Genomic DNA, 57,671 nt, shown 5'->3' with positions numbered 1-57,671 from the left:
CAGGAGGAAAGAATGATCCTGCTGATGCTACAGGACTTGCCCATTATTTAGAGCATATGCTTTTTAAAGGTACAACAACCATGGGTACTATTGACTATGAAAATGAAAAGCCCTATCTGGATAAAATCAATGATCTTTACCAGGAATTAGGTCAAACCAAAGAAGATACTGCTAGAAAGAGGATTCAAAAAGAAATAAATGCTCAATCAGTAAGGGCTGCTGAATTTGCCATTGCAAACGAAATGGATAAAATTCTTGCAGAAATTGGATCAACAGGTGTAAACGCATTTACTACTGAGGAATTTACTGCTTATATCAATACTTTTCCCTCCAACCAGATGAAAAAGTGGTTGTCAATTTATAGCCATAGATTTCAAAATCCGGTATTCAGATTATTTCAAAGTGAACTTGAAACCGTTTACGAAGAAAAAAACAGAGGAAATGATAATGGTTTTAACCAGGTTTATGAAAAGCTCCTGGCCGGTTTTTATAAAAACCATCCTTATGGTCAACAATCCATTATTGGTTCAACAGAACACCTTAAAAATCCTCCCTTAAAAAAAATGTATGAATATTTTGATACTTATTATGTTGCTAATAATATGGCATTGATATTATCAGGGGATTTTAAAGCCGAGGAAGTCTTGCCGCTAATAGAAGCTGAATTTTCTTCCTGGAGAAAAGGTATTATCCCTGATTTTCCTTTATTTGAGGAAAAACCTTTTAATGGAAGGGAAAAAATTGAAGTTAAATTAACTCCAGTAAAAGTTGCCGTTATGGCCTTTAGAACTGTTCCAAACGGACATGCTGATCTTGCTGCACTTGAGATTTGCAATAAAATTTTGTCCAATGAGGAGCAAACAGGACTCCTGGATAAACTCATTCTTGATGGAGATGTAACAATGGCAGGCCTTTATCCTCTTTCCTATAATGATCATGGGGGTGCAATAGTTTTGGTTGTCCCCAAAATTATTGGACAGAGTGTAGAAAATGCTGAAGCAATGGTAAAGGAAAAGCTTAAACTGGTACAGCAAGGAGAATTTCCTGTGGAAAAATTAGAGGCTGTGAAATTAAATCAACGCAAACAAATTCTTGCTAAATGGGAAAAAAACGAGGATAGGGTTATGGAAATGGCCCAATCTTTTTCACAAGGAAAAGAATGGAATGAATACATTCAACTTGAAGAGCAAATTGCTAAGGTTACTATTGAGGATGTTAAGAGAGTGGCCCTGCAATACTATGGTGATAATTACTTGATGTTTATTTCGAAAATGGGTTTTCCAAAAAAAGAAAAACTCGAGAAGCCAGGATTTGAGCCAGTTATTCCAAAAAATGAAGTTAAATCTGAGTTTTACAGCAAATGGCAAGATATTCCTACATCAACCATAAATGCTAAATATGTAAACTTTGATAAGGATATAATTAAATCTGAAATAAAAAACAATGTGCATTTATTTACCGCTGAAAACCCTTTTAACGCTCTTTTTTCCATGGAAATTAAATATGGAACTGGAACTTTTGAATATCCCATTTTAAAATATACAGCTGAATACCTAAACCTTGTTGGAAGTAAATCAAATTCCGCGTCCGACTTAAGAGGCAAGCTGTATAAACTAGGATGTTCTTATTATTTTACTGCAAACAAAGATGAAATCATTTTGCATGTTGAAGGCATGGAACAGAATCTTAATGATGCCCTTTCTGTGCTTAATGAATTTGTATTAAATCCTCAGGAGGATGAAAAAAAGGTTAAAAAAGTACAGTCTGATATAAAAACAAACAATAAAATACAGAAACGCGAACCTTCATTTATTGCAGAAGCTTTACAGGAGTTTTCATTGTATGGTAATAACTCAATTTTTTTGAGGGATTTAACTAGTTCTGAAATTAGCAAATTAAAGGCCCTGGATTTAATTAAGGCTTTTGAAATTGCAAGTGAATATGAAATTACCATTAATTATACAGGCAGGAAACCTCATTCAGAAATTGTAGATGCTTTTTCATCAGCATTTATTTTTAAATCCAATTTAAAGCCTAAAAAGCCAAAAGTAGTATTGGACAGGGCTATTCCTAATGAAACTATAATTTATTTATGCAATAAAAAATCTGCTGTGCAAAGCCAGTTGTTTTTTAATATCGAGGGTAAATCCTTGGATTTGGAAACAGTGCCACAAATTGATGCCTTTAATGAATATTTCGGGGCAAACATGTCAAGCCTTGTTTTCCAGGAAATAAGGGAATTTCGTTCTCTTGCATATTCTGCACACGCTAATTACAGAACTGCAAAAATCAAAGGAAAGAATAATTTTTTCAGGGGATTTATTGGTTGCCAGGGTGATAAAACTATGGATGCGATGGAAGCCATGGTGAATTTAATTAATAACATGCCAGAAAAAACAGAAAGGGAGGAAATGATTAAATCTTCTTTAATTCAGACTTCACAATCCAACAGACCTGAATTTAGGAAGTTAATTAATACTTATCAGGCATGGAAAGATCAGGAGTACAGGGATGACCCAAACAAACTGAAAGCTCAGGCTTATACTCAACTGACTTTTGAAGATATCAAAAAGATATATGAAAGTGATATAAAAAATCAAAAGATGATAATTACAATTGTTGGAAATTCAAAAACCTTCGATATGGTAAAACTACAGTCATTTGGTAAAGTAATTCAAATAAAAGAAAAGAGTTTATTTGTAAATTAGTTTTGAACTGGCTGTTGGAATTACCTAGGTTGATAGTTGAAATTATCAAATGGCATTTCAATCTTGGCCCCCTTTGCTAAAAAAGGCCTGCGTTCTTTGAGTTAAATCGGATTAAACAGACTAAGCAAAAAACAAACATATTTAACATGCCTTTTTTTCTAGGTTAATTAACTCAGAATAAATTACAAAAGGCAGGAAGTTCTATATATGCAATGCGAGGAGTAAAAAATCAGGATGCTGCAATATCATCAATTAAAAACAAATAAATTTCTTTTGGACCATGAGCGCCTAATATTAAAGTTTTTTCAATATCAGCAGTTCTACTGGGCCCAGAAATTAAAGAAATCAAAGAGGGTGTAGATTCTGCATATTTTATTTTGATAGCTTTTAAAGCATCTTTAATATCATCAACAAGTTGAGAAGTATAGGCAATTACAATGTGGGTATCGGGAAAAATAGGAAGTTTTCTTCCAGAACTTTGCCTTGATGAAACCATTATACTTCCAGTGCGAGCCACAAGATACTCGCAAGTGGTAACAGTAACCTTACAATTTGTCATGCTTGTTAAATTGTCATCAAACTTTATTCCCGCATTATTAAAAAGTTCTTTAATGCTGTCTTGTCCACAAAATATTACCCCAAGTGCTGATTCCTGAACAAATTCCTTGAAAATTAATTGAAATTCATTTGTGTTTTCACAAAAAGCAAATTTGCCATTAAGGGCAGTAAACTTTTGAGCAAATACGATTTCCGGTGATTCTTCTATTTTACTATAAATAGGTGAATCAAAATCTATGTTTTCAGCATCTAGTTTTGCTGATTTATGAATTAAAGCATTTCTGACTTTTTTAAGGATTTTTTCTCTTGAAGTAGAATCTTTCATTCAAAATAAATTTTGAGAGTTAGTAATTAGATAAAAAAAGCAACAACTGCACTATTGCAATTGTTGCTAAATAAATTCAGTTAATTAAATTTTTTATCACTTGCACTTAATGGCGGGGTTTCCATAGGCACAGAGTTTTGTTCATCATTCTTTGCGTCCTCATTTTTTTCCCCTGCCTTTTCTTCAACCTTACTTGGTATAGAAATAACTATATCTTCATCCTTATCAAAAGGACGTTTTCCGAATATTTCCTGAAGATCTTCTTTAAAAATCACTTCTTTACTAAGAAGGGCATTTGCCAAAAGACTTAGTTTTTCTTTATTATTAAGAAGAATTTTCTTGGTTGTATCATAAGCTCTTTCAATAAGTTTTGAAACCTCTTCATCAATAAGTTGAGCAGTTTTTTCACTATATGGTTTTGTGAAAGAATACTCACTTCCAGTAGAATCATAGTAACTTATGTTTCCTAATTTGTCATTTAAACCATAAATAGCGGTCATGGCATAGGCCTGTTTGGTTATTTTTTCCAGATCGCTAAGTGCACCTGTTGAAATTTTCCCAAAAGTTATTTCTTCTGCGGCTCTTCCCCCTAGAGCTGCACACATTTCGTCAAATAATTGTTCTGTGGTTGTAATTTGCCTTTCTTCTGGTAAATACCAGGCAGCTCCAAGCGATTTGCCCCTAGGAACAATAGTAACTTTAACAAGTGGTGAAGCATGTTCAAGCAGCCAGCTAATAGTTGCATGGCCAGCTTCGTGGTATGCAATAACTTTTTTCTCCAGGGGAGATATAATTTTATTTTTCTTTTCAAGGCCACCAACAATTCTATCAACAGCATCAAGAAAATCCTGTTTGCCAATTGCTTCTTTGTCTTTTCTGGCTGCAATAAGTGCAGATTCATTGCATAAATTAGCAATATCAGCACCTGAAAAACCAGGAGTTTGTTTTGCTAAAAAATCAACATTAACAGAATCGTCCAGTTTAAGCGGTTTCAAATGTACTTGAAATATTTCTTTTCTTTCGTTCACATCAGGCATTTCAACATGAATTTGACGGTCAAATCTTCCAGCTCGCATTAAAGCCCCATCAAGAATATCAGCTCTGTTGGTAGCAGCAAGTACAATTATACCACTGTTAGTCCCAAAGCCGTCCATTTCTGTCAGTAATTGGTTGAGTGTGTTTTCACGTTCGTCATTTGCGCCTTGCATGGGATTTTTTCCTCTTGCTCTTCCAATGGCATCAATTTCATCAATAAATATGATACATGGAGCTTTTTCTTTGGCTTGTTTAAATAAATCCCTAACTCTTGAAGCACCAACTCCAACGAACATTTCTACAAAATCTGAACCAGAGAGGGAGAAAAAAGGAACCTTAGCTTCGCCAGCAACAGCTTTTGCAAGAAGGGTTTTACCAGTTCCAGGAGGTCCTACCAATAAGGCCCCTTTAGGGATTTTTGCACCCAGGGTAGTAAATTTTTTCGGATGTTTTAAAAATTCAACAATTTCTTTGATCTCAATTTTGGCTCCTTCGAGTCCTGCCACATCTTCAAAAGTAATATTGATATTTGTGTCCTGATCAAAAAGAGTAGCTTTTGATTTCCCGAAATTAAATATTTGTCCACCAGGTCCACCTCCACCACTCATTCTGCGCATTATAAAAATCCATAAACCAATCATCAATGCAATGGGTAAAATCCACCCTAATGCTTCTCCTCCCCAACTCTTACGGTGATCATAAATTACACTTACTTTTTCATTGTCTGCGTAATCCGATTGCGCCTCTTTTACCTGGCTTTCGAATGAATCTACAGAGCCGATAGGCAAATAATAATGAGGACCTTTATTTGGAGAATTTCCTAAGGATTTAGTTTTTACATTTTTATATTGTTCTTTTGATTCAAGAACTTCTGGCTTGATATAGATTTCCGCAATTAATTCATTGTTAACAATAACAATTTTTTCCACATCCCTGGATCTTAGCATTTTTTGCTCGAATTCCTGTCTTGTGGTTTCCTTTGTACTGCCACCAAAGTTAATAAGCTGAAGTCCAATAAACACAACTGCTATTATTCCATATATCCAATAAAAATTAAATCCCCCTTTTGGTTTTTTACCACCTTTGGAAAACTTGTCTTTTACTTTGTCAAAAGGATTCTTATTCGTTTGTTTATTATTTTTGTTGTTATTATCTGTCATTTAAATTGTATATAAGTCATTATAGTTAATCTATTAACGCAAAATAGCGCCATTTATTCCAGAAATACTCAGGAGCTAATTGCCTGTGTTTCTGCATCAGCCCAAAGGGCCTCAAGTCTGTAAAAATCCCTGTGTTCCTTTTGAAAAACATGCACCACAACATTTACATAATCTAAAAGTATCCATTCAGCATTTTCGAAACCCTCCCTGTGCCAAGGTCCTTCGCCCAGGGCTTTTTTCACTTCATGCTCCACTGATCCGGCAATAGCATCAACCTGTGTATTTGAGTCACCGTGGCAAACTACAAAAAAATCGCTAACAGCATTATGAACATTTCTTAAATCCAAGCAAACTATATCTTTTGCTTTTTTTTCCTGCATTCCTTTAATTACAATTTCTGCAAGTATTGCACTTTCTTCTTTGTTTTTATTTATCTTCATTCCAAATATTTAATTTTGCTAGCAAAAATATGAAATTTTTGCTAGGATTAATTTTAATAATGATTTTTGAATTGTCAATCTTTATGCCACAGCCTCTATGAAAACATTATTTATAGGACAAAGGCTTATACAGCTTGATAAAGTTGAGTCAACAAATATATTTGCCTCAGAATTAATTTCCAATTCATTTGTTCCTGAAGGCACTCTCATTACTGCAAAGGAGCAAACCTTAGGCAGGGGGCAAAGAGGTACATCCTGGATTAGTGAACCTGGCAAAAATATTATATTAAGTGTTGTACTTAAGCCTGCCTTTTTGTCTGTAACTAATCAATTTCAACTCAATAAAGCGCTTGCTCTTGCTGTCAGGGATTTATTTTTACATTATACTTTAAATAATGTCACTGTTAAATGGCCTAATGATATTTATATCAATGATGCAAAGCTAGCCGGTATCTTAATTCAAAATCAAATAAAAAACGCTTTTATAACTTATTCTATTGTAGGAATTGGAATTAATGTAAACCAAGAGAAGTTTCCTTGGGATATTCCCCATGCCAATTCACTTAAAAATATTACCGGAATAGATTATAACCTGAATGAATGCATTGAAAAATTATGTGAATATATTGAGAAAAGGTATCTGCAATTGCGCAGCAACTTTACTATAGATACTGAATATTTGCAAAATTTATATAAATTTGATCAGCAGGCAGACTTCCTGGTTAATGAACAATTTGTAAAAGGAAAGATAACAGGCATTACAACCCAGGGAAAGTTAGTTGTTACTCATTCAGAAAATTGTATAAAGCATTATGATCTGAAGGAAATCAAATTTTACCCGTAAATTTCTTCCATTTTAGCCACGAGCATATTAAAGAAATTAGTTAATGGTTTTTCTGCCATCATTTTAAGAAATGGATTTATATCTCCACGGAAAATGAAGAAAGCTATTGATTTGTCCAAGCCTTCAGGCTCTATATAAACGTTTAGGGTAAATTCAAATGGATTTTTACCATGAGAAATAATGTTTATTTCAGAATGAGGAACTGTTTTTTCTATTTTCATTCCAATATCAGCCATTCCACTGATATTAAAAGAACATGTTTCGCTTGTGGCAGTCCATTTTTCTATTTTATCTTTAGGCATTAATTTTTCAAAGTTTCTAAAATCAGAAAGAAATTCAAAAATTTCATTTTGCGACTTATTAAGGGATGCTTTTTTAGTTTCTATTTTCATAGCATTTTATTTTTTCCAGTTTTGAGGATTTTCTCTCCACTCTTTCAAAGATACTAAATCATCCTTGCTAATATGCGATAATTCTTTGGCTTGTTCAATAAGAAAATCATAATTGCTTAAAACTACATATTTACACTTATGAGCAAGGAAATTTTCCTCTGCAATATTAAATCCGTATGAGAAAATGGCAGCAAGACCTTTAACTTCGCAACCATTAGCTCTTAAAGCCTCCACAGCTTTTAAACTACTCATTCCAGTTGAAATTAAATCTTCAATTACCACAACGGATTGCCCAGGCTCAATAACCCCCTCAATTTGATTTGTCATGCCGTGGCTTTTTGCTTCGGATCGAACATATACAAAAGGCAATCCCATTTCTTGGGCCACCAGAACCCCTTGGGCAATTCCAGCAGTGGCAACACCAGCTATAACATCAGGTTTTCCAAATTCTTCAATTATCGCATTTACCAATTGTTGTCTTATATAAGTGCGGATTTGTGGATATGAAAGTGTTTTCCTGTTGTCGCAATAAATAGGGGACTTCCATCCTGATGCCCAGGTAAAGGGATTAGAAGGTTGCAATTTAATTGCTTTTATTTGCAATAAAAATTCTGATATTTTTATTGCCGAATCTTCATATAAACTCATGCCGCAAATATATTTATATTTAATGATTTGAGGTGTTAATTTTCTAGTGCTATGTATAAAATATTTATTAACAATAAATGTATTGAACTTACTGATAACAATACGGATTTGAAAGAAGGAACAATGAGGATTGAATATGAAAATCATGGAACCTTTGAATATGCCGTACAAGTCCTTTCAAATAGAAAAGATATTTTATGTGTAAGAATTGAACATTTAGACCCAGATTATTTACTTGGAAAATTACTTGCCAAATATAAAATTATATTGGCTGCAGGAGGATTGGTTGAGAATGAACAGGGGGAATTATTAATTATTTTTCGTCATCAGAAATGGGACTTGCCTAAGGGGAAACTCAAAAAAAACGAAAATGAGGCATTGGGTGCAATACGTGAGGTGCAGGAGGAGTGCGGGGTTAAAAATCTAACAATTGTTTCACCCTTAAGCCCTACTTATCATATTTATGAATTAAAAGGAAAATTGATTTTAAAGAAAACTTTTTGGTTTAAAATGTTCTGTGAAAAAAAACAGGACCTTGTTCCACAACTCGAGGAAGATATAACAAAGGTAGAATGGTTTAAACCGGAAAACCTAAATAAAGTATATGCAAATACCTATGGATCAATTGCACAAGTGTTAAATGAATTTCAAAATAAAAGGCTGGATTGATTTTTTACACTAGTTATCAAGGAAGAGGAAATAAGGCAAATAGGATAAGAATTCTGAATTGCTTCTGGTTTATTTTTCTCCTACTTTATGTTTTTTTGTTGGAATAAAAGTTGCCTGATGTAAGCTTTTTTCAATGTTTTCAGGAGAAGGTGCAGGGGCTTCGATAAATTGACCTTCAGGAGAAATAAGGAAATAAGCAGGCAAAGCCCTGGCATTGTAATCATCAATAATTTTTTGACTGTTACTATAATGCAGACTAATCCAGGGATAATTATATTTTTTCGCGAAATTTAAAAAATCTGTTTTGTTCTTATCAGAGGAAACGCTTATAAAAACAATGTCTTTTCCGTATTTTTCATGTAGTGCAGACATTAGTCTGAGTTCCTGAACACAGGAGGTACACCATGTTGCCCAAAATCCTAAGTAAACATACTTTCCCCTGAATTGCATAAGGGAAATTTTATTTCCATTTATATCTGCAAGTTCAAAGTCTGGGGCGGTTTTTCCTGCATCAAACCTGGTTAAACTATATAGTATTTGTGTAGCCGTTTTACGGTTTAGGGCAAATTCGGATTTTTCAGAAATTACTTTTAGTAAATAATTAATGCTTTTTTTATCAAAATCATCCTTGTTGTATATTTCCTGTAAGCCTTTTATTAAAACAAGTTCTCTTAACTCCGGGTGTTGCAACAAACTATCCTTTTTCAATATATTTATGAGTCCGGGATAATCCTTGCGGGTGTTGATTAAATTAGCAATTTCAGTCCCCTTTTTATTTAAGGAGAGCGTATGCAGGTAGTTGATGTAAAATTCGCTTAAAAAATGAACGTATTCAGGATTCTCATGCAACACCGGTTTATCATGCAGGTATTGTTTGTATAATTTTGTTTTGGAGGCAAAAGAAAGCTGTTCCAAAGAGGCTATACTATAATTGATGTAATTGTTCAGAAATGGATTTTTTACATTTATATAATCCTTCCTTAATTTCAGAATAAATTCATCAATATTAGGTTTAGCAGCTTTTCTAATAATCAGGGGATAATTATCTTCAATGAATTTATCGTACTTTTCATTAAATATTCCAATGAGTGCATTGAGTTCCTTGTTATCCTGGTTAATTATATTAATTCCAACATGGTTAATGTTGCCAGCAATCTCTTTTCCCTTTTCAACTGCTGGGAAATTCACAGTATATGTTTTTCCCGGTTCAATATAAAAATGGCCTGCAACATTATCAATTCTTAAAAATGCCTTACATGTGAATGGAATATCAGAAGGTAATTTAAAATTACCGCTATTGTCAATGGTTGATGTGGCAAGAAGTTTTACATTGAAAGAAAAATAATCTTCATAAATATAAAGTCCTATTTTTTCATTTTTGTAGCTTTCTGCCGTACCATTAACAACTACATATGCAGCAGTACCAATAAGTGGAAACAAGGTTGAAATTAAAAACAGGCAAAAGTTATAAAATATCTGTTTCATTAATTGTTATTTGTTTTGGTATAAAAGCACTAACAGAACCTTTGTTTTTTATTATATCACGCACAATGGATGAATTTATTGCTGACAACTCAGGAGTTGTTACTAAAAAAACAGATTCAATAGTGTTTTGCATAGCATAATTCATTTGGGCAATATTCCTCTCGAACTCAAAATCAGCAGAGGATCTAAGACCTCTTAAAATATATCCGGCATTGTTTTTCAGACAAAAATCAGTTGTTAAACCTGAATATGAAGCAATTTTTATACGTGGTTCATCACCAAAAATTTCATTGAGCCATTCTATTCTTCTATCCAATGAAAACATATATTTTTTTTTGGTATTAACTCCGATGCCAATTATTATTTGATCAAAAAGTGGGAGTGCCCTTTTTATTAAAGCTTCATGTCCTATAGTAACTGGATCAAATGAGCCGGGAAATACCGCTGTTTTTTTCATAGGTGTGTAAATATGGAAATTCAAAATTAGAAAAACAAATAATGTTTAACAGACAATTTTGTTACTAATATGGGAAATGTTTTCCTGTTTTGTAACAAATATATATACAATTGGCTGCTGAATGAAATTATTTAAAAAAATAGAAAGAATAAACTTTAGTATACTAATTCAATTTATATTAAATACTGTATAATCTACTTCTTTGCCCTAATTCAACTCTAAAAGGAAACATTTTATCTTATATTAACTATTGAAAATCAGGCACATAATTTTCAAAGCCCTATAATTTAAAAAGATATACTAATTTATTGAGGAAAGAAGTGAGTGGATTTAATGTAAAAAGTGAATACAACACCCAAGGGAATTGGAATTGGTCGGTTTTTTGAGCTATAAAAATAAACAAAAAAATAATTATAGTACTATGAAATTGCCATGCACGAACCGTTCACAAACGCTAATGAATATAACATGGCTATCCCGATAAATCGGGATGACATTTAAAAAACAAATGCTTTAGCATTCTTGAGTTCCTTAAAGGAAAAATTAAAAACAAATAAATTATATACATATGAAATAGCCATGCACGAACCGTTCACAAACACTAATGAATATAACATGGTTATACCATATGACAGTTAAAAACAAATTATATACATATGAAAATAAAAAAGCAAATAGCCACAAAAAAGTCCATAAAGCCTGTTCGAAAGCGCGAAAGGCCAGAAATAACAAGGGAAGATGATCAAGTAAGGGAAGAAAAAGACCTTGAGGAATTTGAAGAAGAATTAGAAGATGAATTGTTTGGAGAATTCGATGCTATAGAAGTCGAAGAGGATGAGGGTGAAAAAATCACTTATGGGTCTTTTTTTTCACCAAAGGATGGGGATTTAGGTGATGAGTCAGAGGATACCGGTGACCTGCCAGAAACTTTAAGGAAAAACCGATATGATCCTACTTTATCCGCACCTCCTGAATCCTCCTCGGAGCCGGATAATGATGAATTACTTGAAAATATGCGGGTAACAAATGAGGATAAGGCAGGATTAGGATATGGAGCTAATGATTATTCAGAGGAAGAGTAAAAAACACAAAAAAAAAGGCCGCCTTAAGGCAGCCTTTTTTAAATTAAATTTATCAATTATTTAGTAAAAGTAATTGTATAAACTCTTTTTACAGTTCCACAAGTAACACTTACTGGATCAATAATGATTTTTTCTAAAACTAAAGATGTAGCAGATATAGTTTTAACATTGTAATAACCAGATCCACCTGTAGCAGTTCCACTGTAAGTCATTAATTTACCATCAGAAGATAACATCCAAGATGAAGTATTTCCTGTAGTTTGGTTTCCTGTAGGGAAAAACTCAACAACATCTCCATTGTATTTAAATTCAGCAGTTGTTGGGATATTAGCATTAGTATAAGTTCCGTTTGCAGCACATCCTCCAGCACCTGTAGAACCAGAAGTTACAACTACATCAGAAGTATAGTTCCATTTACCTACTAATAAAGCTTTTGTAGAAGCCTCTGGAGTTCCACCACCTATAGCCAAATCAACTGATTTGAAGCTTTCTGTGTTTCCTTGAGTAGCTCTAAGAGTTACTGTATAAACACCAGCATCAGTAAAAGTTTCTGCAATTGTTTTTGTAGAACCTAAATAACCTGAAGCTCCACTAGTACTTGTGTAATTCCAGCTGTATGAAACAGCATAACCTTTATCACTAAAAGTAGTTGTGTTTGTAAATACAATTGGTTCACCTTTTGCAAAACTTGTTTTTGTAGTTGAAAAATTAGCAGTTGGCCCGGTTACTGTAATTACAGTACTTGAACTTGCTTTTAAACTCTTGCCTTTTTCAGCATTTTTATCTAAAGAAATAGTCTGAGATACAGTATATGCACCTGCTTTACTATAAATATGACTTGGATTTCTGTCCCACGATTGGTTTCCATCACCAAAATCCCACATGAAAGAAGAATTTTTTCTTTCTTCTTCATTATCAGTAAAAGATACTGCTTCACCAATTGCAACTTCAGAAGCACTAGAAGTAAAGCCTGGAGCTACTTCTTTTTTACAAGAAGATGTAATCAATAATGCGCCAAATCCCAAAAGAGCGGCTGATTTCATAAAATTTGTTTTCATAAATTTATTTTTTTTTAAGGTTTAGTATGCAAATGTAAGTAAATTCAAATTACAATTGCAAGTTTTTTTGCTCTTATGCCTGATGAAATTTTATTTTAATCCACTGTAATCCTTTAATAGAAACAATTGTAAAAAAATAGTGTAGATGATTTATTGTGCTTTCTAAAATGGATTGATAGGTTTAAATTGAAAAATCAAATATCTTAGCTCGAATGGTCATAAATTATTATCCACTGATTATTTAACTTTTTTAATACTAAAGAAAAATATCCTGATGCGCTTGAGTTCCCGGTAATAGTCCATTTACCAGTTACAAGAAAATAAGATTCTTCCATGGGTTTCATGGAAATGATGTCAAAATCAAGATTACCCATTGCTGATTTATTAGGATAGCTTTTTTGATACCTTTTAAGCGTTTCCTCCCATCCATAAGTTATTCCATTTTTCCCGATAAACTTTAAACTATCTGATTTCCAATAACCTTTCATGTAATCTTCGAGGTCTCCTTTATTCCAGTCATTTTTTTGTTTGTTAAGTAAAAGTTCAATTTCCATTTGATCACTTTTTTGACCAAAGCAAATTAAGGGGATTACAAAAAGCAAAAGCAAGATGAGTTTTTTCATGAGAACAGGTTTTTAAATTTTTCAGGTACTTCTTTTATTTTTCTTGTAGTATACTCAAAAAACACCATGCCTGTTTTGGCTGTTGCTACTTGTTTTCCACTCACCTTGTTTATTATGTTGTAGTAAAAATCAAATCCGCAAGTGCCAAAATCAGCTGCATGTATTTGAATAAGTAATACTTCACCGTAAAAGCCCTCAGATTTGTAAATTATGGCAGAATCTGCCATGATTAAAGAGGCGCCTTCAATTTCAATTTCACTATATCCGAAATTATTTAAAAACTGTATTCTTGCCTCATGAATTATAGAAAGCAAGGCATCGTTTCCTAAATGACCTCCATAATTTATATCATTTATCCTTATTTTAATTTCTGTTGAAAACAAAAAATACTGGGGCATTTCAATTTTTATTCTAGCCATTTTACAATTACCTTAACTTTAATAATTATTATGCGTAAAAATAATTAAAAACTGTTTAAATCACCTTTATTTAAGCAAGAATAGTTATTTTTAGCAATTATAAATCTGCCATTTTGAAAATATTTTACACAATAACATTCGTTTTTGCTTTTTCAATTTTAAAATTGATAGGCCAGGATGTGGGTGTAATTAATATATCATCGCCTGTAACTGGTTGTGCTTTAAGTAGTAATCAATCCGTTACTGTGCAGATTTTTAATTTCGGCATTTCTCTAAATACAAATTTTGATGTTTCCTACAGGATAAACGGGGGTGTTGTTGTGACTGAAACATTAATAATAGCTCCGGGGATTTTTTCATCAGGCTCTACTTATAGTTATACATTTTCTACCACAGCAGATCTTTCAGCAAGTGGTAGTTATTTAATTCAAGCCTTTACAAGCTTTACAAGTGATGTAAATCCTTCAAATGATAGTTTTAGTAAGACTATAAATTCAGATGCTGTTTCAGTTGGTGGTAGTATAATTGGTCCTGATTCAGTTTGTGGAAATAATAATGGGGGAACATTAAATTTATCAGGACATACAGGTAATGTGCTAAATTGGGAATTTTCCGATGATTTAGGGGCTAATTGGTTACCAATTAGCAATACAACTACTGTTTTAAATTTCACTAATCTTGTTTCGACCAGGCTTTACCGTGTTCATGTTAAGAATGCGAGCTGTATGGATGTTTTCTCCAATGAATTTTCAATTTATGTTGATACTCCAACTGTAGGAGGTTCAGTTTCTGGTTCAGACATAGTTTGCATTACAAGCAATAATGGAAATCTTGTTTTATCCGGTTTTACAGGGGAAATAAAGCAATGGGAATATTCTGAAGATTCAGGATTGAATTGGTTTCCAATTGTTAATAATAGTCCAACACTGGCTTATAACAATCTAACACAGACTACCATTTTTAGGGTTTTAGTGAAAAGTGGAGTATGTTTATTTGAATACTCTTCAAATGCAACCATTACAGTATTGCCAGCTTCTTCAGGAGGTTCAACCAGCGGAGATTTTGCAGTTTGCGGAGGATTAAATAATGGTTCAATTCAATTAACAGGTTATACTGGTAATATTACCCACTGGGAATATTCAGAAGATCAAGGGAATAATTGGATTATAGTTGCAAACACAACAAACTCAATGAATTTTAACAACTTGATAATGGAAACCTGGTACAGGGCTTCTGTTTTAAGCTGTAATCCCTCAGCCTATTCTTCCATTTCCATAATTAATACCGATAATCCTTCAGAAGGAGGTGTAATATCAGGCAGCAATATAGTTTGTGCTGATTTAAACAGTGGAACTCTGGTACTTTCAGCGCATATAGGGAATGTATTATATTGGGAAGAATCCACTAATAATGGAACAACCTGGACAAATATTCCAAATACAGATGCCTTTTATTTGTACTCCAATCTTAATCAGTCTACCCTTTACAGAGCTATAGTTCAAAATGGAACTTGTAATGCTGAATATTCTCAAATAGCTCAAATTACAGTAGATTCCATAACAAACCCAGGGATTGTTAGTGCAATTTCATCTGTTTGTATTTCTGAAAATAACGGAACCATTGAATTAGAGAATTTTGTTGGCAGTGTTATTCAATGGCAAAGTTCTATTGATAATGGAAATACATGGATAAATATTGCAAATACCTCAACCAGCCATGGTTTTACGAATTTAATTACCCCAACTTATTTTAGAGCTGAAGTTCAAAATGGTATTTGTCCTTCTGCCTTTTCTCCACCAGCTATTATTTCCATAGACAATATCTCGGTTGCTGGAAATATAAATGGAAGTGCAGTGGTTTGTTCCAACGATAATAGCGGTCTTGTGGAATTGAATAATTTTTCTGCCACGCAAATAACCTGGCAATATTCAATAGATGAGGGAGCAAGTTGGTTGAATTCGGCAAATTTAAATGCCCCCAAAATTATCTATGTTAATTTATCCACTAAAACTTCTTATCGGGCATTTGTGCAAAATGGAGTATGCGCAGCGGATACTTCGGGTAATGTTATAATTGACCTCCATACTCGTACTGTTAATGCAGGAGTTGATGTTTCAATTCAACGTGGTGAGTCAGTTAATTTAAGTGCAACAGGAGGGTTAAGTTATACTTGGTATCCTAATGTCAATTTAAATAATAATACTATACCAAATCCTGTGGCCTCCCCATTTACAACAACAATATACATAGTCACAGCAATTGATTATAACGGATGCACTGATTCTGATTCGCTAGTATTTACGGTTAAGGAGGGGGAATTAAAAATTGCAAACCTTGTTACTCCCAATGGAGATGGCTATAATGATAGTTGGATTATTGAACCTGCAGGGTTACAACCAGATGTTTTTGTATTCAATTCCTCAGGAATGGAAATATTCAATTCTTCAAAATATGATAATTCATGGAATGGTTCCTTTAATGGTTCCACACTTCCTGATGGTACATATTATTACATTGTAAAATTCGAAAGTAAAGTATATAAAGGTGCATTAACTTTGTTAGGAGGAAAACTATGAAAAGGTTAGTTTACATACTGTTATCTTTATTTCTGCTTATTCCTTTGATTGGTGAGTGTCAGCAGTTACCTCATTATAATCATTATTTTAGAAATCCTTATTTATATAATCCTTCAACTGCTGGGATTAATGGATTAAACCTTTTTGCAATTCATAAATCGCAGTGGACATCTATTCCAGGAGCTCCAAAATTAAACCTGCTTACATTGGATGGGCCAATAATGAATGAGAAAGCAGGCTTTGGGCTCTTAGTTTCGGATGACAAAAGAGGGATTACAAAGCGAACGGATGTAAATGCTACTTTTTCATATAAGGTTAAATTTTCTGATGTTTCATTTTTAAGCTTTGGTTTTTCAGGTGTTTACATTAATACAAGATTACTTTTTAATGAGGTGATTGTTAGTCATTCAGAAGACCCAATGATATTGGGTATGAATGCTCAAAGTGGCGTTTTTGATGCTGTAACTGGATTAACATTAAAGCTTAATAAGTTTCAGTTAGGAATAGCTGTTCCCCAAATTTTAGAATCAAAAGCCGAATTTAGTGAAGTTTCCTTTTATCAATATAAACGACATTATTTAGCCTCTGCCGGATATAACTTTGTTGTTAATTCTGAAAAAGAAATTTCGGTCACACCACTTGCTTTGGCAAAGCTAATACCGGGAGCACCTGTTCAATATGATGTAAATCTAACAGCCGATTGGAAAAACACAGGTTGGTTTGGCGTATCTTACCGAAGCAGTTATGGAGCAGGAGTGAATGTTGGAGTACGAATTTTGGAAAAACTGAGTGTTGGTTATTCCTTTGATATTAATACTGGTCCTGTAAGTAATTTCGTGGGTTTAGGTCATGAATTTTTATTGGGATACCGTTTTACTACGAAGCCTCCAACTCCTAAAGTAAAAATGAAAAAGGAGGACCGTATTACTGAGGAAATTGAACAATATAAGCGAAGCTTGAAAGAGCAGGAAGAGCATGTTATTAAATTAATTGATCAGTTTTATTCAAAAGGACCTTCCGGCAGGATTCAAAACATTGATGATATAGAAGAAATAAACATGGAACTTGAAATTTTCAGGGCACAAACAAAAGAAAAAATCAATAAAAAAGAAAAAGAGCGCGATAAAAAAAAGAAATGAATTAGCTTTTAATAACTTTCCCTTTTGTTTTTAAATTTAGATTTTAGTATTGAAAGCTTCTGAAATCATTGATTTGAATAAAATTGTTAAAAAACAAAGGTTAAATTCCTAAACCTATTTTTTTTCAGCACGTATCAATTACCAATATTAAACTTGTCAATTATGAAACAACTCTACATTATACTTTTGTTTGCGGTTTTATATCTATTACAAGTTAATAGTGTAAAAGCACAGTGCGGACCTAACGTACCAACATTTATTGCTAACCTAACCGGTAGTGTGGATAGTTTATGGGTTAGTCCACCTGTAATCAGAAATGATAATTGTTGTGGAACCACTAATCCTGATAAGTGTGTTAGGTTTATTATAACTTTAGATCCAGGTTCAGTTGGAATTAATTTTCAAATTCTAAGCGGAGCTGTGCCACCTGGAGCACTTTATTATCAAATTAATTGCGGTCCACTTACTCAAATTGGAAGCCCTATTTGCTTGAATGGGGTAGGGCCACATAGTTTAACATTTTGTAAGCCGGGTAACAATCAGAATACTTATGGTATTACAGCCCTTCCTGCACCCTCATCTCCATCTTCAATAATACTTAATGATGGTTGTAATGGATCTTTATCAGCGGCTGGTTTTATTGCCTCAACAGTTACCTGGAACTCAGTTTCTCCGGGAGTGTCGGGTGCATATAACAATTACTTAAGTTGCACATTAGGCTGTTTAACTACTAATGTAACTGCTCAGCCTGGTTATCCCCCTTCAATTACTTACCAGGTTTGTGGTTTACCTTTAGGTGGTTGTATTACAACCCCTGTTTGTTTTAATTCTACTGTTACATTTAATCCTACCCTATTTGCAAATATTCAGCCGCAAAATCCAACTGTTTGTTTTGGTCAAGCGGGAACAACAATTACAGCAAATGGAATAGGAGGAAGTCCGCCATACAATTATATTTGGAACACAGGAGCAACCTCTCAATCCATATTTGTTGGCCCTGGCACTTATAGTGTAATTGTTGGAGATGTTTCGGGTTGTCCTCCAACTTCTGCATCCATTACTGTTACTCAATTTAATTCAACAATATTAAGTAATGCAGGGCCTGATATTATTGTTTGCGCCCAAAATCCTGTTGCAACATTAAATGGAAGCGTTCAGGCTGCTAGCGGAGGAATATGGAGTGGTGGAGCGGGAGTTTTTAACCCTGGTAATACAACGTTAAATGCAAGCTATACACCCACTGCCACTGAAATTGCCAATGGTTCAATCACCCTTACACTCACAACAACTGGTAATGGAACTTGTCCAGCTGTATCAGATCAAATGGTGATAAACCTTGTAAATTTTCAAGGCAGTGCCGTTATCAATGCATCAAATGTAACTTGTAACGGAGCAAACAACGGGACCGCTACGGCTAATATAACAGGAACAACAATTCCATATTCTTTTTCCTGGAATACAATACCTGTACAAAATAATCAAACTGCTACAGGTTTGGCTCCAGGAACATATACTGTAACTATTACAGATGGTAATGGTTGTTTTAAAACAGAAAACGCATTAATAACCCAGCCTGACACCTTGACTCAAACAGCTGTTATAACAAATGTTTCCTGTTTTTTGGGGAGTAATGGAAACATTACTGTAACCCCCTATGGTGGAACCCCACCCTGGACTTATTCCTGGTCTCATAACAACTCTACTTCGTCCTCCTCGGGTAATGTTCCAATAGGAACCTATTCCGTTACAATTACTGATGCCAATGGTTGTACAATATCTCCTTCATATACCATAACACAACCACCAGTTATAGTTTCAACAATTACAAGTAAAGATAATGTAAGTTGCTATAATGGAGCAGATGGTTGGGCAACAGTTGGAGTTACCGGAGGAACCTTGCCTTATTCCTATGTCTGGACTCCTTATGGTGGTTCTGCTCCAACAGCTAATGGGCTTGTTGCAGGTTCGTATGTTATTACTGTAACTGATAATAATGGTTGCCAGGGAATTGCCAATGTAATCATTACCCAACCTACAGATTCTTTAACAGCCATAACCACAGTAACAAATGTTTCATGTCTTAACGGAAATAATGGAAGTGTTCTGGTAAATGTTCAAGGAGGAACCTCACCCTATTCCTATCAATGGTCCAATGGACAAACAGGTTCAACTATAACTGGATTAACAGCTGGAACTTATTCTGTAACAGTATTGGATAATAAGGGTTGTTCCTTTGTAATGTTCACTACAGTTACAGAACCTACCGAATTAATAGCAGTTGAAGGAGTTATTAATAATGTAAGTTGTTTTGGGGGAAATGACGGATCAGCTTCAGTACTGGTAAGTGGTGGTACTCCTGGTTATACTTATAGCTGGGCACCTTCAGGAGGAAACTCAAACATAGCTTCTGGTTTACAGGCTGGCAACTACACTGTTACTGTAACAGATTTAAATGGATGTATTGATCAAAGTACTTCTGTTGTTGCAGAACCATTAGGGCCATTAACACTTATATCCACTCAAACCAATGTGTCATGTTTTGAAGGATCAAATGGAACAGCTCAAATAGTTGCTTCAGGAGGCACTTCACCTTATACATATAACTGGTCACCAAGTGTTTCCTTATCAGAAAATGCTTCCTCTTTGCTTGCCGGTATATATACTGTGGGTGTAACTGACGACAATGGTTGTGAAGAAACAATTGTAATTACCATAATTGAGCCAACACAACTTATATTAGCAATAACTGAAACCAATGTAAGTTGTAATGCCGGAAATGACGGTTCTGCTTCAGTTAGTCCAACCGGTGGAACACCTGGGTATTCCTATTCCTGGCTGCCTTATGGTGGTACCGGAAATATTGCATCAGTTCTTTATGAAGGGACATTTACAGTAACAGTTACAGATGATAATGGTTGTGTGGAAACAGCCATAGCTGAAATAACACAGCCTGTTATACTTGAGGGTGAAATAATAAGTTCAAATGTATTGTGTAAGGGTGGAAATACAGGAAATGCTACATTAAATCTTACAGGTGGAACATTGCCATACTCCTATTTATGGTCTCCTGGAGCTCAAGTTGGACAAACAGCTACAGGCTTAATTGCAGGAGCTTATTCTGTAACAGGTACAGATAATTTGGGTTGTGAGGTTATATTAAATGTAAGCATTACAGAACCAGATACACTAGATTTATCTATAATTGTAACTGATGTAAATTGTTTTGGGGAAAGTAATGGTGTTGTTGAAGCTATTGTATCAGGTGGAACAGGAACAGTATCCTATTCATGGTCAAGTGGAAGTACAATTTCCACTCAATCAAATCTCCCTTCAGGAACTTATACAATAACAGTTGCAGATCAAAACAATTGCATGGCTTTTGAAACTGTAATAGTTCCAGAGCCCGATTTATTAGTTGTTTCCATTAATTCAACAGATGTGAACTGCTTTAATGGTTCCGATGGAACTGCAACAGCTGTTCCAATAGGAGGAAACGGTTTATACGAATATGAATGGACTCCAGGAGGGGCAACTTCACCAACAGTAACAGGATTAAGCCAGGGAACTTATTCAGTAACGGTTACTGATTACAAAGGTTGTACAACGAGTTCTTCTGTTGTAATAAACGAGCCTGTTGTGCCTTTAACTGCAACTATAAATGTAACACCTGTTTCCTGTAACGGAGGAAGTAATGGAGCAGCAATTGTTACTCCAGCTGGTGGCACATCACCCTATTCTTTCACCTGGAATATTCCAGGAACTAATGCAGGAATATCTGGAGTTCCTGCAGGTGTTTATACTGTAACTATAACAGATGCAAATGGCTGCGTATTTATTGAAAATGCAATAATCACTGAACCTCCAGTTCTTGATGCTATTGTTGGATCAATTAGTGATGTAAGTTGTTTCGGCTTTAATGATGGTTTCGCCTCCGTTTCGGTTATGGGGGGAACATCTCCATATTCCTATGGTTGGTCTTCAGGAGGATCAGCTTCTGTAGAAAATAATCTTTTGGCAGGTAATTATACAGCAACCGTTACAGACGCGAATAGTTGTGGGGTAGTTGTAAATATAATAATAGGCCAACCTTCAGCAGCTCTTTCAGGGGGAATGTCTTCAACTCCTGCAACCTGCTTTAATGGATCTAATGGAAGTGCAACTGTTGCACCTTCAGGTGGTACAGCTCCTTATAATTATCAATGGGTTCCAGGAGGTGGGACTACACCAACAATTTCAAATTTAACTGCAGGAACATATACAGTTTATATAACAGATGAAAATAATTGTACCTTTTCAAACCAAATTGTTGTTGGGCAAGGAATTGAAATTGTTTTAACCATATCGGTAACAGATGCTACTTGTAATTTAAACAATGGAGAGGCTTCAGTTTCAGCCAGTGGGGGTATACCTGGATATACTTATTTGTGGACAGCCTCTGGGGCGATAACCTCTTCTATAAATAATATTGGTGCAGGAGCCTATCCAGTAACAATAACAGATGCAGTAGGATGTACCAATCAAGGTACGGCCATTCTAAATAATTTTGCAGGACCATCAGCTATTATTTATGAAACTAAAAATGTTACATGCTATGGAGGAACTGATGGTTATGCAATTGTAGGGCAAATTGGAGGCACTCCTCCATATACTTATTCCTGGAATACTACTCCTGCTCAATTTGATACAATAGCTAATGGATTAAGTGCTGGAGTATATATCGTTACTGTTACAGATGTTAATGGTTGTCAGGGTCTTGCTACAACAAATCCGGAAATATCACAACCGGCTCAATATCAAATTGTAACTTCTAAAACGAATGTTTCGTGTAATGGAGGAAGCAACGGAACAGCTACTGTTACAGCCTCAGGTAGCTCTCCAGCTTTAGGAAGTTCGCCCTATACCTATTTGTGGTCGCCTTCTGGAGGTACAGATTCTATTGCAACAGGTTTAAGTGCAGGAACATATACAGTAACTATAGCAGACTCCAACAATTGTGATACAACTGTTACAATACTAATTACCCAACCTACTTTAATGACAGCAACCTCATCTGTTACTTCTCATGTTTTATGCTTTGGTGGAAATGGTGGTTCTGTTACTGTAGTGCCTGATGGAGGAACACCAAATTACACTTATTTATGGAGTCCAGGTGGGTATACTTCAGCTTCAGTAACAGGTTTAACTGAAGGAACATATACTGCAACTGTTATGGATGCAAAATCCTGTGTGGTTAGTTCTGGAACTGCAATAATTACTCAGCCCGCTTCTCCATTAACCGCTACCCAATCAGTAACTAATGTTTCCTGTACTGGAGGATTCAATGGCACTGCTACCATAAATCCTAGCGGAGGAACACCAGGATATAGTTATTTATGGTCAACTAATGCTATAACTCAAACAGTATCTGGCTTAAATGCTAACTCTTATTCAGTAACAGTAACCGATGCAAATGGTTGTACTGTTAATAACATTGCAAATATTTCACAGCCAACTCAACTAAATGCCTTAATTGGCAATACTTCTAACGTAAGTTGTTTTGGAGGCAACAATGGAACTGCATCTGTTTTAGTTTCTGGTGGTACTACTACTTATAGTTATTCCTGGAACACTTCACCCTCGGTTGGATCTTTTGCGTCTGGACTTTCTGCAGGAAGCCATACAGTAACAGTTACTGATGCTAATGGATGTATTCAACAAGCAACCGCAGTAATTACTCAACCTTCTTCAGGACTAACAGTTTCTATTGGTTCTCAAACTAACGTAGCATGTATGTTGGGAAATACAGGTTCTGCATCTGTTATTGCCAATGGAGGTACTTTCCCTTATAGTTATTTTTGGTCACCATCTGTATCTTCAGGGAATTCTGCCTCAAATCTTGCTGCCGGAAATTATACAGTAACAGTTACAGATAATAATGGATGCCAGGCCATACAAAATATATCTATTACTCAGCCAACAAGTCTTGTTTTTTCTTCACTCACTTCAACCAATGTAAGTTGTAACGGAGGAATTAATGGTAGTGCAACTGCCATACCTAGCGGAGGAACACCAGGATATACTTATTCATGGTCTCAAGGAGGTTCAAACTTCAGTATTTCTGGTTTAACCTCAGGCACATATACAGTTATTGTGAAAGATGCAAATGATTGTCAAATATCCGGTTCAACCACAGTTACCCAACCATCCGCATTATCTGCTTCAACCACTCAACAGAATGTTTCCTGTAATAATGGTTCAAATGGTGCAGCTACAATGAATGTTTTGGGTGGGGCTTCTGGCTATACTTATTTATGGTCGGCATCAGCTGGGGGACAAACAGGCCAAACTGCTGCAGGTTTGCCTGCTGGAACTCATTCGGTAACAGCTACTGATGCAAATGGGTGCCAAATAATAAGAAGTGTAACAATAACACAGCCGACACAGTTAATTATAGCAACGAGCAATGTAAATGTAATTTGCAATGGTCAGGCCAATGGAACTGCAACTGTATACTCCTCAGGAGGAGTAATACCATATAGTTATTCCTGGTCATCAGGAGCATCAAGTTCAACTGCCACTAATTTGGCAGCAGGAACATATTTAATTACTGTTACTGATGCCAATGGTTGTGCAGTTCAGACCAATGTTACCATAACTCAACCTAATACCTTGACTTCTACCACAAGTTCAGTGGCGGTAGGTTGCTATGGAAATGCAAATGGTTCAGTAAGTGTTGTAGCATCTGGGGGTAATGCAGGTTATAACTACTTTTGGAATCCTTCAGGACAAACCACCCAAACATCAGCAGGACTTATTGCAGGAACATATCAGATAACTATTACCGATAGTAAAGGTTGCCAAACAATTAATTCAGCAACTGTAATTCAACCAGTTTCAGCATTAGCGGCAAATATTACTAAAAATAATGTTTCATGTTTTAATGGAAACAATGGTTCTGCAACCGTAAATCCTTCCGGTGGAACTTCTCCTTATAGTTATCAATGGTCTAATAATAGTATTAACCAAACTGCAACAGGGTTAATTGCAGGAAATTATAGTGTTATTGTTACTGATGCCAATAGTTGTACATATGCCACAAATGTAACTATCACTCAACCTACATTACTAGAAGCCAACATAACAAATTATGAAAATTCTTATTGCCAGCTTGGAGATGGAAAAGCCTATGCATTTGTTTCAGGTGGTACAAGTCCATATATTTATAATTGGTCTCCATCCGGAGGAAATGGAATAAATGCCTTTAATCTAACCCCAAACAATTATACATTTATAGTTACGGATGCAAATGGTTGTCAAAGAAATGCCCAGGTAACAATACTTAATGTACCAGGCTTTACCTCGGCAATAAGTAATTCAACTGATGTTTCTTGTTTTGCAGGAAATGATGGAACAGCTATTGTAAACCCTCAAAATGGTTTTGCTCCCTATATTTATTCCTGGGCCCCCAGTGGTAATACTGGAATAACAGCCACAGGATTATCTGCAGGAACTCATACGGTAACTATAACAGATTCAAAAGGTTGCCAAAATACGACATCTGTAGTAATTAATCAGCCACAAGCGTTGAATGCTTCAATTACAGGGTCATCACAAGTGAATTGTTTTGGTGGTAGTAATGGTATGGCAACGGTTTTAGCCAATGGCGGAACTCCTTCATACACTTATTCCTGGAATAGCCTTCCTGTTCAAACTACAGCATCTGCTACCAATTTGCCAGCTGGAACATATGAAGTAACTGTAATGGATAATAAAGGCTGTACAAAAACAGCAAATACTACAATTACCCAACCTTTCCAGTTAAATGCAGCGGTTGTAAATGCAACGAATGTAAGTTGTAATGGTGGAAGCAATGGAAGCGCAAGTGGACAAGGAACAGGAGGAACCCCTCCGTATAATTACAGTTGGAACAACAGTCCTACTCAAATTACACAAACTGCTACCAATTTAACTGTAGGAACTTATACAGTTACCATAACAGATAGTAAAGGTTGTATTGCTCTTGAACAAATTACCATTACCCAGCCTAGTGTAGTCGTTACTATTGTTTCACCGGATACATCGATTTGTAAAGGAAGTAGTGCTCCAATTTGGGCCTCAGCAAATGGGGGAGGAGCAGGGGGTTATTTTTATTTATGGAGCCATGGACTGAATATTTCCTCAAGCCATACTGTAAATCCTCAAACCAATACTACATATACAGTTACGGCATATGATAATGCGGGTTGTCCTGGTAATTCAACATCAGTAACAGTAACAGTAATTTCACTTGGCCCAGATGACCTTATTGTAGAGGGAACTCCGCTATTATGTCCAGGGTATGAGGGCTTAGTTTATGCTACTGTTGCAAACGCAGATCAATCATTATTAAGTTATTCATGGTCACCTAATGCTTCATGGGTTGGTTCTGGCTCATTTGTAGTAATACCAATGGCTCCAACCATGTATACGGTTACAGTTACGAATAGCAAATGTAATGTGCAGGTTACAGAATCATTTGCAATAGATTTTAAACCTGTTCCAGATGTTAAGATAACAACAGATGGTTGGAATGATTGTATTAATCATGCAGTGCAATTTTCAGATGTTTCAATTTCGTCCATCGATCCTGTTACGAGCTGGGAATGGAATCTAGGAGACGGAACTACATCCACTCTTCAAAACCCTTACCATGTATATAGTGTTCCTGGAAATTACCCCGTAACTCTGGTAGCTACTACTTCCGGAGGATGTAGTGCAACATCTTCGGGGGCTTCAAATGAGGTTAATGCTTATGGAATTCCCGAAGCAGCATTTGCAGTAAATCCTCCGGTAGTGTTTATTCCTGAAAAAGTTATTTTTGATAATAAGTCTATCAATGGATCTACTTATCATTGGGACTTTGGCGATGGTTCTACTTCTAATCAGGAGTTTCCAAAACATGCTTATAGTTCAGCAGGTATTTATACCGTTATCCTGACAACAACAAGTCAGCACGGCTGTATTGATACTACTTCTTTTGAAATTATTGCTACCGGTAATATTTTGGTGCCAAATGCATTTACACCAAGTTCATCTGGTCAATCAGGTGGTAGTTACAATCCTAATAGTCTTGATAATTCTGTGTTCTTTCCCTACTCAGATGGTATAGAAAATTTTCATATGATGATTTTTAACCGCTGGGGAGAATTGATTTTTGAAACATTCGATTTAAAAATTGGCTGGGATGGATATTATCGTGGGCAATTGTGTAAGCAGGATGTTTATGTGTGGAAAATTGATGCCCGATTTAATGATAACAGGGTATTTAGTAAAGCTGGTGATGTTACATTATTAAGATAATTATGAAGAGATTATTTATTTTACTTAGTATTTTATTTCTTTCAGTCCAGGTATTGTTTTCACAGCAAAACAAAAAAGAAACTGAACGGCTGAAAAAATCAGCTGATTTGTTGTTTGAGTACAATAGCTTTAAAAAGGCATTGGAAATATATCAGGTATTGTATAAAAGTGATTCATTAAATGGTGAAATTAATTTCAAAGTTGGTGTTTGTATATATTATCTGGGAAATGAAAAGAAGGATGCTATTCCCTATTTTGAAAGAGCCGCTTTTCACGATCAAATAGATAGTTATTATTATTTAGGATGTTTATACCACCTAAATGCCGAATTCGAAAAGGCCTTGTCATCATACAATCAATATCGAAATCAAAAAGGCGAGAAATCTTTTGTTGATTATGAGATAGAAAGACAAATTTCAATTACACGGAATGCAAAAGAAAGGATTAAGAAACCGATAAATGTGCAAATAGAAAACATGGGACCGGTAATTAATTCCTTACACCATGATTATGCTCCTTTGATATCTGCCGATGGCAATTTATTGATTTTTACATCAAGAAGGGAAAGTAGTACTGGAGGTTTACTTGATCCTTATGAAGAATATTTTGAAGACATTTATATTTCACGTAAAGTTGAAAATGAATGGACAGAGCCTAAAGGAATAAGCCACAACATTAATTCCAGCGGGCATGATGCAAGTGTAACCTTAACGGCTGATGGAGAAAAATTATTTATATACCGTACAAATCAAAGTTTAACTGGCGGTGATATTTATGAATCGAAATATGATGGAAGTGATTGGACAAAACCTGAAAAATTAGAGCCGGATATCAATTCAGTAGACGGATGGGAATCAAGTGCCAGCATTAGCCAGGACAGTGAAATTTTTTATTTTTCAAGTAATCGTCCTGGAGGTTATGGGGGTAAGGATATTTATAGAGTTGTTAAATTGCCTAATGGATTATGGAGTAAAGCTTCTAATCTTGGTTCTGCAATTAATACTGCTTTTGATGATGATGCTCCATTTATTCACCCCGATGGCAAAACACTTTATTTTAGTTCCAAAGGTCATAATACTATGGGTGGATATGATATTTTTAAAACAATAAAAGACGAAAATGGTTGGTCAACTCCTGAAAATATAGGGTATCCAATAAATTCAGTGGAGGATGATATTTATTTTGTACTAACAGTTAACGGAGATGTGGGTTATTATGCATCAAAAAAAGCTTCTGGAATTGGAAAATCTGATATTTATAAAGTTTTTCTACCAGATGAAAATTTTGATTTAGCTGTTTTAAAAGGATCAGTTCATAATAAGGATAAATTGCCTTTATCCGCAACAATTACACTTATTGATGAAGAATATAATTCAATACATGGAATGTATAATTCAAATAGACTTACAGGAAAGTTTATTATGATTATTAAGCCAGGTAAAACGTATAGATTAATTGTAGAATCCCCGGGTTATAATTCCTTTTCTGATATTGTTGGTTCGCATACACCAATTATATCCTTAAAATTAATTGAAACAAAATAATAGTTTACAAGAGCAAAATGATGAAAAGGTATAGAAACATAAAAACCGCATTTAGCGTAATTCTGCTAATTGTTTGTTTCCAGGATAGCATGGGGCAGGATATGCAATTCACCCAGTTTTATGCAGCTCAAACATATTTAAACCCGGCTTTCACCGGAATACATGGTTGTTCAAAGGTGTCTTCCAATTTTCGCGACCAATGGCCTTCCATTCCAGGAAGTTTTGTATCCTATACATTCTCCTATGATCAAAACCTACCTTCACTTAATGGTTCCTTAGGAGTATTATTTACTAACGACAAGGCAGGTTCAGGTAAGCTGAGATCTACAGGAATTAATTTGTTGTATGCCTATGAAGTTCCAATTAGTAAAACATGGATGGTTAGAGCAGGTTTACAAGGAGGAATTAATTCTAGAAACATCAATTATAATGATCTTATTTTTGGAGATCAAATAGCAAGAGGGGGAGCAGCTACTTCAATTCATGCAAATAACTCTGAAATGGCATTATATGCTGATTTATCTACAGGCACAGTAGTTTATTCACAAAATTATTGGATTGGACTTTCTGCCCATCATTTAAACAGACCCAATCAATCCCTTTTAAATGATCAAAGTACTGTTCCTGTAAAATATTCGCTTCATGCAGGTACAAGGATTCAACTTGATGAACCAACTAATTCAAAAGATGGAAAATATGCAATTTATCCTGCTTTTAATTTAAAGTCACAAGGAAAGTTTGATCAACTTGACTTAGGCCTTTATTATGGTTATTCAGTTATGACCTTAGGTATCTGGTATCGTGGAATTCCTCTTTTTAAAGCCTATGAGCCTGGATATTCAAATCATGATGCAGTAGCTCTTCTTGCAGGATTTGTTGTAGATAAACTCCAAATAGGATATAGTTATGACATCACTGTTTCCCGGCTTAAGACTTCAACCGCAGGAGCGCATGAAATTACTTTGAATTATATTTTTTGTAAAGCAAACAAAAAGAAAAAAAGGATAGTTGTACCTTGCCCTAAATTTTAAAAAATAAAATAATGTCAACAAAAATTACAGTAAATAATAACGGATCATTAAGAATTGAAGGAGACTTTGAACTTTTAGATCCTAATGGAAACGCTTATGGTTTATCCGGACGAAAAGTTATATCCTTATGCCGTTGTGGCAAGAGCAATAATAAACCTTTTTGCGATGGAGAACATAAGCGCTGTGAATTTCAATCAGAGGTAATCGCAACAATACTTCCTCCACCGAACAAACCAGCATAAAAAAAGGCCTCAATTTTTGAGGCCTTTTTTTATGCTGAATAAGAATAAATTATTTATCTGACTTTTTATTGTCTGAAGGTAGTCCATCATCAGAAACAGAAATTGAGGTTGGTTCTCCCTTTGATTTTCCGCTTTCTGGTTTTTCCGCTTTTTTTTCTGCAGGAGCAACCTTTTTTTCTTCTGAATTAGCAGGAGTAGCCCTAGTTGCTGGGGCAGTTTTTGTTGCCGGTGTGGCTCTAGTTGCAGGAGTCGCTTCTTTTGCAGGTGTTGCTTCTTTTGCGGGAGTGGCTCTAGTTGCTGGTGTAGTTTCTGTTGCTTTAGGTTCAGATTTCACTTCTCTTACTTCTGATTTTTCAGTTCTCTTTTCTTGTGCATTTACTTCACTTATGGAGAATAAAACAAGGAATAGAGTAATTGATGACAATACTACTTTCATAATTAAATTTTTTAGTTTAAGGTAAATAGAAAATCAAATTTTAAATAAAAATTATTAAAAATCAAAATTTAAAGGTTAAACCGATGCTTAGAACTTCCTTAAATTGAGTTCGTGGTCCGGATGAATCTATTAATCCATCACCATTAGTATCCACCCCAATTTCAATATCATGATCGTATATAAGATGAGAAGAAATATTTGCATTTATATATTTGTTCACCTTTAAAATAACCATAGTCTCCCAATTCACATCAATATTTTCGGGTTTTTCAAGGTAATTTGAAAAAAGGTCAAGTTTTACCTGGAGGGAAACGTTATTAATAATGTTTTCTTTGCGAAACATAGCTTTGAAATAAGATCCAAACTCTTCCCTTACTATCTCTCCTGGTGTTACTCCAAATGCACCTGCTGCAGACAAATCTGGCTGGTTTACAATTGTAAATTTGCCAGTTAATGGAGATAGCATTATAGTTATTAAATCTCCCCTTTTGTAATTCAAACCTAATGATGTTATTAAATAGGCAGGAGCCAAAAAATCTGAAATAAGAATCTTTTTCTCTGCATCACTGTATCCTGGGGTAAATTGTGTATTAAAGCTTAATAATGCTGAATAGTTGAAGTCTTTATAAGCTTTATAACTATAGTTAGATACAAAGTCAATTTTATCATCAGTTTTTAAAAAACCTTTTGTTTGGCTTTGTAAAAATCCATATCCAACTTCAAGACTATTATCCCATTGCGCTTTTTCTTTAAGGTAATTGCTTCTTAACTGAAGCAAACCAGCAGCTGATTGTGAGTTTTCTCCTCCTCCAACCCAATTGGAAAGATGAACTTGTGAGAAATTAGCATTAAAAATACCTGAAAATCTCCAGATAGGAATTGTATCCGCAGCTGGAACCTGATCGTTTTCCTGGGCTAGGAGTTTAAAGGGCAGTAGAAGAATTAAAACTAAAACAGTATTTTTTAATAAAGATAATTGGATATTCACCAGGAGTAAATTATAAATGTAAAAAAAACAAGATTACTTGATCAATTCAAGTGCTTCTTGTACTGGAATCATTTGGTCTTTAAAATAAGCTACAATAAAGGCATCGGAAATTCCATAAGTATTAATCATCTCATTTTTTAATTTCACAGCCTGGTTGTAGTCAGAAAAAGTGCCTGAAATATATCTGGTTAATCCAGTAGGAGTTTGTTGCGTTTCCAAGCCTTTTATTGAATTATACTTGATTCTAATATCTGCTGGAACTTCATTTTTAAATGCACCGATTTGCACTTTAAATTTAATTAAATCTTTTGAAACAGCACTTTGAGGCTTTATAGGATCATTCAAATTTTCTGCAGAAGTTTTAGTTGCTCCCACCGAGGCTAAAGGAATTCTCTTGCCATTTTTGTATGCAACTATAAATGATCCGTTGTAACCTTTTAAAACGACATTGATTTTTTCTTTAACTGCTTCATTGTAATCCGTGAATGATCCTGATAGGTACCTAACCAGGCCATCTTCGGAAGTAACCATAATTAAATTGTCAACTCCTTCAAAAATATTTTTCGATAATTTGCGGCTGTATGCCCCCAATTGAATCCTGAAAACTACTTGGTTATCAGGATCCTTTTCAGACAGGGAGGAGGCGTTGAATTCTGTTATACCATTGGCTGAAACTTTGTTTGTATTTGTTGAGGTTGTATTGTTAGTTGTTTTAACGTTGGTATTTGAACCAGCATCTGTTTTTATGGTTGATTCTTTTACAGCGTTTGTATTTGTTGTTGAATTTGAAATGGATTCTGTTTTAGATTTTGAATTTTCATTATTGCTTAAACTTTTGTTAGTCTCATTTGTTAAATTTTGTGAAATATTTTCAGATTTGTTATTTGTAGATGCAACAGAAGATTTATCGGGTTTTACAGTTGTATTAAAACGAGGATCATCTTCAGTAATAAATTTTCCATTACGTATTAAAGCAACAGTAGCTTCTTCCAAACCTGAATTAAGTAATTCATTCTTGCGTTTCACCGCATCATTATAACTGGAATAATTTCCAACTGAATAAATTGTACCTAAAGGGCTTTCAGTTGAGGTAATATCTGTTAAACTAAGAAATTTATTTATTAGTTCTGGAGGAATTCCTGTATTGTATATTCCTAATTGAACTTTATATTGATCAGAACTGGATGCTCTTTTTTCAGCCTCATATACGGTCCGGGTAATTATTGCAAATTTACCTGTACTATCCATATATGTTTCATAGAGCAGAAGTATTGCTTCATCAGTCAGGGTTACCCCGTTTACATCTACAAATGCATTTGCATGGGTATTTGGTTCCTGGTCAAGAAAATCAGGAACACCATCATTGTCATTATCCAGAGGACAACCATTTATATTAACTTTTACCCCTGAAGGAGTTCCAGGGCAATCATCCTTGAAATCTTTAACACCATCTGCATCAATGTCCTCGTCATCAAGTGATGTATAATCCACGTCAGAATAGGTATTTTCGTTTTCTTTTTTCTTTGATTTTTTCTTAAAATTAAAACGGTAATTTAATGAAAACGAAGAGTAAAGAAAGTGGTCGTTCTTGCTGTTGCCAATTCTTGTTCCTTTGCTGTTTTCGGTAACTCCATCAATTAAATTGGAGAAAGTATAATGGAATGTTGTACCTATTTTAAAATCAAGGTTATCATAAAGATACATTCTTAACCCAATTCCTGCAGGAATTGCAAAAGTTCGTTCTGAATACCTTCCAAACCCATCAATATTGGACTCCCTGATATCTGTTTCAAAAATATAATCTCTTTGAATATGAATTGCATTAACAGCATTTGGATGTTCTTCGGGTAAATTCCTTAAAGAGCCATCCCTCCAGTAGTTATACCTGTTTCCCTGACTGTCATAAATATCTGTTTTAGATAAAAATTCAACAGATTCAATCCCAAGAGAAACAAAGGGATCAAGTTTTCTGTTTTTAGGTAATAATTGGTGAAAATTGTAGGATAAACTTAATCCGCTGCTCCTTATTTCTGCCTGAAAATTTAGATTCCTTTCAAATGATCTTTCATTTGCTTCAACCTTGCCAACAAGAAAATGTAAATTAATGTCAAAAAATGAATTTAGCCTTGTAGAAGCTAAAAATTGATAACCTAATCTGGATGTCATAGGGTTTTTAAAGGATGCAGAACCTACATCTCCAAAGTAACTAAGTATTCCGATACCTAAACCTGCAGTAGGTTTAAAAATGGTAACCTCATCTTCTGTATTTTGAGAATAAACATTATCCTTTTTTTCCTTTTCTTGGGCAAATGCAATACTTATATTTAATAGTATAAGTGAGAAAATAATAAAAAGCTTATTTAATTTCATTCTCTCAAACAGATAAATTTATAAATGGAACCATTTAATTGAATATACTAAAGTTGCAAAAAATAAATTTATCTATTTTATCCATTTTTGATTGCTAATCATTAATGCTTCTTGTACAGTAATCCGTTTACCTTGATTGTAGGCAGTGATAAAGGGGCCTGTATCTATTTTTTCATTGGATTTTGTAGCCTCGCAATTTTTCTTAGCTATATCATACTCAGAAAAACTGCCAATGGTGTATTTATTCCATCCCTCGTGCATTTCTGTATAAATTGGTTCCTTAATGCTGTATTTTTCCACAAAATGAACTTCCTTTACAAGTGTATGTCCTGCTGCGATTTGCACTTTATAAACTATTCCTTTTTGTTTGGCATTAGATGTTTCTGTAATAGCTGTTTTTACAATTTCAGGTTCCTTTTTTTCTTCTTTCTTTTCCTGAACAACTATTTTAGCAACTACAGGTTGTTCTTCTTCAGGCATATCAATTAACTCTTTTGAAACGATGCATTTTTTAGTTTCTCCATCAATTTCAACATAAGAAAACTCGCCATTTAAGAAATTGTTTCCATTGCTTTGTGGATCCTTTTTTACCAGGTAAGAAACCCTAAATTCATTTTGTTCTGGAAGTGTCATCCAAACAAACTTAACTATTTGATTCGAGAATGAAAATTGAGCATTGTTTGATTCAATAGAAGTTGCGGTAAAGCCTTCTGGTAGTGTTTCCTGAAGTTTTGCGAAATCTCCGATTTCAGTTTTATTAATGATCACTTCAACCACAAATTCAGAGTTAAGCTTGTAATTAATATTTCTTTTGCATTTTACCTCTGCCTCTATTTTTTTATCAACAATTACTTCCTCTTTTTCTTGTTCTTTCTCATCATCATCATCTTGCTCCATTTCATCATTTAAGGCTAAATCTTCTTCTGCGACATCGATCGAAACTGAAGAAATAGGATATACTTTTTTATCACTGTTTACAAGGTAAGAAAAACTACCCGTAATTTCATTTTTTCCTGTAACAGTTTTGTCGACTTTAACTTTGTAGGAAATGTTGAATTCCGTTTGAGTTGGCAACTCGATCCAAATAAATTTTACTTTTTGATCAATAAAAGTAAAAGAGGCATTATTATTATTTATTGCTTCAGCCGTAAAACCGCTAGGCAATTCTTGAGTCAGTAATGCAAAACCCTTAATGTCATCTTTGCTTATGGTTAATTCAACAATAAATTCAGAGCCAGGGGCTGCATTTTTAGGTATATTTGATTTTATAGATAATCCATCCGAGAGAATATTCTGGAATATCAGTAAAAAAAGCATACTAAAGATCAGAGAAATATTTCGAATCATCTATTGTGTTAAGTTTAATTATTTAAATAAACTAGGATAAAAAACTGTTTTTCACAGTTAAAAACTCACTAAAAGTATTATAAAATATACAGTAAACCAATTTTTTGTATCAAAAAAATGTTTTTTAACGTTTATACAATCAAAAAAGTTTAAAAATTTGCTTTAGGAATCCTGCTTTTATACTTACAATGTAATTAAAAGTTCGGCTTAAGTAAATATTTGGAATAAAAATCCACAATCTCTTTCACTGCCTGTTCGGCAGTATCAACAACCACAATTAAGTCAAGATCTTCTATACTTACGTTATTAACTTCTTCAACTAAAACGTTTTTAATCCAATCTACAATTCCTGACCAATATTTTTTTCCAACCAGAATTATTGGAAATTTCCCTATTTTATTTGTTTGAATTAGTGTAAGGGCTTCAAAAAGTTCATCTAAGGTTCCGAATCCTCCTGGTAAAACTATAAATCCCTGTGCATATTTAATGAACATTACCTTACGAACAAAGAAATAATCAAAGGTGATTAATTTATCCTGATCAATAAAAGGATTAGAAAATTGTTCAAAAGGCAGGTCTATATTTAGTCCAACTGATCTACCACCTCCTGCTTGTGCTCCTTTATTTGCAGCCTCCATAATTCCAGGCCCCCCTCCGGTAATAATACCATAACCTTCTTTGGTAAGTTTAAATGCAATATCTTCCGCTAATTTGTAATAAGGATGATCAGGCTTTGTGCGTGCAGAACCAAAAACAGTAACGCAAGGGCCAATTTTTGCCATTTTTTCAAATCCATCAACAAATTCAGCCATTACTTTAAATATTTGCCATGAATCTGCTACTTTAATTTCATTCCAATCTTTTTCTGCAAAAGCCTGCCTTATCTTGTCATCTAGTGGACCCATTTTTTTTCTGATTAAAGTTTCAGGATAATTCTCTTTTTAAATATTCTCCGGTAATACTGCTATTATTACGTGCAATTTGCTCAGGAGTTCCATAACAGACAATATTTCCGCCTGCATCTCCACCTTCAGGGCCCAAATCAATTACATGATCAGCCACTTTAATTATATCCAGGTTGTGTTCAATAACAAGTATTGTGTTTCCACTATCTGCCAGTTTATTGAGTACCTCCAAAAGTACTTTTATATCTTCAAAATGAAGACCAGTTGTTGGTTCATCTAAAATATAGAAGGTATTCCCGGTATCTCTTTTTGATAATTCGGTAGCCAGTTTTACTCTTTGTGCCTCTCCACCAGAAAGGGTTGTAGATTGTTGTCCAAGTGTAACATAACCTAAACCAACATCCTTAATTGCTTTTATTTTAGACAAAATATATGGAATGTTTTCAAAAAAATCAACAGCCTGATTAATTGTCATTTCAAGAATATCACTAATTGATTTGCCTCTGTATCTGATTTCAAGGGTTTCTCTGTTGTATCTTTTTCCCTGACATGTTTCACAAACAACATAAACATCGGGTAAAAAATTCATTTCAATTGTTTTTACACCAGCTCCTTTACATGTTTCGCACCTTCCTCCTTTAACATTAAATGAAAAGCGGCCAGGTTTATAACCTCTTATTTTAGCCTCAGGCAAGGATGTGAATAAATTTCTTATTTCAGTAAAAACACCGGTGTAAGTTGCAGGATTGGATCTTGGAGTCCTTCCAATTGGAGATTGATCGATTTCAATTACCTTGTCAATATTTTCCAGACCTTTTATTGAACTATACTCCAAAGGTTTTTGAAGTGACCTGTAGAAATACTGATTTAATAAAGGGTACAATGTTCCATTAATTAAACTTGATTTTCCACTTCCTGAAACTCCGGATACACAAATGAATTTTCCAAGTGGAAATTCAACATTTACATTTTTAAGGTTATGTCCCTTGGCTCCTTTAAGGATTAATGATTTTCCAGATCCTGTTCTCCTTTGAGCAGGTATTTCAATGTTCCTGGTGCCATTCAGGTACTGTGTTGTAATTGTGTTGAATTTGGCGAGATCCTCTGGTTTTCCGCTTGCAACAACCCTTCCTCCATTGATACCTGCAAGAGGGCCTATATCAAGAACATAATCAGCATGCATGATCATTTCCTTATCGTGTTCTACAACAATTACCGAATTGCCTATGTCCCTTAAATTCTGAAGGGCTTTTATAAGACGCATATTATCTCTTTGGTGAAGCCCAATACTTGGTTCATCCAGGATATATAAAACATTTACCAATTGAGACCCTATTTGAGTTGCCAGTCTTATTCGCTGAGCTTCCCCACCTGATAATGTTTTAGCACTTCGGTTGAGTGTTAAGTAAGTTAAACCAACATCCAGTAAAAAACTTATTCTTGAACGAATCTCTTTTAATACTTCTTTTGCGATGATGTTTTTTCTATCATCCAGGCGGCTTTCAATATCTGTAAACCATTGCTGTAATTCAGTAATGCCCATGGATGCAAGATCTGCAATGTTTTTATCTCCAATTTTAAAAAACAGAGATTCTTTTTTTAGTCTTTTTCCCTGGCATTCCGGGCAAGCAACAGTATTCATAAATTCAGATGACCAGCGGCTTATTGATGCAGTTGCATTCTCTTGATTCAAACGGGAAATGAAATTAATAATACCTTCAAATGTTAGTGAGAAGCTACTTCCACTGATTCCAGAATGGCTTTTAACTTTTATTACTTCATCCGTTCCAAAGAGAATTGTATTCATGGTGTGTTCATCAATACTTTCAATGGAATCAGTTAGGGTGTAACCGTATTTCTCCAGGATTGCTTCTACCTGGTGGAATATCCAGTTGTTTTTGTATTCTCCTATAGGAGCAATACCACCTTTTTTGATACTTAATTTAGGGTTAGGAATAATTTTTTTAATATCTACTTGTGAAACTTCTCCCATACCATTGCATTTTTCGCAGGCACCATAGGGAGAGTTAAAAGAAAATATATTAGGAGCAGGTTCATCATAAGCGATGCCAGTTGTAGGGCACATTAAATGGCGGCTAAAATGTCTTATTTCTTGCGTGTCAACATCCATAATCATAAGTGTTCCCTTACCTTTTTTCATGGCAATAAGCAAAGATTCCAATATTCTTTGTCTTAACTCCTCACTTACAATAACACGGTCAACCACTATTTCAATATCATGGATTTTATAACGATCCACCTGAAGCCTTGGAATAATGTCTTTTATTTCCCCATCCACGCGTACTTTAATAAATCCCTGTTTTAGTATTTGTTCGAATAGTTCCCTGTAATGTCCTTTTCTTCCTTTAACAAGGGGAGAAAGCAAAATAATTCGTTTTTCATTGTATTGATCAAGAATTATATTTAATATTTCCTGATCGTTATAACGAATCATTTTTTCTCCGGTTTTATAGGAAAATGCATCGGAAGCCCGTGCGAAAAGAAGCCGAAGGAAATCGTAAATTTCTGTAATTGTTCCAACCGTGGATCTGGGATTTCGGCTTACCGTTTTTTGTTCAATAGAAATCACCGGGCTTAATCCGGTTATATTATCTACATCAGGGCGTTCAAGGTTTCCAAGGAAGCTGCGTGCATAGGCAGAAAAAGTTTCTATATATCTTCTTTGTCCTTCTGCATATATTGTATCAAAAGCAAGGGAAGACTTGCCACTGCCACTTAAACCTGTAATAACAACTAATTTATTTCGGGGTATGCTAACATCAATGTTTTTAAGATTATGCACTCTTGCCCCAGATACTTCAAGGGTTTCGATTCCATTTTCCATTTGGTTTTGTAATTCATTTTCCCCTTCACTTATCTCTTTTATATTCATTATTCTATTACTCTACAATTATTCAAATATTGTTTAAGAAATTTAAATTTCTTCTTTTTTTGTGATCCTGGTTATAATGTATAAAACAGAGAAAATTAAAAAAATGTATATTGAAAACAGAGTGAAATGAATATAATCCCATGCTTCAATGAAATTTACAATTACAAAAACAAAAATCAGCGAAATTAAAGAAAGGGCAATGAAAATCCTTGCTACTTTTTTATCAGAAAAACCCAAATAGGAAATATGATGTGTGGTGTGGTCTTTTCCACCAATAAAAGGAGAACGTTTTTTTAATAGCCTGTTTATTACCACAGTAGTTGTATCAATAATTGGGATTAAAAAGGCCAGTGAAACAATTATTATTTGACGTGATTCACTTGTCTGATTCGTTAAACCATTAAAATTCCAGAAGAAAATAATTCCGAAAATAGCAAGGATACAACCTAAAAACTGGCTTCCTGTGTCTCCCATAAACATTTTAGATGGGTTCCAGTTGTAAAATAAAAACCCAACAAGGGCTGAAAAAAGGCCAAGTAAAACAGTGAAATAAATACTGGAAAATGCCTGAAGAATTGCTACAATCACCAAGGCAGCAAGTACAATGAAAATGGAAACAATAGTAGTGATTCCATCCATGTTATCAAGCATGTTAATTGAATTCATAATTGCAATTATCCAGAATACGGTTAACAGAATATTAAAAAAATCAGATTGAAACACATGGATGATAGTGCCTGTAAAAACCAGGATTAGTCCGCATGTTAATTGCCCGGTAAATTTCCAAAAGGGATTGGTATTATAAGCATCATCTGCTAACCCGATAAGAAAGGCAAGGGTAACTGCTGATAAGACTCCTAAAAATTGAAGGTTTAAAAATTCTTTTTCAGTTTCAAAAAAAATAAAGTGTGTAACTATTGAAAGTAGAAAAACAATAAAAAAAGAGATTCCGCCAATGGAAGGTTTTGACTGAACGCTCCATCTGATAACGGTTTCTTTGTCATTTCGGATTCCAAGGTTACCCGCAAATTTTAAAAAAAGCCCATTTATTAAAAAAGAAAACACTCCAGTTCCAATAATGAAAACTGAATATATTAAATAGATATAGTTGGTTAGATCCATTCTCTGTAGGGAAAGTTCAATTGAAAAGTAATAAATTATTAATTCTAAAACAAACTTTTGAAATTTTTAAATTCATTTGCCATTAAGTCCTTGTCAGAAACTATAGGGCTTTGCGTACCCCAATCGATATTCAAATCCGGATCGTTCCAGGCTAAACTATCTTCAGATTCTTTATTGTAAAAGTTTGTACATTTATACATAAAGTAAGTTTGATCTTCAAGGGCCAGAAAGCCATGTGCAAAACCTTTGGGAATCCACAGTGATTTATTATTAATGGAACTTAGTACCAGGGAAAAATGTTTTCCGTATGTAGGAGAACCCAAACGAATGTCAACAGCAACATCAAGAACAGCTCCTTTTATAACACTTACAAGCTTTCCTTGGGCATGAGGAGGATTTTGAAAATGAAGCCCTCTTAAAGTGTTTTTGTATGACATGGAAACATTATCCTGAACAAATTCAAAATCCAAGTTGTTTTTTTTAAAAGCTTCTTTGTTATAGGATTCAAAGAAATAGCCCCTTTCATCGCTGAAAACTTTAGTCTCAATAATAAATAAACCTTGAATAGGTGTTTCAGTTAAGTTCATGAAATGTTTTGGATTTGCTTGTTAAACAGACGTTGGAGAATTGTTTTTTTTGAAGGTTTCTTTTCTTCGTCATAATAACCATAATTTGAACCATAGCCGTACCCATACCCATAACCGTAGCCGGCAGTGCTCTTGTCAATATCCACCCCATTTAAAATAACAGATAGTTTTGTAATTTTATTTTCATTCACTAAACGGTCGGCATTGTGAATAAAATTTTTCTTTGAATATTCAGATCTAAAAACATAAATGGGATAATCTGCTTTTTGAAAAATGGAAATCCCGTCAGTAACTAGCCCTACAGGCGGATTGTCGATAATTACAACATCATAAAGCGATTTAAGCTTTTCAATAACAAGATCCATATTGTTGCTTATTATTAGCTCTGAGGGGTTAGGAGGAATTGGTCCAGCGGTAATGAAATCCAAATTTTTCATTGTGCTATTTCTAATGCATTCTTCAATAGTATGTTTGCCAATTAGAATAGTACTCATTCCAATTTCATTGGGGCTATTAAATCCTTTATGAATTTTAGGTTTGCGCATATCAAGATCAATAATAATAACTTTTTTTTCAGAAAAAGCAATTATTCCCCCAAGATTAAGAGCTGTAAAGGTTTTCCCTTCACCAGAAATTGTAGAACTTATAGCAATAACTTTAGGCCCGGTTTCATTTGAAATAAATTGAAGATTGGTTCTTATAGACCTAAAGGCTTCAGCAATTAATGATTTTGGATTTTTATTGACAATAAGTTGTGAAACAGGAATATCGTCCTTGTATTTTGGAATAATTCCGAGTATTCCTATTGATGCATTTGAATGTCTAACAATTTCATTCAGGCTGTCAATATCATTATGAATCAGGTAACGAGTTAAAATCAGAGCAATTCCCATTAATAATCCAACAAGCAAACAAGCTGTAAAAATAATAGATTTGTTTGGGGAAAATGGCATAGATGGAGGATAGGCGCGATCCAGAATAAGATTTTGAGGGATAAAACTTGCTTTTAAAATGGAATATTCTGTTCTTTTTTCCATTAAAAGGTTGTAGAATTTCTCATTGATAGAGAAATGTCTTTGAAGTCTGGCAAATTCAACCTCTTTTAAAGGTGCCTTTAAAAACGATTCTTCAATAACAAGGGTTTTGGCAATTAAATTATTTTTTTTCTCGGTAGTTTTTTTGCTTAATGATTGTATACTTTCTATGAGCAGTTTCTTTTGAATCTTGATTTGATAATCAATTGTTTTTATGTTTCCACTGTTAGGGGTTTCATCAAAAAGAGCTAATTCTTTGCTCAATAACAATTCGTGAAGTCTTGATATTAATTTGTTAATTGAAGTTCCCTCATACTGGGTTCCGGCAAAAAGTGGGAGCAGTTTGTAAATATCTATTTCACTAGAGGATTCACTGATTCTTTTTTCAATGGTTTTAAGCATGTTTTCATTCAGTTCCAATTCTAATATTTCTGATTCAATTGATGAAAATTTTTCAATGTTAAGAGAAATGAAATCTTTGTCATTGGCAAGTTTGTTTTCGGTTTTGAACACTTGAATAGAAGTTTCAGATTCTTTTAACCGTCCATAAACACCTTCAATTTGGGTATCAATAAATGCTAATACATTAATTGCGCTTTCGCTTTTCCTTTCTACTTCATATTTCAAATACTCTTCTGTAATAGCGTTCACAATATCAGCACATTTTTCAGGGTTATTGTCTTTAATAATAATTTGAATTGTTTTGGCAGCAGAATTAAGCAATTTTACCTCCAATTTGCCCATATAAGTCCGGGTAATATTGTCAATATTAGAGATTTTAAAGAAAAAGCGTTCTTTTTTATTCTGTAAAATTTGTTCTTTAATGGCATCAGGATTATTAACAGTAACACTAATTGTACAATGTGGCAATTCAAATGTTTTATTATCAGGAGCAGTTAGTTTAATTTCATTTTGACCATATTGATAAGAAATTTCAGTTTTTCCATTTTCATAAAAATCAATAAAAATTGGCAGATCTTCAATTGCAGGATTATGCTCAATTATTTCAATGGTATATGGGGAACTAGTATATTGTTCAAATTCCAAAACAGTTCCTTGATTAAAATAAGCTACATTAAGAGGGAGGTTTGTGAGGGCTTGTTTTAAAAACAGTTTTGATCTTAAAAGTTCTATTTCTCTTGAAATATCCTGCTGATCGTGTAAATTATCAACTCCTAATACCTTGCTCGCATTGTTTTCATAATTAACCTGAATTATGGAGCTTGCCTCATAAATGGGAGGGGTGTAACGCAAGTAAATAAAAGCACATAAAGCTGCCAGGAAAATAAAAGTTGCAAGCCAGATTAAATTTTTTCTGATAATAATTAGAAAAAGTCCGAATTCAAATTCTTTACTGAAATTAGAAAGGCGTTCTTTATACCTTCCAAGATTATCGTCATCATGTAAATTCCCTGTATACATAAACTTTTAGGTTCAGAAAATTCTTGTTGAAAATGTGTAAAGCAGTATTGCGCTGGTAATCAAACTGATTAAAGGTGCAATTTCAGAAACAGCCCCCTGTGTAATTCTCAATCTTGGTTCAACATAAATAACATCATTAGCCTGCAATACTAAATCAGCTTGTTGCATTCCATTAATGGTTGAAAGATCAATAAGGAAAACTTCCGGGTTAGTCAAATTTCCGCGGATTAATTTAATTTTTTTTGCTTTTCCAATCTGTGCGATACCCCCAGCCAGAGCAAGAGCCTCAATAAGCGTAGTGTTGTTGTTGTTAAGAGGAATAACCCGAGCAGCACCATGTTGTCCGGGAAAAACAATTACTCTTCGGTTTATTACATTCATTAGGATGAATGGTTTGATGTAAAATTCCGAATATTTTTCTTCCAGAAATTTTTCGGCTTCTCTTATTGTCATTCCTTTTACATCTAATCTACCCAGAATAGGAAGTTTCATCATTCCATCATGCTCCACAAGGTATTCTTGAGAAAATCTTGTTCTTGTTACTGAAGCTGCGTTTCCTGATTCACTCAAGGAGGTTAAATCTATTAATTTAAAACCATCATTGGTAAAAATTCTAAAATCAATAAGGTCATTGGAGGATATTTTATACTCAGCTAATTGTGTTGAATCAGTAGGAATAGAATATTTGAAATCTTTTTTTGTTCTAAGCATAATGCTAGAATTAAAATTGCAACCAGAAAGAATCACAATTCCAGCAAGTGCAGTTAAAAGTGTTTTGAGCATAGTTTAAAATAAAAAATCAGTGACAGCTAAACGCAAAAGTATCATTTTTATTTATTTACATCGAACTTTCTTTTGAATTTACTGTCTTTAATAATGAATGGTAATACAATTTCATATCGTTTATTAGTCTGGGATACTGGAATTTTTTGTTTACAAAATCAGGTCCCAGGATGTTCATTTTTTTTCTCAAATCATCATTTTCAATAAGATTTAACAAGTTTTCAGCGAACCCTTCATAATCTCCTGATGGTGAAAGCAAGGCTGTTTTCTGGGGAATTACCACGTCTTCAATTCCACCAACTGCTGTTGTAACAATTGGCTTTGCTGCTGCCTGGGCTTCAATTAAACTAACGGGTGTTCCTTCATTAAGGGAAGTAAGAGCAATAATATCCATTCCAGCATTGGCCCAATCGATATCCTTAATCCAGGAGGTAAATGTAAGAGGCAACTTTTCCTTTGTTTCACCGCTTGTAAACTCAATATTTAAATTATTTGCCAGTAATTCCAATTTTGATCTTTCTTGTCCATCACCGATAATAAAAGCCCTAATATTTTTTGTTGTTTTTTCAAGCACAATTTTCAAAGCGTTTAAAAACAAGCTGTGGTTTTTAATAGGAACTAGCCTTCCTATTATGCCTATTGCAATTTCATTGTCTTCTATGCCATAAGTTGCCCTAAAAGATCTTCTTTTTTCCGAAGAATTTTCCTGGAATTTCATCAGGTCAAATCCCAGGGGAATAACTTTTATTTTATCTGGAGCACAAATTTTGTGAATAGTAGCAATTTCATGTTTTTGTTTATCACTAATTGCAATAATTCCACTTGAAATACCAGCGGCATAACGTTCAAGATTTTTATATATCCCTGTTTTGGCTGAATTAAAATAAGAATGAAAAACATGCCCGTGGAAGGTATGTACAATAACAGGGACATTGCAGTGATGTGCAGCCAGTCGTCCTATGAACCCTGCTTTTGCAGCATGAGTGTGCACTATATCGGGTTTGAACTCTTTTATTATGCTTTTAAGTTTGTAATACGCCTTTAAGTCAGAGGTAGGGTTAACTGATCTTTTCATATCAGATAAAATAACTGGTTCCAGTCCAAGATTCTTTACAATAAAAAGGGAAGTTTCTTCTGTTTCGTCTTTTTCTCCCCCAACAAGCATTGTTTCAAATTCAGGAGCCATATGCTTACTAAGCAAAGCAGCATTATACGTTGGACCACCTAAATTGAAGCGATTTAAAATACGGAGGATTTTAGGCATTTTTTATACCCTTTCAATTATAACAGCATAACCCTGTCCCACACCGATACACATGGTGCAAAGGGCATATTTTTTATTTTGTTCCCAAAGTTCAATAGCAGCAGTTTGTAATAATCTAGCCCCGGACATCCCAAGAGGATGACCCAAAGCAATTGCTCCACCGTTAGGGTTAATACGCGGATCATTATCATCCATTTTCCATGCTCTGATACAGGCCAGGGACTGGGCGGCAAAGGCTTCATTTAATTCTATAATATCCATATCAGCCATGGTTAATCCTGCCCTTTTTAATGCTTTGTTGGCAGCCTGTACTGGCCCAATTCCCATTATTCTTGGTTCAACACCTGCTACGGCCGATGCAACAATTCTTGCTTTAGGAACAATTCCAAATTGTTTTATTGCATTTTCAGATGCAAGCAAAATTGCAGCAGCTCCATCATTTAAACCAGAAGCATTTCCAGCGGTTACCGTACCGTTTTTCCTAAAAGCGGGTTTTAATTTGCTCAGGATTTCTAATGAAGTGTTAGGTTTAATAAATTCATCCTTATTAAAAAGAATTGGATCACCTTTTTTTTGAGGGATTTTCACTTCAATTATTTCTTTTTCGAATCTGCCAGCCAATTGGGCTCTGGTAGCTTTTAATTGCGAATTGTATGCAAATAGATCCTGATCTTCTCTATTAATTGAATACATTTCAGCCAGATTTTCTGCAGTTTCACCCATTCCATCAACGCCATATATTTCCTGCATTTTAGGATTAATAAAACGCCATCCAAAACTTGAATCAAACATTTGTGCTTCACGTCCAAAAGGGGATGCAGTTTTGGAAATAACCCAAGGCCCGCGAGTCATTCCTTCTACCCCTCCTGCAATGAATATATCACCTTCAGCGCTCATTATAGCTCTGGATGCATTAATTGTAGCTGACAATCCGGAAGCACATAAACGGTTAACCGTTTCTCCAGGGACAGTATGAGGAAGTCCGGCTAAAAGTACAGCCATTCTTGCTACATTACGGTTGTCCTCACCAGCTTGATTTGCGCAACCCATAATAACATCCTCTATGGCTGCCGGATCAATTTGCTTGTTACGTTCCATTAATGCAGAAATTGCCAGTGCTGCTAAATCATCTGTTCTAACTGCTGATAAACTTCCAGTGAAATTTCCAACAGGAGTTCTAATTGCATCTATAATAAAAGCTTCTTTCATTTTATAAATTATTTCGAAAACCATTCTTTTCCTGTACGATGTACAGTTCCCTTAAAAAGGGCAACTTTTTTATTGTTTTGATTGCTTACAGTAATAAAATAAACACCTGTTTTTTCTGAAAGACTTGCTTCTTGAGCTACTGCGGTTAAAAAGTCATTTTCGTTCACCTTATCAATAAAGGAAATCGAAGCCTCAGTGGAAACACTTATCTTTCCCCTAGAATTAGAAGCGAATGCAAGGGCTGTATCAGCTAGTGAAAATGTAACACCGCCATGCAAAATTGAAAATCCATTGAGCATTTCTTTGCGTACTTTTAATTTTAGCTTACAATAACCCTCAGATACTTCTAAAACCTCTATTCCTAACCACTGACTAAATAAATCTCCAGAATACATATTGCCAACGATTTTTTCCTGATGTTTATTTTTGGTCATTTAAGAATAAAAATTAATTCCATTTTTCAGCATTTGTTTAAGTAATGTGCTTGTACGGTAGCGGTCTTCATTGTATTCTTTCCTTAAATTTTCCATAAGGTTAACAACTTTATCCAAACCAATTTCATCCGCCCAGCTTAAAAGTCCCTTTGGATAATTTACCCCTTTTACCATTGCCAAATCTATATCTTCTTTTGATGCAACCTGCCAAAAGAGGGCATCAGCTGCTTCGTTTACCAGCATTGCAAAAATGCGTAAAAAAATTGCTTCAGCCTTTTCGAAATTTTTATCAGGATTAAGAACAATTGCATTTGGAGAATAATCATAATAACCTTTACCTGCTTTTTTTCCAAAATGTTTTGCCTCAAAAAGTCTTTTCTGAGTTAATGATGGCTTATAGCGAGGATCATAGAAAAATTGCTCCCAAATGGTTTCTGTAACTTTATAATTAATATCATTTCCAATAAAATCCATCAATTCGAAAGGCCCCATTCTGAAACCGCCTATTTCTTTCATTGCCCAATCAATTGTTGCAAAATCAGCGATTCCTTCCTCGTGAATACGGATGGCTTCGCTGTAGAATGGCCTGGCAATACGATTAACAATAAAGCCAGGTGTGTCTTTTGCCAAAACAGTTGTTTTTCCCCAGGAGTCAATTAATTTTTTGGTTTCAATTAAAAGGACTTCATTGGTAGAAATTGCGGGAATAATTTCGACAAGCGGCATAACTGGAGCGGGATTAAAGAAATGAATTCCCAATACTCTTTGAGGTTTTTCGCAAGCAGATGCAATTGAAGCAATTGATAGGGATGAAGTATTCGAAGCAAGTACGCAATCCTCTGTTACAATTGTTTCTACATGATGGAACACCGCTTGTTTTACATCAAGATTTTCAACAATAGCTTCTATCACAATTCCACAATTTTTAAAAGAATCCATATCGTGGGCGAAAACAATACGCTTAAAAATATTTTGAGCAGTTTCCTGGTCGATTTTTCCTTTTTCAATAAGTTTTTCAAGTGTTATTGATAGATTGTTTTTGGATTTTTCCAAGGCCTTATTATTGCTGTCAAATAAAACAACACGATGACCTGAAGTTGCTGCAACTTGTGCGATACCAGCACCCATTGCTCCAGATCCAATTACTCCTATTACTGTACTTTTTGTAAACTCCATTTTTTATTCTCCTTTAAATACCGGTTGACGTTTTTCAAGAAAAGCATTTACACCTTCATTGTAGTCGTATGATTTTCCGGCCTGTGTTTGTAATTCTTCTTCTAATTTTAATTGCGAGGTTAAATCATTGGTTAATGATTGGTTTAAGGCTCTTTTTGTTAAACCCAAGCCTACTGTAGGCATTGATGCAAGTTTTAGGGCAACATTTTTTGCTTCAATTTGCAGAATATCATCTGCATATACTTTGTAAATCATTCCAAAGGCAAGAGCTTCAGTTGCCTTTACTTTGTCTCCAAGCATTATTAAAGCAGTTGCTCTTTGTAAACCTATTAGTCTGGGGAGAAAGAAAGTTCCCCCGCTGTCAGGAATTAGTCCAATCTTACTAAAAGCCTGAATAAATGAGGAGGATTCTGCTGCAAAAACAATGTCGCAAGCCAAAGCTATGTTAGCACCTGCTCCTGCAGCAACACCATTAACGGCACAAACCACTGGTTTTTCAATGTTGCGAATTCGTTCAATAATTGGATTGTAGTGTTCTTTTACTATATTTTGAAGTTCAGGTCCCTCTTTTGAAACAACTTCAGCTAAATCCTGACCAGCACAAAAAGCCCTTCCTTCTGCCGAAATATAAATACAACGAATATTTTTATTATCACGGCACTTATCAAGCACATCCTGCAACTCAAGAGCCATTTCCCTGTTGAAACTATTGAGAACATCTGGTCTGTTAAGGGTTATAAAACCTACAGAATTTTCGATATGGTATTTTATGAAATTCATAACGTAAAAGATTCAAATACATTTAAAGTAATCAAAAGGTTCAAGGCAACTTTTGCATTTATATAAAGCCTTACAAGCGGTGGAGCCGAATTGACTTTGCATAATTGTATCACGCGAACCGCATAAAGGACAATTAATAGTTTTTGTTTTTCCCAAAATAGAATTTTTATCAGCTGAAGAGTGTTCAGGAGGCGCAATTCCATATACTCTTAGTTTTTCTCTTGCCTCCTCCTTTATCCAATCAGTTGTCCAGGCAGGGGTTAAAATAGTTTTAATTTCAATATCAATTATTTGGGCTTCTTTAAGTCTTTGTATGATGTCTTGTTCAATGGTTTTCATAGCAGGGCATCCCGTATAAGTAGGGGTGATTGTAATGCAAACAGCTTCCTGCTTTATTTCAACCGACCTAACAACACCAAGCTCAACAACATTAATAGCAGGAACTTCAGGATCCGGGACCTCAGTTAATAAATTCCATATTAATGCTTCATTAATTACCATTGATGTGATTTTACAAAAACTCTTTAAGAGAGAAATTAAAGGGAGTGATGAAAGATTGTAAACAGGTTAATTACCATTTAGCTTCAGCATGAGTGCGCGGCAGGTATTGCATTTCAGCAAGCAGGAAACCAAGATGTTCAGTATGCAATCCTTTTTTGCTTCCCTCCTGCATATAAACATCAGCAGGTTTGTAAAGGGTGGCGCGATTAAGAACATCTGAAACTTTTTCTTCCCATTTTAATTTCACCTTATTCATGTCCAAAGCAATGCCTTCATTAAGCAAAAATTCATCTACCTGGTCCATCATAAACATTTCTCCGGTATATCTCCAAAGTGCATTTACTGCATTTTGAATTTTATCCTTACTCTCCTTAGTTCCGTCACCTAGGCGTAACATCCATTCGCTGCTGTGTCTTAAATGATAAGTTATTTCTTTTAATGCCTTTTCAGCTATTGCAGCAATTGTTTCATCCTTACTGTTTTTTAAATCCTGATAAAGAAAAAAAGAATACGTATCAAAGAAAAACTGCCTGGCAATAGTATATGCAAAATCAGTATTGGGGAATTCAGTTAAAAGAAGGTTTCTGAACTGCCTTTCGTTTCTGTGGTAGGCTAAATCATCTTCAGTCCTGTTTTTTCCTTCAACCTGACCGGCATAAGTCAATAAATTTCTAGATCTTCCAATATGGTCTAATGCAATATTAATCAATGCAATATCCTCTTCCAAAACAGGTCCATGTCCACACCATTCTGATAGGCGATGTCCTATTATTAAAGAGCTATCTCCTAAACGCAAGCAAAACTCGAATACTGCTTTATTTAATTCAGTCATTGTTTTAATTATTTATCCAATTTATAAATATTTCACACCATCTGGAATGGCATAAAAAGTTGGATGACGATAAGCCTTATCATCAGCCGGATCGAAAAATGATCCACTATCCTCACTAGTAGAAGCAATGATTACTTCAGAAGGGACAACCCAAATACTTATTCCTTCACTTCTGCGGGTATATACATCTCTAGCATTCTGAAGTGCAGTTTCACCATCCGGTGCATGAAGACTTCCAGCATGTTTGTGAGGAATTCCAGGATTTGCTTGTACAAAAACTTCCCATAATTTCCCTTGAGGATTGTTAATTGTTGTCTCAGACATCTCGTTAATTTTTTATATATTTAAACTTGTTTTTTCACTTGTTTTTTAAGCTTGCTTTTCTTCTGCTTTTGTTTTTATTCTTTGTTTCTCAGCATATGCATTAGCCGCTTCTCTTACCCATAAACCATTTCTATCTGCTTTAGTTCTGGCCTCCAGTCTTTCTTTGTTGCAAGGGCCATTTCCCTTTATCACATTAAAAAACTCGTCCCAGTTGATAGGTCCATGTTCGTAATGGCCTGTTTTTTCATTGAATTTCAAATCCTTATCAGGGACAGTAAGACCTAGGAAATCAGCTTGAGGCACAGTTCGATCAATAAATCTTTGTCTTATAGAGTCATTGGATTCCAATTTTACTTTCCATCTCATAAGTTCATCAGAGTTTGTAGAGTCAGCGTCAGAAGGTCCGAGCATCATAACTGAAGGCCACCACCATCGGTTAAAGGCATCTTGAGCCATTTCTTTTTGTTCAGTAGTACCATTTGCAAGGGTTAGCATAATTTCATAACCTTGTCTGTTGTGGAAGCTTTCTTCTTTACAAATCCTGACCATTGCTCTTGAATAAGGGCCATAAGAACCCTTTGCAAGCATTGTTTGATTCATAATTGCAGCCCCGTCAACCAGCCATCCTATAGCACCTATATCTGCCCAGGTAAGGGAAGGATAATTGAAAATACTGGAATATTTTGCTTTTCCAGAATACAATTGTTCAAGTAATTCTCCTCTGTCAATTCCTAGTGTTTCTGCAGCACTATATAAATAAAGCCCATGGCCTGCCTCATCCTGAACTTTTGCAAGTAATATGGCTTTCCTTCGCAAGCTTGGTGCCCTGGTAATCCAGTTTCCTTCAGGAAGCATGCCAACAATTTCTGAATGCGCATGTTGAGAAATCATGCGTATTAATTGTTTACGGTATTTTTCCGGCATCCAATCTTTTGGTTCTATTTTAAGGCCTTTGTCAATTCTAGCCTGGAAATTTTCAAGTTTTTGTGCTTCTTCCATAGTTTAATGTTGTAATATGGGGGATTGATGGCAAATTTAACAATATATACGCTTTTGGCAAATCAAAAAGTATATCAAAAAAACTTTCTTTTATAAATTAATGCAATGGCAGATTGATTTCTTTCTGTAATTTGCTTAAGAAATTATACTTTTGCACATTCAAAATATTACAATGACAAAAATGGCAAAATTTTTTAATTTACAAGTATCAGATATAACAAGAGAAACTGCTGATAGCGTTTCCGTGGCTTTTAATATTCCACAAGATGCTGTTGATTCCTTTAAATTTACTCAGGGTCAATATTTAACTTTTAAAGTAAATATAGATGGAGAGGAATTAAGAAGATCTTATTCCATTTGCACAAGTCCGCTTGAAAAAGAAATAAGAATAGCTGTAAAAAAGGTCATAGATGGTAGAGTTTCCACCTATTTTAATGAAAAATTAAAGATAGGGGAAACCATACAAGCCATGCCACCAATGGGGAATTTCTATACTGCCCTTAATTCCTCCAACAAAAAACATTATGTTTTATTTGCAGGAGGAAGTGGAATTACACCCATGCTATCGATATTAAAGACCACACTTGATGTGGAACCCAAAAGCAGGATTACCCTATTTTATGGTAACCAGGATGAAGTATCAATTATATTCAAAAAACAACTGGACAAATTAGAGGAAAAAAACAAGGAAAGATTGAAAATATATCATATCCTTAATAGCCCTAAAGATGAACAAAATAAGATCGATCCATTATTTACCGGAATTATGGTGCCTGAAAAAAACCAGGCTTTAATTGGTCGCTTTATTAATTTAAATGAAGATAATGAATATTTAATATGTGGTCCTTCCGGAATGATGAGTAGCATTGTAGAAGCATTGAATTTTTTAAAAGTGGATAAATCCAGGGTTCATCTTGAATATTTTGCATCTCCTGTTGATACTTCTGAAGTTGTTGAAAAGAATGAAATAAATCTTCCAGGGAATACTACATTTGAGAGCCGTGTAACTATTATTTGTGATGGAGAGGAAACAGTAGTAACTTTAGGAGCAGATGATGTTATTCTTGATGCTGCGCTTGATGCAAATGTAGATGCTCCATACGCTTGCAGGGGAGGATCATGCTGCACTTGCAGAGCGAAATTAATAGAAGGTAAGGTTGTAATGAAAGTAAATTACGCTTTGCTGGACAATGAGGTTGCTCAGGGATACATATTAACTTGTCAGTCCATGCCTGTTACGCCTACAGTTATAGTAAATTACGATAAAGGCAATTAATGCGCGATAAAAGGAATTGAAATCATTCCGAGTATTTCACCATTTTCAGCATTAATAACATTCATCCTAAAAATTAGTTTTTGGATTTGTGCGGGTACCGCTTCGAAATAAAGGAAGCCTATTACTTTTCCATCATTATAAATAACACCATCAGGCAATGCTTTTTGGAGCATATCGGTGGTAGGAAGCGGCGTTTCAGCCCAATATTCATAATGTTGATCATAATAAGGCTGGTTATAGGGGAAAAGGCCATCAAATGTTTCTAATCCATTGTAACGGGGAGAATAGTAAGGGGCAATTGAAAATCCATCGTAAAAGAATGTAGGGTCAACAATTTCAGGATAAGCCAAAGGGCCTGTTTCTTGAATTGTATCCTGAACTGCATAGGGAGGGAGTGCTGCAAATATTTTACCTGAATTACTAATTAATGCAATATCGCTGTAACAAAGTTTTATTGCTTTGCCGCTATTGTTTTTTATTGTCACCCTCAAGGGTGTTACATGTTCCTCTATCATGGGGTTTCCTTCCCAGGCCTGGGCCTGAACAATAAGACTTACTCCAGCCAAGGAAGCAGCAGCGGCATTGCCGATTTCTGGAAGCTTAATTGCTTCGGAGCCTGGAGTTAATTTAATTGTGTTTCTGCAAGAATTTAGCCCGATAAAACTAGCGGCAAGGAATGTAATTAATGGGAGAGAAATAAATTTCATTTTGTGTAAATTTATTTTAAAAGCAATGGCTTTAAATAAATTTAACCAATATTATATTAAAACACAAATTGGATTGTTTGTGTTCTTTCTCATTCAAAATCAGTATTGAGATTGAAGGAAGCATCCTGAGTTTTAGCCGAATATTGAACAAGTTTATTTATTACTTTTATTTCCTCACTTGTTAGGTAACGCCATTCTCCATGTTTTAATCCAGAGAGGGTTATATTCATTATTCGAATGCGTACAAGTTCAATTACCTGATATCCTAAAAAATCGCACATTCTCCTTATTTGCCTGTTCAAGCCTTGTGTTAATATTATTCTGAATGAGTATTCCCCTTCTTTTACAACTTTGCATTTTTGAGTAATAGTGTCAAGTATAGGTAAACCATTTCCCATTTTTTTAATAAAATCATGGTTAATTAATTTGTTCACGGTCACTACATATTCTTTTTCATGGTTGTTTTTTGCCCTTAATATTTTATTTACAATATCGCCATCGTTTGTAAGGAAAATAAGTCCTTCTGAAGGTTTATCAAGGCGCCCAACAGGAAAGATTCTTTCGGGGAAATTAATGTAATCAATGATGTTGTCCTTGTCCTTTGAATCAGTGGTAGAGGTGATGCCAGGGGGTTTATTAAAAGCAATATAAATTGGTTCTTTTTTTTGTTTAACCGGAATTCCGTCAATTTCCACAAGATCTTGTGTGGTTACCTTTGTACCCATTACTGCCGTGATTCCGTTAACTGTAACACGAGTTTCTTCAATTAATTTATCTGCAGCCCTCCTGGAACATATTCCAGTTTCACTGATATACTTATTAATCCTTTTTTGTTCGCTATTTGTTTCCAACATTTTGCTTCTGTTTAATCATCCTTCACATTGTGTTATATAACCTTTCTAAAAAACGTGTGAGTTAAAATTATGGTATTGTTAAAAGTATTTATAAACGAATCCCAATAACTAATACATCGTCAATTTGCTCTGTACCAGTTTGCCATTCTTCCAAAATTTTATACAGATGCTTTTCTTTTTCTTTCATGGTTAAATGCTGAATTTCTATCAGTATTTGTTTGAGTTTTTTGATGTAAACTTTTTGTCTTTTTTTCTACCAAATTGGTCAGCATATCCATCAGAGAAAATATAAAAGAGTCTCCTTTGAAAAGTGTAATATGATGGGTTTCGAAATGTTGATCATCTGGTGTAAGACCTCCGATTGCTTTTTTTGTGGCCTTGTTCAATCTGCTTTGGTCACTATAGATATTTCCAATACAGTTGTAACAGGCAGTTACTTGTTTCTGGATGTTTTTCTTGAGGATTAATACTTCGGTTTGGCTTTCAATTGTGGAGGCAAGTTTTAATAAAGTATTCCCGTAATGTAAACCTTTGTTGTATTCACCAATGTTTTTAAATTCCCAATAAAGCTCGTTTAAATAATTTATTTTGATAGTGTCTTCCTCTTGGGAATTAACCAATTGCAATAAAGAATCAATTTTATTTTGCTGTGCAAATACAGTGAATTGAAGCAGGGATACCCCCAATAAGGGCAAAAAGTATTTCATTGATCTTATTGAGAGTAAGATGAATTTAGAATTGTAAATGTCAATTTAAGTATAAAACTAGATGAGAGAATTGCTTTATAGATTTAAAACGATTTTTGTAATCACAAATCTAATTTAATAAAATGAATTTTAATATCCATTTTAAGATTTTTTAAAATCGTTTAAAATAAAATTTAATTTGTTCAATTGCTTTAGAAAGAATTGGTATTGGATTTTTTTTAACTATTTAAAACACAGAAATCTCCTTTTGAAAATTCAAAAAAACGAAAAAATGAATCGATAGGATTTGTAATTTTTATAAGCCAAAAAAGTGGCTTGATAGTCTTACTAAGGCGCTGTTTAATTATTAGGAAAGTTATTGCTTATTTAATAAGCCTTGGAAAACGAACTTGAAATAGGATTTTATTTCGCTGTTTTTCTTTCTATTTCTCTTAAATTATCCAGTTTTTTATTTTTCAAGAAATCGTTTATGTCTTCGAAGTGTTCTTTGATTCGTTTATTTCCGAATTCAAACACTTTACCAGCCAGACCATCAAGAAAATCTCTATCGTGAGAAACAAGAATTAGGGTTCCGTCAAATGCTTTTAGTGCTTCTTTAAGAATATCTTTAGATTTTATATCCAAATGATTTGTAGGCTCATCCAGGATTAATAAGTTAACAGGTTGTAAAAGGAGCTTTACCATTGCCAGCCTGGTTCTTTCTCCACCTGAAAGTACTTTTACTTTTTTTTCTATTGTATCGCCTCCGAACATAAAAGCACCCAATAAATCTTTTATTCTTGCACGAATGTCTCCAACGGCAATATTGTCAATAGTTTGAAAAATAGTTAAATCAGGATCTAATAAAGCAGCCTGGTTTTGAGCAAAGTAACCCACCATTGAATTATGTCCGAGTTGCAGTGTTCCTTCAAAGTCAATTTCACCCATAATAGCTTTTACAAGAGTTGACTTTCCTTCCCCATTTTTACCAACAAAAGCAACCTTTTGACCGCGTTCAATAGCAAATGTTGCATCTTTGAAAATAATATTATCACCGTATCTTTTTGTTAAACCATCAGCAGTAACCGGATAATTTCCTGAACGTGGGGCAGGAGGAAATTTAATGTTAAGATGAGAAGTATCTACTTCATCCACTTCTACAATTTCCATTTTTTCAAGTGTTTTTACACGTGATTGAACTTGTAATGTTTTAGAATAAATTCCTTTAAACCTGTCAATAAATTCCTGTATATCTGCAATTTGTTTTGCCTGATCATCGAATTGTTTTTGTTGTTGCTCTCTGCGCTCTTTGCGTAATTGTAGGTATTGGGAATAAGGTGCACGGTAATCATAAATGCGACCCATTGTAACCTCAATGGTTCTATTGGAAATGTTATCTACAAAAGTTTTATCGTGGGAAATAACAATAACCGCTTTTGCATTATTTACCAGAAATTCCTCAAGCCATTGTATAGATTCAATATCCATATGGTTTGTAGGTTCATCAAGTAGAATTAAATCAGGCTTTTGAAGGAGTATTTTAGCAAGCTCAATTCTCATTCGCCATCCACCACTAAATTCAGAAGTAGGACGTGCAAAGTCCTCTCGTAAAAAACCTAATCCCAAAAGCATTTGTTCAACCTCTGCATCAAAATTGCTTTCCTCAATGGAGTAAAACTGTTCACTTAATTCAGAAACTTCCTCAATTATTTTCATATATTCATCCGATTCGTAATCGGTCCTGGTTTCCAGTTGAAAGTTTAATTCTGCAATTCTTGTTTTCATCCCAAGAATTTTAGCGAATGCTTTTGATGTTTCGTCAAAAACTGAACAACTATCCTCGGTTAATAAATGCTGAGGCAGGTAAGCAACTATAGCCTCTTTAGGAACAGAAACTTTTCCCCGGGTAGGTTTGCTGGCACCTGCAATAATTTTTAACAGGGTAGATTTTCCTGCACCATTTTTACCCATCAAAGCTATCCTGTCATTATCATTGATATTGAAAGTTACATTGCTGAAAAGTGCCGAACCATTAAATTCTACAGAAAGTGAGTCAACTGAAATCATAAAAAAAAATTAGGGGTGCGAATATACTGTTTTTGACAGAAAATCCGGTGTTTGCTTAATAAAATGGAAATAAAAGTATAATTCTAAGGGACAAAAGAATGTAGGTTTAAAAAAAATATTCATGTTTAATTATCCACTATTTTGAACAATACTATAAGGAAAACGTTTGTGATTTTATAAAGTTGTGTGTTAAACCATTGAAAAAAGCCATTTGGGAATCACGGCAAATAATGATTAAAAGGACTGTTTCTTGACAAATACTTATTTAAAGGCAAGTTTTTAATTGGTTTGGAATTTATAAAGAAATAGCGTTTTTATTTTATTTTCAATTTAAAATTTCCCGGTGGTGAGAAAAATGATCCACTGTTTTTATATCTACGAATGTTTTTTGAGGGTTCAAAATCAAAAGAAAAAGAGGCATAAAATTTTCTTTAAGATTAATAAAAACACTAAAAATGAAAACACAAACTAAACTCTTTTTAATTGCATTTTGTATACTATTTTTTAATTCCATCCTTGAAGCTCAGGAATTTAAATGGGCCAAAAGAGCTGGATTATGGGCTTATGATTATGGATATGGAATTTGCTCAGATGATTTAGGAAATGTTTATGTAACTGGAAAATATGAAATGGATGCCATGTTTGATGATGTAACTATAGGCTGTGAGGGAAATCATGATATTTTTATAGTTAAATATGATCATCAAGGGAATGTAATCTGGGTAAACAGTGCTGGCGGTCTTTATGGTGATTATGCTCATGCCATAGCAAGTGATGGGGAAGGAAATACTTATATTACAGGTGAAATTGAGGCGAATGTTATTTTTCATGGCAGCGAGATAAAACTAAGTGCCTGGGGAAAAAATGACATATTTGTTGCCAAATATAGTCCAGAGGGGGTTCCATTATGGGCTCACAGGGG

44 protein-coding genes and 1 pseudogene (1 of these 45 running past the window's edge) are annotated in these 57,671 nt (G+C 34.5%); 12 read left to right on the top strand and 33 right to left on the bottom strand.

What is annotated here, in order from left to right; translation table 11 throughout:
• On the top strand, window positions 1–2,708 hold the 3' portion of the coding sequence (locus H0V01_02265; GenBank protein MBA2582194.1) for an insulinase family protein. It extends 187 nt beyond the left edge of the window; 2,708 of the gene's 2,895 nt are visible here — the last part of the coding sequence; the start codon falls outside the window, past its left edge; its stop codon occupies window positions 2,706–2,708.
• A gap of 229 nt (window positions 2,709–2,937) precedes the next feature.
• On the opposite strand, the gene H0V01_02260 is transcribed toward H0V01_02265, so the two are convergent.
• From H0V01_02260 to rsfS, 3 genes are all read right to left on the bottom strand, one after another.
• A complete protein-coding gene (locus H0V01_02260; GenBank protein ID MBA2582193.1) occupies window positions 2,938–3,591 on the bottom strand; it encodes a lactate utilization protein in 654 nt (217 codons plus the stop codon).
• 80 nt (window positions 3,592–3,671) lie between these two features.
• Window positions 3,672–5,786 (bottom strand): ATP-dependent metallopeptidase FtsH/Yme1/Tma family protein, encoded by a 2,115-nt coding sequence (locus H0V01_02255; protein MBA2582192.1) that lies wholly within the window; start codon window positions 5,784–5,786, stop codon window positions 3,672–3,674.
• 68 nt (window positions 5,787–5,854) lie between these two features.
• The gene (gene rsfS / locus H0V01_02250) at window positions 5,855–6,226 is read right to left on the bottom strand and encodes a ribosome silencing factor (protein MBA2582191.1); all 372 of its coding nucleotides are present in this window, start codon (window positions 6,224–6,226) and stop codon (window positions 5,855–5,857) included.
• A 97-nt stretch (window positions 6,227–6,323) separates the two neighbouring features.
• Here rsfS and H0V01_02245 point away from each other — a divergent pair, with 97 nt between their 5' ends.
• Entirely contained in the window at window positions 6,324–7,070 is a 747-nt protein-coding gene (locus H0V01_02245) for a biotin--[acetyl-CoA-carboxylase] ligase (protein ID MBA2582190.1), read from the top strand.
• Here H0V01_02245 and H0V01_02240 read toward each other — a convergent pair.
• Entirely contained in the window at window positions 7,061–7,462 is a 402-nt protein-coding gene (locus tag H0V01_02240; protein MBA2582189.1) for a hypothetical protein, read from the bottom strand. The two genes, H0V01_02245 and H0V01_02240, sit on opposite strands and share 10 nt — an antisense overlap.
• A 6-nt stretch (window positions 7,463–7,468) precedes the next feature.
• Entirely contained in the window at window positions 7,469–8,110 is a 642-nt protein-coding gene (locus H0V01_02235; protein ID MBA2582188.1) for an orotate phosphoribosyltransferase, read from the bottom strand.
• Between the two features lie 51 nt (window positions 8,111–8,161).
• Between H0V01_02235 and H0V01_02230 the strand changes: the two genes are divergently transcribed.
• Window positions 8,162–8,779 carry an NUDIX domain-containing protein gene (locus H0V01_02230; protein ID MBA2582187.1) on the top strand — a complete coding sequence of 206 codons (618 nt, stop codon included), beginning with the start codon at window positions 8,162–8,164 and terminating at the stop codon, window positions 8,777–8,779.
• A gap of 69 nt (window positions 8,780–8,848) precedes the next feature.
• Here the strand turns inward: H0V01_02230 and H0V01_02225 are convergent, their stop codons facing one another.
• Window positions 8,849–10,264 (bottom strand): TlpA family protein disulfide reductase, encoded by a 1,416-nt coding sequence (locus tag H0V01_02225; protein ID MBA2582186.1) that lies wholly within the window; start codon window positions 10,262–10,264, stop codon window positions 8,849–8,851.
• Window positions 10,245–10,721, bottom strand: coding sequence for a pantetheine-phosphate adenylyltransferase (coaD, locus tag H0V01_02220; protein MBA2582185.1), 477 nt, complete (start codon window positions 10,719–10,721; stop codon window positions 10,245–10,247). The genes H0V01_02225 and coaD overlap by 20 nt, the downstream gene beginning before the upstream one ends.
• A gap of 656 nt (window positions 10,722–11,377) precedes the next feature.
• Here coaD and H0V01_02215 point away from each other — a divergent pair.
• The gene (locus H0V01_02215) at window positions 11,378–11,803 is read left to right on the top strand and encodes a hypothetical protein (protein ID MBA2582184.1); all 426 of its coding nucleotides are present in this window, start codon (window positions 11,378–11,380) and stop codon (window positions 11,801–11,803) included.
• Window positions 11,804–11,859: 56 nt separating this feature from the next.
• Here the strand turns inward: H0V01_02215 and H0V01_02210 are convergent, their stop codons facing one another.
• From H0V01_02210 to H0V01_02200, 3 genes are all read right to left on the bottom strand, one after another.
• Window positions 11,860–12,861, bottom strand: coding sequence for a PKD domain-containing protein (locus H0V01_02210; protein ID MBA2582183.1), 1,002 nt, complete (start codon window positions 12,859–12,861; stop codon window positions 11,860–11,862).
• A 203-nt stretch (window positions 12,862–13,064) separates the two neighbouring features.
• A complete protein-coding gene (locus tag H0V01_02205; protein ID MBA2582182.1) occupies window positions 13,065–13,484 on the bottom strand; it encodes a nuclear transport factor 2 family protein in 420 nt (139 codons plus the stop codon).
• Window positions 13,481–13,903, bottom strand: a complete 423-nt coding sequence (locus H0V01_02200; GenBank protein MBA2582181.1) for a thioesterase family protein — start codon at window positions 13,901–13,903, stop codon at window positions 13,481–13,483. Before H0V01_02200 ends, H0V01_02205 begins: the two co-directional genes overlap by 4 nt.
• 113 nt (window positions 13,904–14,016) lie before the next feature.
• Between H0V01_02200 and H0V01_02195 the strand changes: the two genes are divergently transcribed.
• From H0V01_02195 to H0V01_02170, 6 genes are all read left to right on the top strand, one after another.
• Window positions 14,017–16,479 carry a gliding motility-associated C-terminal domain-containing protein gene (locus tag H0V01_02195; GenBank protein MBA2582180.1) on the top strand — a complete coding sequence of 821 codons (2,463 nt, stop codon included), beginning with the start codon at window positions 14,017–14,019 and terminating at the stop codon, window positions 16,477–16,479.
• Window positions 16,476–17,618: a type IX secretion system membrane protein PorP/SprF gene (locus H0V01_02190; protein MBA2582179.1), complete on the top strand. Its 1,143-nt coding sequence runs from the start codon at window positions 16,476–16,478 to the stop codon at window positions 17,616–17,618. Before H0V01_02195 ends, H0V01_02190 begins: the two co-directional genes overlap by 4 nt.
• Before the next feature lie 162 nt (window positions 17,619–17,780).
• Entirely contained in the window at window positions 17,781–26,936 is a 9,156-nt protein-coding gene (locus tag H0V01_02185) for a PKD domain-containing protein (protein MBA2582178.1), read from the top strand.
• A 2-nt stretch (window positions 26,937–26,938) separates the two neighbouring features.
• Window positions 26,939–28,480 (top strand): PD40 domain-containing protein, encoded by a 1,542-nt coding sequence (locus tag H0V01_02180; GenBank protein ID MBA2582177.1) that lies wholly within the window; start codon window positions 26,939–26,941, stop codon window positions 28,478–28,480.
• 20 nt (window positions 28,481–28,500) lie between these two features.
• Window positions 28,501–29,511: a type IX secretion system membrane protein PorP/SprF gene (locus tag H0V01_02175; GenBank protein ID MBA2582176.1), complete on the top strand. Its 1,011-nt coding sequence runs from the start codon at window positions 28,501–28,503 to the stop codon at window positions 29,509–29,511.
• Between the two features lie 8 nt (window positions 29,512–29,519).
• Complete coding sequence (locus H0V01_02170) at window positions 29,520–29,753, top strand: CDGSH iron-sulfur domain-containing protein (protein MBA2582175.1); 234 nt, start codon at window positions 29,520–29,522, stop codon at window positions 29,751–29,753.
• 187 nt (window positions 29,754–29,940) lie between these two features.
• Here the strand turns inward: H0V01_02170 and H0V01_02165 are convergent.
• The 19 genes and pseudogenes from H0V01_02165 to paaA all read right to left on the bottom strand — a co-directional run bounded on the left by H0V01_02165 (window position 29,941) and on the right by paaA (window position 51,159).
• Window positions 29,941–30,060, bottom strand: a pseudogene (locus H0V01_02165) (VacJ family lipoprotein).
• A gap of 190 nt (window positions 30,061–30,250) precedes the next feature.
• On the bottom strand, window positions 30,251–31,177 hold the full coding sequence (locus H0V01_02160) for a DUF3078 domain-containing protein (protein ID MBA2582174.1): 927 nt from the start codon (window positions 31,175–31,177) through the stop codon (window positions 30,251–30,253).
• 33 nt (window positions 31,178–31,210) lie between these two features.
• Entirely contained in the window at window positions 31,211–33,547 is a 2,337-nt protein-coding gene (locus tag H0V01_02155) for an SPOR domain-containing protein (protein MBA2582173.1), read from the bottom strand.
• Between the two features lie 72 nt (window positions 33,548–33,619).
• Window positions 33,620–34,894: a hypothetical protein gene (locus H0V01_02150; GenBank protein MBA2582172.1), complete on the bottom strand. Its 1,275-nt coding sequence runs from the start codon at window positions 34,892–34,894 to the stop codon at window positions 33,620–33,622.
• A gap of 194 nt (window positions 34,895–35,088) precedes the next feature.
• Window positions 35,089–35,799 carry a TIGR00730 family Rossman fold protein gene (locus tag H0V01_02145; GenBank protein MBA2582171.1) on the bottom strand — a complete coding sequence of 237 codons (711 nt, stop codon included), beginning with the start codon at window positions 35,797–35,799 and terminating at the stop codon, window positions 35,089–35,091.
• Window positions 35,800–35,818: 19 nt separating this feature from the next.
• Window positions 35,819–38,644: an excinuclease ABC subunit UvrA gene (uvrA, locus tag H0V01_02140; protein MBA2582170.1), complete on the bottom strand. Its 2,826-nt coding sequence runs from the start codon at window positions 38,642–38,644 to the stop codon at window positions 35,819–35,821.
• A 90-nt stretch (window positions 38,645–38,734) separates the two neighbouring features.
• Window positions 38,735–39,814 carry an undecaprenyl/decaprenyl-phosphate alpha-N-acetylglucosaminyl 1-phosphate transferase gene (locus H0V01_02135; GenBank protein ID MBA2582169.1) on the bottom strand — a complete coding sequence of 360 codons (1,080 nt, stop codon included), beginning with the start codon at window positions 39,812–39,814 and terminating at the stop codon, window positions 38,735–38,737.
• A 44-nt stretch (window positions 39,815–39,858) separates the two neighbouring features.
• Entirely contained in the window at window positions 39,859–40,401 is a 543-nt protein-coding gene (gene rfbC / locus H0V01_02130; protein ID MBA2582168.1) for a dTDP-4-dehydrorhamnose 3,5-epimerase, read from the bottom strand.
• Window positions 40,398–42,857, bottom strand: coding sequence for a polysaccharide biosynthesis tyrosine autokinase (locus tag H0V01_02125; protein ID MBA2582167.1), 2,460 nt, complete (start codon window positions 42,855–42,857; stop codon window positions 40,398–40,400). Before H0V01_02125 ends, rfbC begins: the two co-directional genes overlap by 4 nt.
• Before the next feature lie 12 nt (window positions 42,858–42,869).
• Window positions 42,870–43,640, bottom strand: a complete 771-nt coding sequence (locus tag H0V01_02120) for a polysaccharide biosynthesis/export family protein (protein ID MBA2582166.1) — start codon at window positions 43,638–43,640, stop codon at window positions 42,870–42,872.
• 55 nt (window positions 43,641–43,695) lie between these two features.
• A complete protein-coding gene (locus H0V01_02115) occupies window positions 43,696–44,904 on the bottom strand; it encodes a glycosyltransferase (GenBank protein MBA2582165.1) in 1,209 nt (402 codons plus the stop codon).
• 3 nt (window positions 44,905–44,907) lie between these two features.
• Window positions 44,908–46,113 (bottom strand): 3-oxoadipyl-CoA thiolase, encoded by a 1,206-nt coding sequence (pcaF, locus tag H0V01_02110; protein MBA2582164.1) that lies wholly within the window; start codon window positions 46,111–46,113, stop codon window positions 44,908–44,910.
• Window positions 46,114–46,121: 8 nt separating this feature from the next.
• Window positions 46,122–46,547 (bottom strand): hotdog fold thioesterase, encoded by a 426-nt coding sequence (locus tag H0V01_02105; GenBank protein ID MBA2582163.1) that lies wholly within the window; start codon window positions 46,545–46,547, stop codon window positions 46,122–46,124.
• Window positions 46,548–47,723, bottom strand: a complete 1,176-nt coding sequence (locus H0V01_02100) for an NAD(P)-binding domain-containing protein (GenBank protein MBA2582162.1) — start codon at window positions 47,721–47,723, stop codon at window positions 46,548–46,550.
• A 3-nt stretch (window positions 47,724–47,726) separates the two neighbouring features.
• Window positions 47,727–48,503: a 2-(1,2-epoxy-1,2-dihydrophenyl)acetyl-CoA isomerase gene (locus tag H0V01_02095; GenBank protein MBA2582161.1), complete on the bottom strand. Its 777-nt coding sequence runs from the start codon at window positions 48,501–48,503 to the stop codon at window positions 47,727–47,729.
• A gap of 12 nt (window positions 48,504–48,515) precedes the next feature.
• Complete coding sequence (gene paaJ, locus H0V01_02090; GenBank protein ID MBA2582160.1) at window positions 48,516–49,004, bottom strand: phenylacetate-CoA oxygenase subunit PaaJ; 489 nt, start codon at window positions 49,002–49,004, stop codon at window positions 48,516–48,518.
• Window positions 49,005–49,074: 70 nt separating this feature from the next.
• A complete protein-coding gene (gene paaC, locus H0V01_02085) occupies window positions 49,075–49,836 on the bottom strand; it encodes a phenylacetate-CoA oxygenase subunit PaaC (protein MBA2582159.1) in 762 nt (253 codons plus the stop codon).
• 21 nt (window positions 49,837–49,857) lie between these two features.
• The gene (paaB, locus tag H0V01_02080; protein ID MBA2582158.1) at window positions 49,858–50,160 is read right to left on the bottom strand and encodes a 1,2-phenylacetyl-CoA epoxidase subunit B; all 303 of its coding nucleotides are present in this window, start codon (window positions 50,158–50,160) and stop codon (window positions 49,858–49,860) included.
• Window positions 50,161–50,205: 45 nt separating this feature from the next.
• Entirely contained in the window at window positions 50,206–51,159 is a 954-nt protein-coding gene (gene paaA, locus H0V01_02075) for a 1,2-phenylacetyl-CoA epoxidase subunit A (GenBank protein MBA2582157.1), read from the bottom strand.
• Between the two features lie 181 nt (window positions 51,160–51,340).
• On the opposite strand from paaA, the gene H0V01_02070 reads away from it, so the two are divergent.
• Window positions 51,341–52,435, top strand: a complete 1,095-nt coding sequence (locus H0V01_02070; protein ID MBA2582156.1) for a 2Fe-2S iron-sulfur cluster binding domain-containing protein — start codon at window positions 51,341–51,343, stop codon at window positions 52,433–52,435.
• On the opposite strand, the gene H0V01_02065 is transcribed toward H0V01_02070, so the two are convergent.
• The 4 genes from H0V01_02065 to H0V01_02050 all read right to left on the bottom strand — a co-directional run bounded on the left by H0V01_02065 (window position 52,432) and on the right by H0V01_02050 (window position 56,749).
• On the bottom strand, window positions 52,432–53,142 hold the full coding sequence (locus H0V01_02065) for a hypothetical protein (protein ID MBA2582155.1): 711 nt from the start codon (window positions 53,140–53,142) through the stop codon (window positions 52,432–52,434). The genes H0V01_02070 and H0V01_02065 overlap by 4 nt on opposite strands.
• Before the next feature lie 89 nt (window positions 53,143–53,231).
• Entirely contained in the window at window positions 53,232–53,996 is a 765-nt protein-coding gene (gene rluF, locus H0V01_02060; protein MBA2582154.1) for a 23S rRNA pseudouridine(2604) synthase RluF, read from the bottom strand.
• Window positions 53,997–54,154: 158 nt separating this feature from the next.
• Entirely contained in the window at window positions 54,155–54,703 is a 549-nt protein-coding gene (locus H0V01_02055) for a hypothetical protein (protein MBA2582153.1), read from the bottom strand.
• Between the two features lie 402 nt (window positions 54,704–55,105).
• Window positions 55,106–56,749 (bottom strand): ABC-F family ATP-binding cassette domain-containing protein, encoded by a 1,644-nt coding sequence (locus H0V01_02050; protein ID MBA2582152.1) that lies wholly within the window; start codon window positions 56,747–56,749, stop codon window positions 55,106–55,108.
• Window positions 56,750–57,204: 455 nt separating this feature from the next.
• Between H0V01_02050 and H0V01_02045 the strand changes: the two genes are divergently transcribed.
• On the top strand, window positions 57,205–57,671 hold a 467-nt coding region (locus tag H0V01_02045), incomplete at its 3' end, for an SBBP repeat-containing protein (GenBank protein MBA2582151.1).

The organism is Bacteroidota bacterium, from assembly GCA_013696965.1.
Taxonomy (GTDB): domain Bacteria; phylum Bacteroidota; class Bacteroidia; order JACCXN01; family JACCXN01; genus JACCXN01.
Note: the sequence above shows the minus strand (reverse complement) of the source record. Positions and strands in the feature narration are given on the sequence as shown.

Excerpts from the sequence above, each read along its gene's own strand:
- H0V01_02200 (MBA2582181.1), bottom strand. The coding sequence starts at position 13,903 with ATGGCTAGAATAAAAATTGAAATGCCCCAGTATTTTTTGTTTTCAACA.
- H0V01_02205 (MBA2582182.1), bottom strand. The coding sequence starts at position 13,484 with ATGAAAAAACTCATCTTGCTTTTGCTTTTTGTAATCCCCTTAATTTGC.
- paaA (MBA2582157.1), bottom strand. The coding sequence starts at position 51,159 with ATGGAAGAAGCACAAAAACTTGAAAATTTCCAGGCTAGAATTGACAAA.
- H0V01_02225 (MBA2582186.1), bottom strand. The coding sequence starts at position 10,264 with ATGAAACAGATATTTTATAACTTTTGCCTGTTTTTAATTTCAACCTTG.
- H0V01_02120 (MBA2582166.1), bottom strand. The coding sequence starts at position 43,640 with ATGCTCAAAACACTTTTAACTGCACTTGCTGGAATTGTGATTCTTTCT.
- H0V01_02185 (MBA2582178.1), top strand. The coding sequence starts at position 17,781 with ATGAAACAACTCTACATTATACTTTTGTTTGCGGTTTTATATCTATTA.
- H0V01_02115 (MBA2582165.1), bottom strand. The coding sequence starts at position 44,904 with ATGCCTAAAATCCTCCGTATTTTAAATCGCTTCAATTTAGGTGGTCCA.
- paaC (MBA2582159.1), bottom strand. The coding sequence starts at position 49,836 with ATGACTGAATTAAATAAAGCAGTATTCGAGTTTTGCTTGCGTTTAGGA.
- H0V01_02070 (MBA2582156.1), top strand. The coding sequence starts at position 51,341 with ATGGCAAAATTTTTTAATTTACAAGTATCAGATATAACAAGAGAAACT.
- H0V01_02145 (MBA2582171.1), bottom strand. The coding sequence starts at position 35,799 with ATGGGTCCACTAGATGACAAGATAAGGCAGGCTTTTGCAGAAAAAGAT.
- rfbC (MBA2582168.1), bottom strand. The coding sequence starts at position 40,401 with ATGAACTTAACTGAAACACCTATTCAAGGTTTATTTATTATTGAGACT.
- H0V01_02240 (MBA2582189.1), bottom strand. The coding sequence starts at position 7,462 with ATGAAAATAGAAACTAAAAAAGCATCCCTTAATAAGTCGCAAAATGAA.
- H0V01_02230 (MBA2582187.1), top strand. The coding sequence starts at position 8,162 with ATGTATAAAATATTTATTAACAATAAATGTATTGAACTTACTGATAAC.
- H0V01_02245 (MBA2582190.1), top strand. The coding sequence starts at position 6,324 with ATGAAAACATTATTTATAGGACAAAGGCTTATACAGCTTGATAAAGTT.
- H0V01_02215 (MBA2582184.1), top strand. The coding sequence starts at position 11,378 with ATGAAAATAAAAAAGCAAATAGCCACAAAAAAGTCCATAAAGCCTGTT.
- rluF (MBA2582154.1), bottom strand. The coding sequence starts at position 53,996 with ATGTTGGAAACAAATAGCGAACAAAAAAGGATTAATAAGTATATCAGT.
- H0V01_02235 (MBA2582188.1), bottom strand. The coding sequence starts at position 8,110 with ATGAGTTTATATGAAGATTCGGCAATAAAAATATCAGAATTTTTATTG.
- paaJ (MBA2582160.1), bottom strand. The coding sequence starts at position 49,004 with ATGGTAATTAATGAAGCATTAATATGGAATTTATTAACTGAGGTCCCG.
- H0V01_02095 (MBA2582161.1), bottom strand. The coding sequence starts at position 48,503 with ATGAATTTCATAAAATACCATATCGAAAATTCTGTAGGTTTTATAACC.
- H0V01_02155 (MBA2582173.1), bottom strand. The coding sequence starts at position 33,547 with ATGAAATTAAATAAGCTTTTTATTATTTTCTCACTTATACTATTAAAT.
- coaD (MBA2582185.1), bottom strand. The coding sequence starts at position 10,721 with ATGAAAAAAACAGCGGTATTTCCCGGCTCATTTGATCCAGTTACTATA.
- H0V01_02180 (MBA2582177.1), top strand. The coding sequence starts at position 26,939 with ATGAAGAGATTATTTATTTTACTTAGTATTTTATTTCTTTCAGTCCAG.
- pcaF (MBA2582164.1), bottom strand. The coding sequence starts at position 46,113 with ATGAAAGAAGCTTTTATTATAGATGCAATTAGAACTCCTGTTGGAAAT.
- H0V01_02260 (MBA2582193.1), bottom strand. The coding sequence starts at position 3,591 with ATGAAAGATTCTACTTCAAGAGAAAAAATCCTTAAAAAAGTCAGAAAT.
- H0V01_02125 (MBA2582167.1), bottom strand. The coding sequence starts at position 42,857 with ATGTATACAGGGAATTTACATGATGACGATAATCTTGGAAGGTATAAA.
- H0V01_02175 (MBA2582176.1), top strand. The coding sequence starts at position 28,501 with ATGAAAAGGTATAGAAACATAAAAACCGCATTTAGCGTAATTCTGCTA.
- H0V01_02255 (MBA2582192.1), bottom strand. The coding sequence starts at position 5,786 with ATGACAGATAATAACAACAAAAATAATAAACAAACGAATAAGAATCCT.
- H0V01_02150 (MBA2582172.1), bottom strand. The coding sequence starts at position 34,894 with ATGATTCGAAATATTTCTCTGATCTTTAGTATGCTTTTTTTACTGATA.
- H0V01_02065 (MBA2582155.1), bottom strand. The coding sequence starts at position 53,142 with ATGAAATTTATTTCTCTCCCATTAATTACATTCCTTGCCGCTAGTTTT.
- H0V01_02055 (MBA2582153.1), bottom strand. The coding sequence starts at position 54,703 with ATGAAATACTTTTTGCCCTTATTGGGGGTATCCCTGCTTCAATTCACT.
- H0V01_02210 (MBA2582183.1), bottom strand. The coding sequence starts at position 12,861 with ATGAAAACAAATTTTATGAAATCAGCCGCTCTTTTGGGATTTGGCGCA.
- H0V01_02050 (MBA2582152.1), bottom strand. The coding sequence starts at position 56,749 with ATGATTTCAGTTGACTCACTTTCTGTAGAATTTAATGGTTCGGCACTT.
- H0V01_02105 (MBA2582163.1), bottom strand. The coding sequence starts at position 46,547 with ATGACCAAAAATAAACATCAGGAAAAAATCGTTGGCAATATGTATTCT.
- H0V01_02100 (MBA2582162.1), bottom strand. The coding sequence starts at position 47,723 with ATGGAGTTTACAAAAAGTACAGTAATAGGAGTAATTGGATCTGGAGCA.
- H0V01_02135 (MBA2582169.1), bottom strand. The coding sequence starts at position 39,814 with ATGGATCTAACCAACTATATCTATTTAATATATTCAGTTTTCATTATT.
- paaB (MBA2582158.1), bottom strand. The coding sequence starts at position 50,160 with ATGTCTGAGACAACAATTAACAATCCTCAAGGGAAATTATGGGAAGTT.
- H0V01_02190 (MBA2582179.1), top strand. The coding sequence starts at position 16,476 with ATGAAAAGGTTAGTTTACATACTGTTATCTTTATTTCTGCTTATTCCT.
- uvrA (MBA2582170.1), bottom strand. The coding sequence starts at position 38,644 with ATGGAAAATGGAATCGAAACCCTTGAAGTATCTGGGGCAAGAGTGCAT.
- rsfS (MBA2582191.1), bottom strand. The coding sequence starts at position 6,226 with ATGAAGATAAATAAAAACAAAGAAGAAAGTGCAATACTTGCAGAAATT.